Source organism: Snodgrassella sp. CS2 (genome assembly GCF_050310315.1).
GTDB classification, from domain to species: domain Bacteria; phylum Pseudomonadota; class Gammaproteobacteria; order Burkholderiales; family Neisseriaceae; genus Snodgrassella; species Snodgrassella alvi_E.
The window spans coordinates 57,672-115,342 of record NZ_JBNPBA010000006.1 but is presented as its reverse complement, the minus strand read 5'-3'; the positions used below and the strand labels follow the sequence as shown (position 1 = coordinate 115,342).

Annotated in this window: 44 protein-coding genes (2 of these 44 cut by a window edge); 28 read left to right on the top strand and 16 right to left on the bottom strand. The window is 46.1% G+C overall.

The features are described from left to right. The 6 genes from ACQP6D_RS09080 to ACQP6D_RS09055 form a co-directional block, all read left to right on the top strand. A protein-coding gene (locus ACQP6D_RS09080; protein ID WP_427858007.1) for a CitMHS family transporter crosses the window boundary here: on the top strand, positions 1-60 show its 3' end. The gene continues 1,296 nt to the left of window position 1, outside the view; 60 of the gene's 1,356 nt are visible here — the last part of the coding sequence; its start codon lies off the left edge, out of view; its stop codon occupies positions 58-60. Between the two features lie 41 nt (positions 61-101). Beyond that, entirely contained in the window at positions 102-1,439 is a 1,338-nt protein-coding gene (locus ACQP6D_RS09075) for an acyclic terpene utilization AtuA family protein (protein WP_427858006.1), read from the top strand. Between the two features lie 2 nt (positions 1,440-1,441). After that, complete coding sequence (locus ACQP6D_RS09070) at positions 1,442-1,744, top strand: AtuA-related protein (RefSeq protein ID WP_100139627.1); 303 nt, start codon at positions 1,442-1,444, stop codon at positions 1,742-1,744. 126 nt (positions 1,745-1,870) lie between these two features. Next, positions 1,871-2,524 (top strand): acetate CoA-transferase subunit alpha, encoded by a 654-nt coding sequence (gene atoD, locus ACQP6D_RS09065; protein ID WP_427858005.1) that lies wholly within the window; start codon positions 1,871-1,873, stop codon positions 2,522-2,524. Positions 2,525-2,536: 12 nt separating this feature from the next. Then, a complete protein-coding gene (locus tag ACQP6D_RS09060; protein WP_427858004.1) occupies positions 2,537-3,202 on the top strand; it encodes a 3-oxoacid CoA-transferase subunit B in 666 nt (221 codons plus the stop codon). A 30-nt stretch (positions 3,203-3,232) separates the two neighbouring features. Beyond that, positions 3,233-4,414 (top strand): acetyl-CoA C-acetyltransferase, encoded by a 1,182-nt coding sequence (locus tag ACQP6D_RS09055; RefSeq protein ID WP_427858003.1) that lies wholly within the window; start codon positions 3,233-3,235, stop codon positions 4,412-4,414. Between the two features lie 115 nt (positions 4,415-4,529). Here the strand turns inward: ACQP6D_RS09055 and ACQP6D_RS09050 are convergent, their stop codons facing one another. Next, positions 4,530-4,946 carry a GFA family protein gene (locus ACQP6D_RS09050; protein ID WP_427858002.1) on the bottom strand — a complete coding sequence of 139 codons (417 nt, stop codon included), beginning with the start codon at positions 4,944-4,946 and terminating at the stop codon, positions 4,530-4,532. 116 nt (positions 4,947-5,062) lie between these two features. Beyond that, positions 5,063-5,446, bottom strand: a complete 384-nt coding sequence (locus ACQP6D_RS09045; RefSeq protein ID WP_267391478.1) for an MAPEG family protein — start codon at positions 5,444-5,446, stop codon at positions 5,063-5,065. A 253-nt stretch (positions 5,447-5,699) separates the two neighbouring features. Here ACQP6D_RS09045 and ACQP6D_RS09040 point away from each other — a divergent pair, with 253 nt between their 5' ends. From ACQP6D_RS09040 to ACQP6D_RS09030, 3 genes are all read left to right on the top strand, one after another. Next, positions 5,700-6,875, top strand: a complete 1,176-nt coding sequence (locus ACQP6D_RS09040) for a phosphoglycerate kinase (RefSeq protein ID WP_427858001.1) — start codon at positions 5,700-5,702, stop codon at positions 6,873-6,875. Positions 6,876-7,341: 466 nt separating this feature from the next. Next, the gene (locus ACQP6D_RS09035) at positions 7,342-9,750 is read left to right on the top strand and encodes a membrane-bound PQQ-dependent dehydrogenase, glucose/quinate/shikimate family (RefSeq protein WP_100152157.1); all 2,409 of its coding nucleotides are present in this window, start codon (positions 7,342-7,344) and stop codon (positions 9,748-9,750) included. A 190-nt stretch (positions 9,751-9,940) separates the two neighbouring features. Further along, a complete protein-coding gene (locus tag ACQP6D_RS09030) occupies positions 9,941-10,441 on the top strand; it encodes a Spy/CpxP family protein refolding chaperone (protein WP_100139635.1) in 501 nt (166 codons plus the stop codon). A 71-nt stretch (positions 10,442-10,512) separates the two neighbouring features. On the opposite strand, the gene ACQP6D_RS09025 is transcribed toward ACQP6D_RS09030, so the two are convergent. The 5 genes from ACQP6D_RS09025 to recC form a co-directional block, all read right to left on the bottom strand. Continuing rightward, complete coding sequence (locus ACQP6D_RS09025) at positions 10,513-12,600, bottom strand: TonB-dependent receptor domain-containing protein (RefSeq protein WP_427858000.1); 2,088 nt, start codon at positions 12,598-12,600, stop codon at positions 10,513-10,515. 119 nt (positions 12,601-12,719) lie between these two features. Continuing rightward, on the bottom strand, positions 12,720-14,033 hold the full coding sequence (locus ACQP6D_RS09020) for a DUF445 domain-containing protein (protein WP_427857999.1): 1,314 nt from the start codon (positions 14,031-14,033) through the stop codon (positions 12,720-12,722). 245 nt (positions 14,034-14,278) lie between these two features. Then, positions 14,279-14,680 carry a hypothetical protein gene (locus ACQP6D_RS09015; protein WP_367489564.1) on the bottom strand — a complete coding sequence of 134 codons (402 nt, stop codon included), beginning with the start codon at positions 14,678-14,680 and terminating at the stop codon, positions 14,279-14,281. Between the two features lie 50 nt (positions 14,681-14,730). Then, complete coding sequence (recB, locus tag ACQP6D_RS09010; RefSeq protein ID WP_427857998.1) at positions 14,731-18,360, bottom strand: exodeoxyribonuclease V subunit beta; 3,630 nt, start codon at positions 18,358-18,360, stop codon at positions 14,731-14,733. Next, complete coding sequence (gene recC, locus ACQP6D_RS09005; protein ID WP_427857997.1) at positions 18,357-21,584, bottom strand: exodeoxyribonuclease V subunit gamma; 3,228 nt, start codon at positions 21,582-21,584, stop codon at positions 18,357-18,359. The genes recB and recC overlap by 4 nt, the downstream gene beginning before the upstream one ends. A 242-nt stretch (positions 21,585-21,826) precedes the next feature. On the opposite strand from recC, the gene ACQP6D_RS09000 reads away from it, so the two are divergent. Then, on the top strand, positions 21,827-22,198 hold the full coding sequence (locus tag ACQP6D_RS09000) for a hypothetical protein (protein ID WP_257377951.1): 372 nt from the start codon (positions 21,827-21,829) through the stop codon (positions 22,196-22,198). A gap of 77 nt (positions 22,199-22,275) precedes the next feature. Here ACQP6D_RS09000 and dsbD read toward each other — a convergent pair whose 3' ends face one another. Then, positions 22,276-24,135, bottom strand: coding sequence for a protein-disulfide reductase DsbD (dsbD, locus tag ACQP6D_RS08995; protein ID WP_427857996.1), 1,860 nt, complete (start codon positions 24,133-24,135; stop codon positions 22,276-22,278). Between the two features lie 154 nt (positions 24,136-24,289). Beyond that, positions 24,290-25,063, bottom strand: a complete 774-nt coding sequence (gene folE2, locus ACQP6D_RS08990) for a GTP cyclohydrolase FolE2 (protein ID WP_427857995.1) — start codon at positions 25,061-25,063, stop codon at positions 24,290-24,292. A 257-nt stretch (positions 25,064-25,320) separates the two neighbouring features. Here folE2 and ACQP6D_RS08985 point away from each other — a divergent pair, with 257 nt between their 5' ends. Genes ACQP6D_RS08985 through ACQP6D_RS08975 form a run of 3 tightly spaced genes read left to right on the top strand, consistent with a single transcriptional unit; the run spans position 25,321 to position 28,104 of the window. Next, complete coding sequence (locus ACQP6D_RS08985) at positions 25,321-26,478, top strand: trans-sulfuration enzyme family protein (protein ID WP_427858015.1); 1,158 nt, start codon at positions 25,321-25,323, stop codon at positions 26,476-26,478. Between the two features lie 20 nt (positions 26,479-26,498). Continuing rightward, positions 26,499-27,281 carry a J domain-containing protein gene (locus tag ACQP6D_RS08980; RefSeq protein ID WP_267391466.1) on the top strand — a complete coding sequence of 261 codons (783 nt, stop codon included), beginning with the start codon at positions 26,499-26,501 and terminating at the stop codon, positions 27,279-27,281. Between the two features lie 49 nt (positions 27,282-27,330). Next, on the top strand, positions 27,331-28,104 hold the full coding sequence (locus ACQP6D_RS08975; RefSeq protein WP_370386546.1) for a ferredoxin--NADP reductase: 774 nt from the start codon (positions 27,331-27,333) through the stop codon (positions 28,102-28,104). A gap of 447 nt (positions 28,105-28,551) precedes the next feature. Here the strand turns inward: ACQP6D_RS08975 and ACQP6D_RS08970 are convergent, their stop codons facing one another. Next, a complete protein-coding gene (locus ACQP6D_RS08970; protein ID WP_367428114.1) occupies positions 28,552-29,196 on the bottom strand; it encodes a cysteine hydrolase in 645 nt (214 codons plus the stop codon). A gap of 158 nt (positions 29,197-29,354) precedes the next feature. Between ACQP6D_RS08970 and ACQP6D_RS08965 the strand changes: the two genes are divergently transcribed. The 9 genes from ACQP6D_RS08965 to ACQP6D_RS08925 all read left to right on the top strand — a co-directional run bounded on the left by ACQP6D_RS08965 (position 29,355) and on the right by ACQP6D_RS08925 (position 40,509). After that, a complete protein-coding gene (locus ACQP6D_RS08965) occupies positions 29,355-29,651 on the top strand; it encodes a MerR family transcriptional regulator (RefSeq protein WP_367434366.1) in 297 nt (98 codons plus the stop codon). Positions 29,652-29,662: 11 nt separating this feature from the next. Continuing rightward, positions 29,663-30,079 (top strand): DciA family protein, encoded by a 417-nt coding sequence (locus ACQP6D_RS08960; RefSeq protein ID WP_427857994.1) that lies wholly within the window; start codon positions 29,663-29,665, stop codon positions 30,077-30,079. 131 nt (positions 30,080-30,210) lie between these two features. After that, positions 30,211-30,744: a hypothetical protein gene (locus tag ACQP6D_RS08955; RefSeq protein WP_370388832.1), complete on the top strand. Its 534-nt coding sequence runs from the start codon at positions 30,211-30,213 to the stop codon at positions 30,742-30,744. A gap of 369 nt (positions 30,745-31,113) precedes the next feature. Then, positions 31,114-33,789: a preprotein translocase subunit SecA gene (gene secA, locus ACQP6D_RS08950; protein ID WP_267404681.1), complete on the top strand. Its 2,676-nt coding sequence runs from the start codon at positions 31,114-31,116 to the stop codon at positions 33,787-33,789. A 265-nt stretch (positions 33,790-34,054) separates the two neighbouring features. After that, positions 34,055-34,831 (top strand): ferredoxin--NADP reductase, encoded by a 777-nt coding sequence (locus ACQP6D_RS08945; protein ID WP_267391459.1) that lies wholly within the window; start codon positions 34,055-34,057, stop codon positions 34,829-34,831. A gap of 106 nt (positions 34,832-34,937) precedes the next feature. Then, positions 34,938-35,855: a lysine exporter LysO family protein gene (locus tag ACQP6D_RS08940; RefSeq protein WP_427857993.1), complete on the top strand. Its 918-nt coding sequence runs from the start codon at positions 34,938-34,940 to the stop codon at positions 35,853-35,855. Between the two features lie 1,573 nt (positions 35,856-37,428). Then, positions 37,429-38,697: an MFS transporter gene (locus tag ACQP6D_RS08935; protein WP_267391457.1), complete on the top strand. Its 1,269-nt coding sequence runs from the start codon at positions 37,429-37,431 to the stop codon at positions 38,695-38,697. Positions 38,698-38,718: 21 nt separating this feature from the next. Next, positions 38,719-39,543, top strand: coding sequence for an amidohydrolase family protein (locus tag ACQP6D_RS08930; protein ID WP_427857992.1), 825 nt, complete (start codon positions 38,719-38,721; stop codon positions 39,541-39,543). A 414-nt stretch (positions 39,544-39,957) separates the two neighbouring features. Then, positions 39,958-40,509 (top strand): hypothetical protein, encoded by a 552-nt coding sequence (locus ACQP6D_RS08925; RefSeq protein ID WP_100152170.1) that lies wholly within the window; start codon positions 39,958-39,960, stop codon positions 40,507-40,509. Between the two features lie 358 nt (positions 40,510-40,867). On the opposite strand, the gene ACQP6D_RS08920 is transcribed toward ACQP6D_RS08925, so the two are convergent. After that, a complete protein-coding gene (locus ACQP6D_RS08920) occupies positions 40,868-41,572 on the bottom strand; it encodes a KAP family P-loop NTPase fold protein (protein WP_427857991.1) in 705 nt (234 codons plus the stop codon). 535 nt (positions 41,573-42,107) lie between these two features. Here ACQP6D_RS08920 and uvrB point away from each other — a divergent pair. Then, positions 42,108-44,135, top strand: a complete 2,028-nt coding sequence (gene uvrB / locus ACQP6D_RS08915) for an excinuclease ABC subunit UvrB (protein ID WP_100139657.1) — start codon at positions 42,108-42,110, stop codon at positions 44,133-44,135. A 68-nt stretch (positions 44,136-44,203) separates the two neighbouring features. Here the strand turns inward: uvrB and ACQP6D_RS08910 are convergent, their stop codons facing one another. After that, positions 44,204-44,494 (bottom strand): hypothetical protein, encoded by a 291-nt coding sequence (locus tag ACQP6D_RS08910; protein WP_427857990.1) that lies wholly within the window; start codon positions 44,492-44,494, stop codon positions 44,204-44,206. Between the two features lie 39 nt (positions 44,495-44,533). On the opposite strand from ACQP6D_RS08910, the gene ACQP6D_RS08905 reads away from it, so the two are divergent. Next, a complete protein-coding gene (locus ACQP6D_RS08905) occupies positions 44,534-44,773 on the top strand; it encodes a hypothetical protein (protein ID WP_427857989.1) in 240 nt (79 codons plus the stop codon). 385 nt (positions 44,774-45,158) lie between these two features. Beyond that, positions 45,159-46,682, top strand: a complete 1,524-nt coding sequence (gene mqo, locus ACQP6D_RS08900; protein ID WP_267404674.1) for a malate dehydrogenase (quinone) — start codon at positions 45,159-45,161, stop codon at positions 46,680-46,682. 1,989 nt (positions 46,683-48,671) lie between these two features. Here mqo and ACQP6D_RS08895 read toward each other — a convergent pair. Beyond that, complete coding sequence (locus ACQP6D_RS08895) at positions 48,672-49,220, bottom strand: hypothetical protein (RefSeq protein WP_367417930.1); 549 nt, start codon at positions 49,218-49,220, stop codon at positions 48,672-48,674. Between the two features lie 992 nt (positions 49,221-50,212). On the opposite strand from ACQP6D_RS08895, the gene ACQP6D_RS08890 reads away from it, so the two are divergent. The 3 genes from ACQP6D_RS08890 to proP all read left to right on the top strand — a co-directional run bounded on the left by ACQP6D_RS08890 (position 50,213) and on the right by proP (position 55,954). Next, entirely contained in the window at positions 50,213-51,904 is a 1,692-nt protein-coding gene (locus ACQP6D_RS08890) for a glutamine--tRNA ligase/YqeY domain fusion protein (protein WP_267408313.1), read from the top strand. 132 nt (positions 51,905-52,036) lie between these two features. Beyond that, positions 52,037-54,199: a YccS family putative transporter gene (yccS, locus tag ACQP6D_RS08885; RefSeq protein ID WP_427857988.1), complete on the top strand. Its 2,163-nt coding sequence runs from the start codon at positions 52,037-52,039 to the stop codon at positions 54,197-54,199. A 189-nt stretch (positions 54,200-54,388) separates the two neighbouring features. Next, entirely contained in the window at positions 54,389-55,954 is a 1,566-nt protein-coding gene (gene proP, locus ACQP6D_RS08880) for a glycine betaine/L-proline transporter ProP (protein WP_100152177.1), read from the top strand. Between the two features lie 651 nt (positions 55,955-56,605). Here proP and ACQP6D_RS08875 read toward each other — a convergent pair. The 3 genes in view from ACQP6D_RS08875 to ACQP6D_RS08865 are tightly spaced (at most 24 nt apart) and all read right to left on the bottom strand, a layout consistent with a single transcriptional unit that may run on beyond the window. After that, positions 56,606-57,028 (bottom strand): DUF4124 domain-containing protein, encoded by a 423-nt coding sequence (locus ACQP6D_RS08875; protein ID WP_427857987.1) that lies wholly within the window; start codon positions 57,026-57,028, stop codon positions 56,606-56,608. A gap of 21 nt (positions 57,029-57,049) precedes the next feature. Continuing rightward, positions 57,050-57,535 carry a hypothetical protein gene (locus ACQP6D_RS08870; protein ID WP_427857986.1) on the bottom strand — a complete coding sequence of 162 codons (486 nt, stop codon included), beginning with the start codon at positions 57,533-57,535 and terminating at the stop codon, positions 57,050-57,052. A gap of 24 nt (positions 57,536-57,559) precedes the next feature. After that, positions 57,560-57,671, bottom strand: partial view of an ATP-binding cassette domain-containing protein gene (locus ACQP6D_RS08865; protein ID WP_427857985.1) — the final stretch only. 1,793 nt of this gene lie beyond the right edge of the window; the window shows 112 of its 1,905 coding nt (coding positions 1,794-1,905); the start codon falls outside the window, past its right edge; the stop codon is at positions 57,560-57,562.

Here is a 57,671-nt window from a genome sequence, read left to right as displayed (position 1 = left end):
TGGCTGGCTTCAATTGTGATGGCGATTGGTGCAGTGGTGACGGGTGTATTCCCGCTGTAAAAGGCTGTTTGTAAATTATTGTGTGTAATGAGGTATGGATGATGAAAAAAATCAGAATTGGTTGCGGTGCCGGATATGCCGGCGACCGGATTGAGCCGGCAGTTGAGCTGGCTGAAAAAGGGAATATTCAGTATCTGGTGTTTGAATGTTTGGCTGAGCGGACGATTGCGATTGGTCAGCGCCAGAAAAAACACAATCCGGATGCTGGTTTTAATGAATTGCTGGGTGCACGCATGCGGGCGGTATTGCCGGCCTGTCTGGAAAAAGGCATTAGGATTGTGACCAATATGGGTTCTGCCAATCCGCGGGCTGCTGCGAAGTTAACTGCTGAGATTGCGCGTTCGCTAGGCGCTAAAAATCTGAAAATTGCGATTATTGAAGGTGATGATGTTTTTGAACAGGTCATGCAGCAGGATTTGCTGCTGGATGAACAGCAAAAACCGGTATCGCAATGTGGCAAGAAAATTGTATCCGCCAACGCCTATATTGGTGCGGAACCCATGGTGCAGGCGCTGGCTAACGGGGCGGATATTGTGATTGCAGGCCGTGTTTCTGACCCGTCTTTATTCCTGTCTATTATGATGCATGAGTTTCAATGGGCAGAGGATGATTGGGCGCATCTGGGTAAAGGCACGATTCTGGGACATTTGTTGGAATGTGCCGGCCAAATTACCGGTGGCTATTTTGCTGACCCAGGCTATCGTGATGTACCTGATCTGGCATGTTTAGGCTTTCCAATTGCTGAAATCAGTGCAGATGGTGATGCAGTGATTACTAAAGTTGAAGGTTCTGGCGGTATGGTGACGCCTGATACTTGTAAAGAACAGATGCTGTATGAAATTCATCGGCCGGATGAGTACAAAACGCCGGATGTGACTGCTGATTTCAGTCAGGTAACGTTTACTCAGGTGGGTAAGGATCGTGTGGCGGTATCAGGCGGTACCGGCCGTGCGCGTCCAGAAACGTTGAAGGTGTCTGTGGGTTATGAGGATGGCTTTATTGGTGAAGGTGAGATGAGCTATGCCGGCCCTGGTGCGGTTGAGCGTGGTCGTTTGGCTTTGGACATTGTGAAAGAACGTTTTGCGATTACTGGTGTGCAGCCACAAGAGGTTCGTTTCGATTTAATCGGAGTGGATTCGTTGCATGGGGCGACGTTGTCTCGGAATAGTCAGCCTTACGAAGTGCGTGTACGTGTAGCCGGCCGTTTTGAAACGAAAGCTGCTGCTGCGGTGGTGGGGAATGAAGTGGAAGCTTTGTATACCAATGGTCCTGCTGGCGGTGGCGGTGCAATGAAGTCTGTCAAAGAAATTGTGGCGATGGATTCTACTTATATTCCGCGTAATCTGGTGACAACCAGCATTGACTATCTGGAGGTTTGATAATGAAGCTACGTGAAATTGCACACTCTCGTACTGGTGATAAGGGCAATACTTCTAATATTTCGGTAATTGCTTATCAACCTGAAGACTTTGAGCGTCTGAAAGCGGCTGTTACACCGGAAAAGGTGAAAGCGTTTTTTGCTGACGTTGTGACTGGTGAGGTGGTGCGCTATGAGCTGCCAAATATTGGTGCGCTGAATTTTGTGATGTATGGCGCGCTGGGTGGCGGGGTGACCCGTTCTCTGGCTCACGATATGCATGGCAAAGGGCTAAGCGCCGCAATTCTAGATATGGATATTGAGTAATTGCTAAATGGCTGGCGGTAGCTGTGGGCACCGCCGGCTGACAAGACGAAATGTCCTGATGTGCATGTAGGCTGGAAGGATAGTTGCTTTTTGTCTGGATTTTGGTTTGTCTCAGGTTAGAAAAATATGAAAACGAAACAGCTCAGTTTGGCAGATGTGAAAAATCATCTGTGGGATGGCATGACAATTATGTTTGGCGGTTTTATGGGTATAGGTACGCCCGCCAGATTAGTACAGGCCATTCTGGATGCAGGGGTGAAAGATTTAACGATTATCGGCAATGACACGGCATTTGTGGAAACCGGTGTAGGGCCGTTGATTACGCATAATCGGGTGAAAAAAGTAATTACTTCCCACATTGGTACCAATCCGGAAACTGGTAAAAAAATGATTGCCGGCGAGATTGAGGTGGAGCTGGTGCCGCAGGGTACTTTGGCTGAGCGTATCCGTGCAGCCGGTGCTGGTCTGGGCGGAGTGCTGACGCCAACAGGGCTGGGAACGGTGGTTGAGGATGGTAAGCAGAAAATTGAGGTGAATGGGCGCGAGTTTCTGCTGGAACTGCCTCTGGAGGCTGACTTGGCTATTGTGGAAGCCAAAACGGCCGATAAGCTGGGTAATTTGGTGTATGAGCTGGCGGCGCAGAATTTCAACCCGCTGGTTGCTCTGGCGGCGAAAACGGTAATTGTGGAAGCGAATAACGTGGTTGAAGTAGGCGCAATTACACCAGATGCAGCGATTACGCCAGCAGCACTGATTGATTATATTGTTTATCCAGCATAGGGGATTATTGCCATGAATGCAAAAGAGCTGATTGCACGCAGAATTGCGCTGGAATTTAATGACGGTGATGTGGTGAATCTGGGGATTGGTCTGCCGACACAGGTGGCCAATTATGTGCCGGAAGATGTTCATATTACCTTGCAGTCTGAAAATGGTTTTCTGGGTCTGGCAGCATTTAATCCAGATGAAGCCAATCCGAATATGGTGAATGCTGGGGGGCAGCCGTGTGGTATTGCTGCTGGTGGCTGTACTTTTGACAGTGCGTTTTCATTTGCGCTGATTCGCGGCGGCCATGTGGATGCCTGTGTGCTGGGTGGTCTGGAAGTGGATCAGGAAGCCAGCCTGGCCAATTGGATGGTACCTGGCAAAATGGTGCCGGGCATGGGAGGAGCGATGGATTTGGTTACCGGAGCTCGTCGTGTGATTATCGGTATGGAACACTGCACGAAGAACGGTGAATCGAAGATTCTGAAAAAATGTAGTCTGCCGCTGACAGCTAAAAACAAGGTAAATCTGATTGTTACTGAGCTGGCGGTGTTTGCTTTTGACGATGGGCAGCTGGTGTTGCAGGAGCATGCGCCGGACGTTGATTTGGAAACGATTAAGGCCAAAACACAGGCTGAATTTGTGGTTGCAGAAAATTTCTGCGAAATGACAATCAGCCAGCGAGGTCTGTAAAACGGGCAGTTGTCAGGTTAAGGAGTAGATATGGAACATGCGGTAATTGTTAGTGCAGCGCGTACACCAGTAGGCAGTTTCAATGGTTCGCTGGCCAGTGTGGGTACGGTGGATTTAGGCAGATTAGTGATTGCAGAATCGATTAGTCGTGCCGGTGTCGATGCGGGGCTGGTTGATGAAGTTGTGATGGGTAACGTGTTGCAGGCAGGACTGGGACAAAATCCGGCACGGCAGGCAGCACTGGCAGCTGGGTTGAATGATACGGTACCGGCTTATACGGTAAATAAAGTATGCGGTTCTGGCCTGAAAACGGTGGCTTTGGCGGCACAGGCTATTGCAGCTAAAGATGCAGAAGTGGTTATTGCGGGTGGTATGGAAAATATGAGCCGTGCACCGTATCTGCTGGACAGTGGAGCACGCTGGGGCTTTCGTATGGGCAATCAGCAGGTAATTGATACGATGGTTCATGATGGTCTGACTTGTGCGACCAATCATTATCATATGGGTATTACTGCTGAAAATATCGCACAAAAATATCAGATTAGCCGGCAGGAGCAGGACGGGCTGGCTTTACGCTCGCAGCAGCTGGCGGCACAGGCTGTGGCTGCTGGTGTGTTCGACGCTGAAATTGTGCCGGTGACGATTAAGTCGCGTAAGGGTGAAGTGGTGTTTGCTCGTGATGAGTATCCGCGTGCAGAAGCAACTGCTGAGGGGCTGGCTAAGTTAAAACCGGCTTTCCGTGCCGATGGTACGGTGACGGCGGGTAATTCATCTGGTATTAATGATGGTGCGGCAGCAGTGATGGTGATGGCGGAAAGTAAAGCCAGAGAGCTGGGTTTGCAACCGCTAGCGCGTATTCGTAGCTATGCCAGTGCCGGTGTTGATCCTGCGCTGATGGGTTTGGGACCTGTACCGGCTACACAGAAAGCTTTACAGAAAGCCGGTCTGTCTTTAATGGATATTGATCTTATTGAAGCTAATGAGGCTTTTGCTGCGCAGTTTCTCGGGGTTGGGCGTGAGTTAAACTTTGATATGGATAAAACCAATGTTCATGGTGGGGCAATTGCACTTGGTCACCCCATTGGTGCCAGTGGTACACGTATTCTGGTAAGCCTGCTGTATGGTTTGCGTAAACGTGATGTACAGCTTGGTTTGGCTACGCTGTGTATTGGCGGCGGTCAGGGTATTGCCATGATAGTGGAACGGATGTGATGTTGTCGCAATTGTGTTAGTAAGGAATGGAATATGTGAGCCATATAATACGGATGTGTTATGTGGCTTGTTTTTTATCAGAAGCTATACCTGTTGATATGGTGTGACTGGTATTTTAGTTTTTATCTGCAATCATTTGCAGAATGTCGGCTTCTGTCATGTTATGGGTTTGATTGGCGAAGGTGTAGCAGTCGGGTTTGTTGTCTATATACACTTGTAGGTTGAAGTCCAGTGGCAGGGGTGGTTTGAAAATCCATGCAGCTATGTAATATAGGCCGTTGTGTTTTAATCGGTAGTAAAGATGGGTGCCGCATGCTGAACAGAATGCCCGTTCTGCCCATTCTGATGATTGATAATGAGTAATCAGCTCTTTGTTGTGAAAGTGAATTTTGCCAGTATGCATGATGGTCATTAATGGACCAGCATTCCATTGGCGGCAGGTATGGCAGTGGCAGGCACTCATGGAATAATTTTCCAGTTCAAGGGAAAAAGTAATTTTTCCACACAAACATGAGGCAGTGTGATTTGCCATGTATGGACTCCGATAGAAGATGTAAAGTGTAGTAGACGGCAGCTGTTAGGCTTTATGTCTGACTACTGCTGTCTGTAGGCTTTGGTTATGTTTTTATATTGCTACTGACTACACTTTTAGATGGAAGCGATATATAAGGAGATGATGCACACGACGCCTACTCCCCAAATGCAGGAGCGGGCAAAGGGTTTATCTTTGATGTAGCAATATAGGTAACCTAGCCGGCTGAGTATGAATAGAACGCTCCAGTAATTAATAGTGAGCTGAGCAGCCTTGCCAGTGGCATGAGCTATGATAACCGCAGCGGCAAAGGGGGCAAAAATTTCGTAACCATTCTGTTGCGCTGCATTGGCGCGAGCAGCTTTGCCATACGCTCTAGCCAGAAATGCGCGCGGTTGATGATTGTCGTCGGCAATGAAACCACCGCTTTTTTTTGCATAAAAGGCGGTAATCCATGGCAGTAGCATGGCTATGAAAACACACCAGTAGGCAAGGGTCATGATGTTATCCTGTTGAGTATGCTTATATGTTGGGTTGATAATGGTATTAACTATATTAAGGGTATATGTGCTTTCGGTTTTATCCGGTTTCTGACTTTACCCTGAATTTAAATTATAAGATAATTCAAAGTTTTTCAAGTTTTTTGTGCTTGATAACTATTTTTATGTGTTTGTTGCGCTGATGAGGTGGTCGTCGGGCGGTTTTGGGTGGTAAGGCGATTTTGTCGGCGATTTTTGTTTCGGGAACTCTACCATGTTGTTTAAAAAGTTGGCTGACCAGAATGTGTCGGGCAAGACTGTTGTTATTCGGGTGGATATGAATGTGCCGGTAAAGGATGGTGTGATTGCAGATGATACGCGCATTCGTGCTTCGCTGGCTTCAATCCGTTTTTGTTTGCAGCAAGGGGCTGCTGTGGTGGTATTGACGCATCTGGGGCGTCCGAAAGCTGGAGCACCGAAGCCGGAAGACAGTGTGGCGCCGGTAGCACAGCGTCTAGGCGAGCTGCTGGGGCAAGAAGTCAGGGTAGTGGAAGATTGGCGTGAGCATAAACCACAGTTACAGGCGGGAGAGGTGGTGATGCTGCCTAATGTGCGCCTGAATGTTGGTGAAAAAGAAAATGACTCAGCTCTGGCTGCGGCTTATGCTGCGCTGGGTGATGTGTATGTAAATGATGCGTTTGGGACGGCACACCGAGCTGAAGCTTCTACTGTAGCGGTAGCCGCGGTGGTGGGTATGGCCTGTGCTGGTATGCTGTTGACTGCTGAGCTAGATGCGCTGTCACAAGCGTTGCAAAATCCCCAAACACCGGTTGTTGCGATTGTGGGTGGCAGTAAGGTATCGACTAAACTGACGATTCTGGAGAGTTTGGCTGATAAAGTGGACCATTTGATTGTTGGCGGTGGGATTGCTAATACTTTTTTGCTGGCACAAGGTTTGCCAGTGGGACAGTCGCTGGCGGAATCGGAGCTAGTAAACAGTGCGCGGCAGATTCTGGACAAAATTGCGGCTAAGGGCGGGGATATTCCCCTGCCCACTGATGTGGTAGTGGCAAAACGCTTTGCGGCAGATGCGCCGGCTGAAATCAAAAATGTGGCAGATGTGGCGGCGGATGATATGATTTTGGATATTGGCCCGCAGTCGGCACAAAAGCTGGCACAGATGCTGAAATCGGCCAGAACAATTGTTTGGAACGGCCCAGTAGGGGTGTTTGAGTTTGCTTCGTTTGCGCATGGTACTGAGGTGCTGGCTGAGGCAATTGCGGCTAGTGAAGCTTTTTCAATTGCCGGTGGCGGCGATACGCTGGCGGCGATTGCTCAGTTTGGTGTCAAGGATGATATTAGTTATATCAGTACTGGCGGTGGTGCATTTTTGGAGTTTTTGGAGGGTAAGACTTTGCCAGCTGTGGCTGCGTTAACTGCCCGTGCGTAGGTCGGAATAATTCTGCCGGTACTGCTCTGGTCTCTATGATGATGGCGAAACCGCTACTAGTAGCGGTTTCGCTTTTTTTATGGCCGTAAATCCGGCTGTTAGGACTACTCTGATGTGATGATAAAGAATGAGATTATGGATTTGTTTGGATTTAAATGAGTGCCGACGCAGGCAGAAAGCAGAATTTTTTTCAAAATGCGCACTTTTTTAATTTTTTGCTTGGTCTGTTTTTACTTATCAACTATAGCCTGAATGTTAATTTTTTGACAATGGCTTATTTTCAAGTTAATAATAATGCTGTTTTGTTAATTTTATTTTAATTTTGTTTGTTTAGGTCATTTAATTTCATTGATTTATAAATAATTATTTCAAATATTGGTATTGATTGCTGGCTGACGGGCAGGGTGGAGGCTTTGCGTGTTGGGTGGCAATTTTTTATTCACACACTTCAGGTTAGGAGTAGTTGATGTCTGGTTCTTCAGGTGGTTGCTGGCGTTGTTTACCTCGCTGGCTGCTGGTATTGATTTTACTGGCAAGTGGTCTGGCGCTGGGCTATGGCGGGATAGTGCTGCTGATGCAGGGCGGATCCATGTATTATCTGCTGGCCGGTATTGCGTATTTGGTGCTGGCGGTGCTGGTAGCTAAGCGTAAGTCTTGTATGGCTTTAGTTTCACTGCTGATTTTTGTGGCAACGTTTATCTGGGCATTGGTGGATGCACCGGAGCTGACTTTCTGGCCGCTATTGTCGCGACTGGTAGTGCCGGCTCTGCTGCTGATGATGACTTTCTGGTCAGGCAGTGGTTATTCAGGTGTTTCGACTGGGGCTCGCCGTTTCTACAACTGGGGCGGAGCAGTTATTTTCCTGGCGTTGTTGGCTACGCTTATTGCGGCATATTTTCCGCATGGTGAGATTCGTAATCAGGTCGCCATTAGCGAGAATGCAGCTGCTGCTCAGGAAAGTGCGCGTAATCCAGCTGATTGGGCATTTTTTGGCCGTAATCAGCACGGGACGCGTTTTGCGCCTTATACGCAAATTAATCCAGATAATGTACGTAATCTACAGGTGGCATGGACGTTCCATACCGGCCGCCGTACCAGTGGCAAGGCGATTGGTGTGGATGAGAATACGCCGTTGCAGATTGGTGACAAACTGTATTCGTGTACGCCGGAAAATCTGGTTTCGGCTATTGATGCGGATACAGGTAAGCTGATTTGGCGCTTTGACCCAAAAGCGCGTACAGCTGAACATGTGACCTGTCGTGGTGTTGGCTATTATGATATGGATAAGGACGAAAGTCTGACTGCAGCTGAGAAAGCAGCCTATACTGAGCCGGTATGCCGCCGCCGTATTGTGGTTTCTACTGTTGATGCACGTTTATTTACACTGGATGCGGATAAAGGTACGTTGTGCCCAGGTTTCGGTAATAAAGGCTATGTGGACCTGAAAACCTATATGGGGCCGACTGAAAACAGTAAGCGCTATCACCCAACTTCGGTACCGGTAATGATGGGGCATCTGACGGTGGTTGGCGGCTGGGTACGTGACATCGTGCATGGTGAGCCTTCCGGTGCGGTGCGTGCGTTTGATGTGCGTGACGGTAAGCTGGTGTGGACTTGGGATATTGGTAAACCGGATGGTTTAGCTAAACCTGGTCAGAACTATACCTTAGAAACCCCAAATGTATGGACTATTCCTACTTATGATAAAGAACTGAATCAAGTTTACTTACCAACTGGTAATGGTCCTCCGGATTACTGGGGCGGTGACCGCAATCACATTAAAGAAAAATTCGGTGCGGCTGTGGTGGCTCTAGATGCCAGCACGGGTAAGCTGCGCTGGGTGCGTCAGCTGATTCACCATGATGTGTGGGACTATGACCTGCCTTCTCAGCCGGTGATGTATGATGTGACTAATGATAAGGGACAGAAAGTTCCTGCTCTGATTCAGACCACTAAGACCGGTCAGATTTTTGTGATTGACCGTCGCAATGGTGAGTTTGTGACTAAGGTAGTGGAACGCCCTGTACCGACTGCTCCGGCTGCAGAAGGTGAGCATCTGGCGACTACGCAGCCGGATTCGGTAGGTATGCCGAGTATCGGAAATGAAACGCTGACTGAGCAACGGATGTGGGGTATTACACCGTTTGACCAGCTGTATTGCCGTATTTTGTTTAAGAAATCGGTATACAAAGGCCGTTTCACGCCACCGGGTGCGCAACCCTATATTGAATGGCCTAGTCTATTGGGTGGTATGAACTGGGGCGGTATTTCGATTGATGAATCGCGCAATCTAATGTTTGTTAATGATATGCGCATGGCACTGCGTATGCAGTTGGTCACTCGTGAGCAGGCTAAGCAGTATAAGGTATCCACTGATGAAGTACCTGGCTTTATGGGTACAATCCGGCCGCAGGTGGCAGGTATTTATGGTGGGGTGAAGATTGATATTCTGCAATCTCCACTGGGTGTGCCGTGTCAGCAGCCTCCGTTCGGTACAATGAGTGCTATTGATTTAACCACTAAGCAGCTAGTATGGCAGGTACCTTTGGGTACGGTGCAGGATACTGGTCCGCTGGGTATTAAGACGCATCAGCAAATGCCGATTGGTATGCCTACTTTGGGCGGCCCTACTGCTACAGCTTCTGGTCTGGTGTTCTTTGCTGGTACGCAGGATTATTATCTGCGTGCTCTGGATGCGAAAACAGGTAAGGAAGTGTGGAAGGCGCGTCTGCCGGTAGGTTCGGTGGCTGCTCCGCTGATTTATGTTTCGCCGAAAACAGGTAAGGAATATGTAGTGATTTCAGCTGGTGGCACCAGCCATGCTACGGATGTAGGCGATTATGTAATTGCTTATGCGCTGCCGGATAAGAAATAATTCTGGCCGTTTGATTCAACAGCACCTGTAATGCAGGTGCTGTTTTTTTTCTGATAGCGCTATAATGGTATTGTTTACTTATTAATTGCATTTATATTCCTGTTTTTACGCTGGTTTATGAAATACTGTTGATGATATAAGAATGTGATGCTGTGGTGCATTGTTAACTGAAATAATAAGGAGTTGTGTTATGAAAAGTTTTACCCGTGTAGTAACGCTGGCTGCTTTATCTTCTTTGAGTATGGCTGCTTTTGCAGCACCCGCAACGGAGGTGCCCACTGCGGTGATGACTGAAACTGTAGTGGTTCAAGAACATGCACCGGTAAAAGGGTGGGTGAATACGCATTCAATTTTGCCGCAGTTGAATTTGAGTACGCAACAGAAGGCGCTGGTGCAGAAAATTGATCATCAATATGCTAGTCAGCGTCCGTTGATGAGTAATGAAAATCGGCAGACATTGTCTAATCTTCAGCAGCTGCGTAGAAATCTGGTTACTGGCAAACGTTTTGATGATGCTAAGGCTAAGAATATGATTGCGCAGGAACAGCAGATATGGGCGCAGCAGCAACAGGCTCGTGCTGATTATGATTTTTTACAGCTGAAACGGGAACACGATATTTATCAGATTCTGACGCCTAAACAGCAGCAGCAATATTGGCATTTACGCCAGCAGCAGAAGTTGTTGCGCTGATGCGCTGGTGTCTATTCTGTTGATTGAAAACCCCGGATATCCGGGGTTTTTGTATGTGGGTTGGCAATGTATCAGAAGCGTATCTGAGCCCGTGCCCAAAGAGTACGGCCGGGTTCGTTGACGCGACGTTCCTGTACGGAATAGGTGTCGAAGTCGTAGGCAGATTTGTTGACAGCTTCGGCATAGGTTTTGTTGAAGAGGTTGTCGATGCCGATTTGTACGAGTGCGTGTTTGTTGGGTTTCCAGCCTGCATTGAGGGCAAGCGTGCCGAAACCATTGCTGCGGCCTAAATCCATGCCGACGATGTTGCCCTGATTTTTGGCATAGCGATGCTGGCTGGCAGCTAAACGCCAAAGGGCACCGGCGCTGAAGTGTTCGTTTTCCCAGTTGAGGTACGTGCGCCATTCTAGTGGTGGTGTTTGTGCTAGCGGCCGTTTGTCGCTGCGGTTGCTGGCGTAGGTATAAGCCAGACTGCCACCAAGATTCCAGTGTGGGGTAAACTGCCAGTTGGTTTTGGCTTCGAAGCCATAGCGACGGGCATTAATCTGGCGGGCAAAATTTTTGTTGTTTATGCTTTCAATCAATATGAAATCATTGATTCTGCTAGCGAAGATGTCGATGGAGCTGGTGATGCTGCTGCCTTGATAGCTGAGACCAGCGTCGATTTCGTGGTTGGTTTCTTTGTGCAGTTTTTCTCCATTTGTTTTGCTGCGTTCCCAATAATCGGGGGCACGCTCGGCCTGACCATAGCCAATATAGCTGGTGAATCTGTCACCACGGTGTTGCAAACGCATGAAGCCTGCGTTTAGGCCTTCATGTTGATGTAGATAATTTGGGGCAATGGTATTTTTCTTAGGGTTGAACTGGGTATTGGTCCAGTCGTGACGCAGACCACCGTAGAGGCTATAGTTTTCGTCGAAATTCCATTCGCTTTGCACGTAGACACCATGGCGTTTATAAGTCTGATTCCATTCAAACGGCCATCTGGTGAAGTTTTCTGCCTGATGTTTGTCGGTGCTCATTACCATCGGGCGTGCGCTGACTTCGTCACTTTGCCAGTCTGTGCCAATTTCGCTGTGGGTGTTGCCAAGCTCTATCTGTGCCGACAGTTTGGCTGATTTAATTTCACGTCCTGGATTCATGACTGAATACAAGCGCCGTACCGGCATGGCTGCTTGATGCGTACTGTCCATTCCGTTCATGCCTGTACCCATTTTCATGCCCATACCCATGCCGCCATTCATTTTCATTGGTGGAGTAGTACGCAGGCTGAAGTTGTCCATGACATGATCAATTTTGCTGCGGCCGTATTCAAACTGTATCTGGCTTAGCCAGTCGGTTATGTTTTGCTGACGCAGTTTCATTGACCAGCCACGGCGGTTAAATTGGGTACCGTCCATTGACCGGTCGGCATAGCGGGCATGGCCGGTGCTGTGTTCGTACTGTACGGCAAGCAAGGTATCGGTGAAGGGTGTGAGGGCACCCTGAACTATTTGGTTGTTGCGCTTGAAAGCCGAATGAACGGTGTCACCATTACCATCTTTGTAGTCTTTTGATTCGTTGTGGCTGGCGTTGAGTCGAAGCCAGCCGTACTGGTTGCCTAGTGTGCTGTCTATGTAGGCATCGCTACGGCCAAATGAGCCTTTGGTAAGGGCGCTATCGAGTTTGGCCGTGGGCTGTGTTAGTGGTTTTTCGTCACGCATGAATCGGACTGAACCAGTGATCATACCCGGTCCCTGATTAACGGCTTGAGGGCCTTTGGTGATGATTACGCGGTCGTAACTGGCCGGAAAGAGATAGGATGTGGGCGGATCCATGCGTCCCGGGCAGCCACCGAGTACAGATTGGTCGTCGGCAGTAATGAGCAGGCGCGAACCGCCAAGTCCGCGCAGCAAAGGGTCGCCGGAGCTACCGCCTTTGCGGGTAACACTCATCCCGGCTACGGATTTGAGTAAGTCGGCACCATCCTGTGCCGGTAGGGGCTGAAGGGCGTTTTTGGGGTCGATAATTTCGATACCGGGTGCATTTTGCTTTGAAGCAACAACCACAATGGGACTTAGTTCGGCGGTATGAGGATCTGAATTAACTGGCTGAGCCTGCGCTTTGACGAGGATGCAGGACAGTGCAAGAAAAACAAGAAAGCGGGAGGGAATATACATGGGGTGAGTCTGTCCAGATGCAGGTATGGATGTGGCTTATTATATCTTAATCAATACAAACAAATCTTTAAACAATAAAATCATTTGTTTAGGGGGACAGGTTAATGTGCTTTAATTTTTTAGTGACTTAACCATTGTGATAGTACGTAGATGATGAGACCGATACATCCGCCCACCAATGTGCCGTTGATGCGGATGAATTGTAAATCGCGGCCAACACTTAGCTCGAGTTTATCTACCATCTGCCGGCTGTCCCAACTTTTTACTTTGTCTGCGATAAACTGGCTGACGCGATTTTTGTACTGCTGGATGAAATGGCGTGCACATAGTGTGATGCGGGTGTCGAGCCGGCGCATAAATTGCGGATACTGGCTGGCTTGCTGTTGCATATGGGTACACAGGCGGATGAGCTGTTGCTGCCACCAAGAGTTATGTTGAGTGATGTCCTGCTCACTCCAGCCGACGAAGCTATCCCATAAATCCATGATGCTTTGCTGTAAGGCGGATGATTGTAGTAATTGCTGCCGGCTGGTGGCCAGTTTGCGGTGCCAGCTGCGGTTGCGGCGTAACTGCCGCTCGATAATGAGCAGTTGTTTGCGACTGGCACGCCAGAATGCATGTTGTGGATTGTCTAGTACAGCGTCTATATAGGAATCAGCCCAGTTGAGGGCTTTGCCGGCTACCCAGTCATCTATCTGTGCAGTGAGGGTGGTTTTGAGGGAGGCTTTGAGTTTGTCCCATGTGGAGGGGTCGCTCTTTTCTATTCTGCCTACCCATGACAACAGGCTTTTTTCCAACTGAGCTCGTGTTTGTTCGTTTTGTAGCCAGCGGCGCACTTGTTGTAATAGCGCACGCAGGAGAATGGTGTCGATTCCTTGTTTGTTTATCAATAGCAAGATGTTGGCTAATGTTTTGCCTACGCGGGCACCGCTGTACTGTGTGTTTAGCAGTTGGCTAATGAATCGGGAGACGTCGCTAGCGGTGGCGGTGCGTAATAGGAGCGGAATCTGACGAGTAAGGATAGGCAACCATTGCTGTTGGTTGTCTGTATTGACCAGCCATTGTAATGCGCTTGTGGCCGGATGCAGACGATAAATGCGGCTGGCGATGGCTTTGTCTTGCAAAAAATTGTTTTCGATAAAGCGTGCGAGCTCATCGGCGATTTTATTTTGCTTTTGCGGCAGAATGGCGGTGTGAGGAATGGGCAAACCGAGTGGATGGCGGAATAGGGCTGTAACCGCAAACCAGTCAGCCAGTGCACCTACCATGGCTGCTTCGGCAAATGCTTTCAGGTAAGCGAGTGCCGGATAGTGCTGCTGCCACAGACAACTGAACACAAATAAGACGCAGGCAGCACACAGTAGGCTGGTAGCCAGAAGGCGCATGCGGCCTAATCGACGGCGTTGCTGCAAATTGTGTGCGGTTTGGGACATGGGTTTGGGCTGATGTGTTCTGTGGTAGATGTAGTGATTTTAGTGGTTGCTGTCCGGTTATCCAGTCTGATTTCCGGAATTTTACCCGATTAAGTAAAAATATGGATTTTGGGAGCAGATGTGTGTGACAGGCTGTTGTTTTTTGCCGGCAGGATTTGGATTGTGGGAAAGCCGCCTATCTTCTGTAAATGAGTTTGCGGCAAAACTGTGGTTTTGCCGCACGGTAGAATGATGCGAATGGAAATTTAGGCGCTAGGCTGCGGGCGTTGCCGTTTATGCTGCCACCATTTGAAAGCATAGCCGGCAATAACCGGAATCAGGGCGTAGATAATGAGTGCTGTCCAGCTGCCGTACCAATGTACCAATTTGGTTGTGCTGCCATCACTATTGAGCATGATTTCGCTTGAGCCGTGGTGAATGGCACGCCACCAGCACATGACCAGTAAACCCAAGAATAATGGCCATATGTTGCGCGTGCGTGCGCGTTGCCATAGCAGAAAAAACACCAGTGCCCACACCAGTGTCAAGGTGGTGACAAGCAAACCGGTATCTGTTGGCAGTTGCAGATAGCGGCAGATGATGAAGGTGATCACTACCCAGATGCCGGCGAGAATGGCCATGATGAATTCTTCGGGTTTATTTAGCATGCTGTTGCTTCCTTAGCGAATTTACGGCAGTTACGTTCAATATACCGCAGCTATTTTGCTTTGTCATGTGCTGGCAGCCATGGCTTCAGGGTACTGGTATCGATATCCCACTGCCAGATGCCATGCTGATTATGAGGATTAAGGCCGCGCAGAAACAGATACCGTACGCTGATGGTGGGCGGTAGCTGTCCGTGGCTGTGCAAAAATCGGGCGCAGGCGATGCTGTAGATGAGTGCCTGTAAATAGTAATGATGTCTGGCGATAGCGGTGTCCATGTTTGCTTGGGTATAGTCGTCAAGGCGGTTGCCCAGATGGTTAGATTTGTAATCAATTACATATACTTGCCCGTTAATGTCTTCGCCCATTAGGTCGATGGCGCCGTTGATATAGCCGCTGACGGTGGCAAAGTCCAGCTCTTGAGCTGCCTGAACACAGCATTCAGGCAGGCCGGGTGCTTGGGCAAACCACTGTTGTAAATCTGCGATATTAAAGTCGTCGACGTGTAGCATGAAATTCATTTCGGCAACGCGCTGTGTGATGGGCAGGCTTGCTATGGTGGTCTGTGCAGACAAGGGGCAGTGGCGTACGGCATCGCTGAGTTCCTGCATGGCAGCGGCATGGGTATTATCAAAACCGTAGCGGGCGAGACAGGCAAGTATTTGTTCTTGTTCGTCACTGTTGGCTGGCTGGCTAAATTCAGTCTGTTCTAGTATGGCATGCAGGCACAAGCCGGCATTGATGCCACGTTCAAATGCCAATAGGGCGGTTTCGGCTTCAGCAGAGGGGGTTACTGGCTGTGACAATATTTCCGCCTGATCGAGTGCTGGTGCCAGTTTTTCTTCTTCGAGGCTGTGTTCATGGTGACGGTATTCGTGGCGGCTTAAGCTGGTGAAGCTGGTATAGCGTACAGTCTGAAATTCTCGTGGTGGCAGGGTCAGGGCGCGATAAGGTTGCTCTGGCGCTGCTGCTTCATCCGCAACGGTAGGCGCAACACTGCCTTCGCACCAGTGAAACATGGATGTGCTGCAGCCGGCTAATCGTTTTTGCCATGCTGCATGCAGGGTGCTGGAGAGATTTTTTTTATGGGTTTGTTGCCAAAACTGTAGTGATTGTTCAAGTGTGCCGTCGGGCTGCCCGTCCAGTAACCATGCCATAGGGTTGCAGGCGGTGTTGTTGCAGGCAGCTGTATAGAGAATGAGTTGTTCACGGGCACGGGTGAAAGCTACGTAATACAGGCGCAAACGTTCGGCCATGCTTTCGCGTACCAATTCTGTGCGGTCAGTGTCGCTAAGAAGGCTGCTGGCAATCAGTTCTGTCTTATCCTGCTGATGCAAGCGCTGCCAATTTTCCTGATTGCTGATGGCCTCTTTGCCGTCCCAAACAAAAGGACAGAATACGACAGGATATTCTAGCCCTTTGGAGGCATGCATGGTAACAATTTTAACCAATGCTTCGTCGCTTTCCAGCCGCAGCAGGCTGTTTTCAGCTGCCGGCCGTTCGTTGTCGATGGCACTGGCTAGCCAGTCGAGCAAGGCGGTGGCAGTGGGCAGGGTTTGTTCGGCGTCGGCAAGTAATTCAGTGAGTTGCCACAGATTGGTCAGGCTGCGTTCATTGCGCTGGCTAAGCAGGTTCGTTTCCATGCTGGTGTGGCCGGCAAACCACTGCATGGCGCTATAAATCCCGTACTGTTGCCATAGCTCGCGGGTTTGCTGTGCCAGTTGTATCCATTCGCTGAGGTCGTTTTCGTTTTCGTTCAGTTGTGCCAGTTGTGCCGCTGTTTGGTTATACAGTATGCCGCCAAGAATAAAGCGCAAAATTTCGGTACGTTGTGGTTGCAGCCAAAAACGGAGCAGCGCCAGTACAGCCTGTGCTTCGGTACTGGCAAATACGGACTGATTACCCAGTGACACACTCATGATACCGCAGCGTTTAAGGGCACTGGCAATCATGCTGCCCTCGTTGTGGGAATGTACCAGTACGGCGATGTCGCCTGCCTGTAATGGCCGAGTATTGAGTAACAGTTCATCTCGTCTGCCTTGATTAATCAGGCTGGCTATTTCGTGGGCACAGCATTCTGCTGCACGTACACGCAAACTGTCTTTATTGGGGATAAGCTCTTCGCCTTTGCTGTTGAGCTCAATTTGTTCTGGTAGCCAGCGTACGACCACGGCAGGTACGACTGTTTTGTTCAGTTTGCTATGCAGGCGGCTTTCAAGCGCCTGTGCTTGTACCGGTGGGTAATCGATACCTTCCAGCACAAATGGCAGCTGTTTGCCATTGAAAAGATGCCCGATTGCCTGTACGAGTGCCTGATGGCTGCGGTAATTGGTTGTGAGGGTGTAGCGCTGTTGCGGCGGGGTATCGGCGGCAGCACGTAGATAGGCATGAATGTCGGCACCGCGAAAACGATAAATAGCTTGTTTGGGATCGCCAACCATAATCAGTGGTCGATTTTGCTCGGCGAAAGCGGTTTTGAATATTTTGTATTGCAGCGGGTCGGTGTCTTGGCATTCGTCTACAAGTGCTATTTGCCATGTTTGTGCTAATGCGGCAGCCAGTGCAGAGGCCATGGGATTTTCTGTAGATAGTGCCATACCAACGTCGGCAAGAAGATCGTCGTAGCTGCGTTGATGGCTGTGGCGCCGATGTTCGCTCAGACACTTTCTTACGTAATTGAAGCAATCCAGCTGTAATTGCAGTACAACGCTTGTGTCTGCAGCTTGCAGGGCGCTGAAAGCAGCGGCTAACTCGGCTAATACCGCTACTTCCGCTACCAGTACATCGTTTAGAGTTTGTCCTTTTTTGGTTTTTTCGTGCAGCTGGTCAGCAGACAGTTTGGCACATCTTTCTAGTGTTGCTGTGGAAAAGGTCGGTATGCTGGCTACACTTTCCAAAGCTGATTGTAGTTCGCAGAAAAGTTGTTGGTAGCTGCTAGTGCGATAAACATTGCCGTTGAGATGTGGCTGTAATTGCCAGAAAGCATCCTGAATATGAGCAAAGCGCGTACTGACAGTGTGCCAGGTCTGCTGCCAACATGCATGGATAGCATCTTTGTTTACAGCCGGCGGCTGGCGCAACTGGATATCGGCTATGCCACAATAACGACCCATTTCACGCATTAGGCGTGCCGGTGTTAGTTTGTAGGTTACCGCAAGCTCAGCCAGGTTGTTGTTATTGCTGACTTGCCGGCGCCAGAAATCTTCGGCAAACCGGCACAATAGTTCAGGGTCGGTTTCGATGGTTTCAGTATCAAACGGTGTCTGGCACAAAAAGGCGTAGTCAGTGAGTACGCGCTGACAGAAGCCGTGAATAGTGTAGACGGCGGCGCGGTCGAATTGGGTAATCGCTGCCTGTAGGCGCAGTATCAGACTATTTTCGTCTTCCTGAGCACGCGCATAGTCAATCAGCTGTTGCAGTACCGGATCGTTTTGTTCGGCGGGCAGAGTGTTTTGAAGTAAGGCCAGAGCTTGGTTGAGTCGTGTCCGCAGGCGGGTTTTTAGTTCGGCTGTGGCGGCTTTGGTGAAGGTCACCACCAGTATGGCATCTACCGGCATGTGTTCCAGCAATACCAGCCGTGCAAACAAAGCTGCGATGTTGAAAGTTTTGCCGGTACCGGCAGAAGCTTCTATCAAGCTACTGCCGTTTAAAGGCATGGTAATGGGGTTTAAGGCTTGGCTCATTGTTCTTTTTCGGCTGTTTCCAGCGCGGCCATCATTGGCAGCAGTAGTTCTTCAATCAGCTGCCAAAACAGCGGGCTGTCAATCGGCAGGGTGTCGTCACGGCCGAATACTTGGGCTACTTCGGGATATTCGGCCTGCGGTTTGCCGTTGTGGCTGTCCATATACATTTTAAAAGCTGCGCTGCGTTCTTCCGAGCCATATTCTGCTGGAGTGTTGGCTTTTTGTCGGCGCTTATACCAGCAGCGGGCGGCACTGAGACTGGTTTTCGGAAAAAACGGCAGTGGCCGGTATTGCCCAAGCTGGTAATAATCCAGCCATAAGGCCAGCTGCGCCTGTGCATCCGGCCGGCTTAGTGCGGCTAGCTTGCGAGGCTGGGGCGGGTATAGCTCGTAGGTATCCTGTTTAAACTTAGTGGCGCAGGCGCAAAAAAGTAAATGGCGCAGGTACAATTCAATGTTATCTGGTGCGGTGGGCGCCTGAGAGCGCTCGAGTAATTGTCCGCACTGGTGTATATGGCTGATGTTGCCATTAAGCTGAAGCTGTTGATGATTGAAAACGAAAGCGATATCGGCTACAGCGGGGCTAAACAGTATTTCACCGTCCAGAGCGAGTGTTTGAGTGCGTAAAGTCTGGCTGACAACTAAACCAAGCGCGCCTTCTGGCACCAGTCCGCTGACCGCCAATGCTGCATCCACGTCGTTAAAATCCAGATGCTGCTGGCGCGCGCGCGTGTAAGCACTATAGATTAAGGCGCTGTTTTCAATGGCAAATGGTTCTGCGGCGCTGACCGGTGCTTCTTGATACGGTGCCTGCCATTGCAATTGTTGTTGTAGCCAATGGCGTACCGGATTGCGCCAGAAACGGATAAACGTTTCAATATCAATTTCTTGTGGTTGTAATTCGGCTTCTTCTGTGGCTGCATAAAATGGCAGTGGCTTGACCGTTTTTTGATTCAAAGCTTTGGCATAATCAGAGCGGCTGCTGTTCAGGTCTCCATTAAAATATCGATAGGAAAACGGTTGTAATGGATGGCGAATGATATGTTGCTGATTGAACTGCAACGGGTTGCAGCCCGTCATAGCCGACAGTACATCTATTAGCTCATGCAGTAGGGCAGAAGGTGCCAACTCTTCGTTTTTGCGTATATCTTTACCAATATATGACAGATAGAGTTTCTCCCGTGCACTCAAAATGGATTCGAGAAACAGATAGCGGTCGTCGTTTCGGCGTGCACGGTCGCCTCGGCGTGGATGGCGGGCAATCAAATCGAAAGCAGCGGATTTAGTGGTACGCGGGTAGTCTCCGTCGTTTAGACCAAGTAGGCAAATGCAACGAAAGGGTAGACTGCGCATCGGCACCATACTGCAAAGAGTGATGCCACCCCGTAAAAAGCCGGCCTGACGAGTGCCGGATAGATAGTTCTGTAAATGCTCTATGGCAATTTCTGGCTCAATTAGACACTCAAATTGTGCCAGCTTTGCTTGTGCCTGCCATTCGCCAAGGCTGGTTTCCAATTGCTGCATGGCTTGACCAGCCAGAGAATCTGCATCGGCTATATCGCGCAGGAGCAGGCGTGTGCGGGCAATCCAATCGCTGATGCTGGCAGCGCTTTGCCAGCAGCTGTGGTGCTTAATCAGACAATCAATTAATTGTTGTCCCCGAGCTAGAATCTCTGTCTGACCAACATCGCCAAACCATGGCAATTGTTGCTGCCACAGGGCAGTGCGTTTATCGTCTGGCAGCAGCCAGCCTAGTACAGTTCGTTCTCGTGCTTGCTGCCAAGTAAAAAGTTTGCTTTCACCGCCATATTTATGGCGCATATCTGTGTCTATGCCCCATCGCACACCTTGTTCTCGCCAGACACGGCTAATTAGTTCCACGTCGCTGTCACTTAAATCGAAATGTGCGCGCAGCGGTGATTCGTCTAATAAAGGCTGTATGCTTTCGATGTCGAAGCGGCTTTGCATGAGTTGTAAGAGTTTTTCCAGCAATTGCAGTAATGGCTCCTGCAAACTGATTTTTACGTCAGCAATGTTGTAGGGCAGTGCAGGGATGTTGCCCTGAGATTGACCAAATACCGCATGAATGAACGGTAAATAAGGCTCGATATGCGGAGTGAGTACGGCAATGTCCTGTGGCTGCCACTCTGGATGTGTGGCTAAATCCTGCATCAACTGCTCTTTCAGAATTTGCAGCTCACGTAAGCAGGAGTGTGCAGACACAATCTGTATAGAATTATCATAAGCTTGCTGTACATAAGGTGGGTCGGTCTGTTTCGGATAGTGCAGACACTGAATATCGTTTTGTAGCCGGTGTAGCAGGCTGTCGGCAGTGTCGCCGCATTCTGCATAAACTGGTGGCATGTACACTACTTCGCCTAAATCATTGAGTGCATCAAAAAAATCACGCCCCTGTTTTCCCAGACTGGCGAGTAGTGGATGGCCGACCATGCTTGAATCCGCTTGCTGATGCTCGAGCAGTAAATCAGCAGAAAGGACATTTCCCCAGTATTCGGCACATGGATTCACTGCAAACACATGTACATCAGTGTGCTGTGCCATTATCTGCAAAGCGTGTAGATAGACTGGTGCCAGAGTGGCAATGCCAAAAACAAAAATACGTTTCGGTAGGTGTTCTTCTCGCAGCTGTGACAAAAAATCTTGCATTAGGTCGGCACGATGGGGGAAATTGGTTTCTTTACTTAGCCAATACCATAATTCTGCCTGCCAGTCCTCATCTTCTCCAAGGCCAACTAATTCTTTTTTTTGCCAATTATTTATCCAATCATTGCGATAAATTAAATATTGGTCAAACATATCTGCAAGTTTGCCGGCAAGATGGTAGGGTGCCTGTATACTGCTTTCAAGATATGATTGCAATGCTTTGGCAGTCAGGCATAATTGCGCTCCCTGTAAATCATTGCTACGAAACAGGCTGAATAGGCGCCAACGCAGCACTTCTGTCTGAAAAGGATTGAGTCTGGGCGTGTCAGGTAGTACTTTATGAGTTAACTGCCAGATGTAAGCAGCTGGTAGGCTGAAATGTAGATTGGCTGCGATGCCGTGTTCCTGAGCCAGATAGTGGTTAAGGTAGCGGCGCATACCCTGACTTTGAACTACAATTTCAGTCGGTGTCCAGGCTGAATACTCGGCGGTGTGCTGATACACGCTGGCCAAAAGTGCAGCTAAATCAGATAAGTGATTGGATTGATAAACATACAGCATAACAGCTTCCGCCCCTGTTCAATGTTGCTATTATAGCGGTAGCAAGGTGGTTTGCATCTGATTCAGAACTGGAATTTGCTTCTGAGGGCTGATTGGGCTATCTGTATGAAGATAAATGAATATCGAAAAGAGCATCGAGTTAAAAAAATAGTTAATGCTGGTCAAAAGCGGGAAAAAATTGGAAAATAGATGCTTAAATACCCTGCCATAAGCAAGTATGGCATCAGAAGAAGGATATCACAGTGAGATTTGAAGGCGTCATTGATGAGCTAGCGGCAACTAAAGGTGTCATGGCGTGTGCTGTCGTGGATTATGAAAGCGGAATGTTTATAGATGGAGTCAGCCCGTCTGGCATGGATCTGGACATTCTTTCTGCTGGCAATACTGAAATTGTTCGTTCCGAGGTAAAAGCCATTGCACGCCTCTATGGACAGGAAAGTAATGAAGATGCAATAGATGATATTCTCATCAGTCTGCACAAACAGTATTACCTACTGCGGCCGATGAAGAATGTGAAAGGCGTATTCATGTTTATGGTGCTCGACCGTAAAACTGCCAATCTGGCTTTAGCTCGGAGAGCACTAAAAGTAGCCGACCGCAAATATCACGACTAAACACTTTTCTTTGATATAGCCGATACAGTTTGTTATCTGCGCGGCAGCCTCCCTGCATTTGCAGCGAGGCTGCTAATTTATTGTGCTTTCTGTACTTGTTTGTCATACCAGCTTAATAATTCCGGTGCTGGTACATAGCCAATTAAGGGTTTACTGCGATAGCCGTTGCTGTGTACCACAAATAGACCGGGTGGTCCGTACAAGCCATACTGTTGCAACATGTGTCGTTGCGCTGGTGTATTGTTAGTAACATCGATTTGTAAGAAGCGATCTTCTTCAATTACTCTTCTGACCGCAGCATTACTTAAAGTAAACGCTGTCATTTCTTTACAGGAAATGCACCAGTCGGCATAGAAATCCACGACTACCGGTTTGTCTGGATCCTTATCAAACAGCTCCTGCATGGCCTGTCGCAAATGAATTGGCTTAGTGAAATATCGTCCGAAATGCTGGCCGTTTGGCGGTGTTAATGTCAAAAAGCGATGGAGCGGGGTGACATGGTGCATGATGCTGGCTGTCATAAAATAAATACCACCAGTCAGAAATAGTATGCCGGCCAGTGCTGTGAACCAGCGTCTGCGTTTGGGGGCATAATACCACTGCCAGCCCAGATAACACGCCGGTGCTACCATCAGCAATGTATAAATGATGATCACCAAATAGTAGTTTAGAAACGGGGTGGCAATATAAGTGGCCGCGCCCAATAGCATCAACCCAAATAAATATTTTACACACGTCATCCAGTTTCCGGCACGCGGTAGGATATGTACGCCAAATACGGAAATCAGAATCAGTGGAACACCAGTACCCAGTGCCATGACATACAGTGCCATACCTCCCAGAGCAGCATCACCGCTCTGACCAATATAGCCCAGCGCAAAAGCCAATGGCGGTGCAACACAGGGACCGATAATTAGTGCCGACAATGCCCCCATAACCAGTACTGATAATAAATGACCGCCACGGAAATGGTTGCTCATGCGTTGAAAATATGCCTGCCAGCTGGCGGGTAGCTGAATACTGTATAAATCAAACATCGACAATGCCAGAACCACCAATATTGCTGCTGCAGATAGCACTACTGCCGGCTGTTGAAGCCAGCCGGTGAGAAAAGCTCCGGTACGTGCCGTTACAATACCCACCACGGTGTAAGTAAAAGCCAGTCCCTGCACATACACAAACGACAGCAGAAATGCCCGCCATTTTGTAGTTTTCTGGCGCGAACCCATGACAATTGCCGACACAATCGGCAGCAATGGGTACATACATGCCGTCAGGCTCAAACCCATGCCGGCAATGAAAAACGTCATTAAATTGGTAATTAGGGTTGTCCTAGATAACTGAAACAGACTGTCACTGCCCGAATTGCCAGACCAGTCCGGAGGTGGAGCAATAGCAGGAGGGCTGCTGAAACTATCCAGCTCCGGCTGAGTAGACGCAGAAGAGGGGACAATATGATATTTGCCAGTGCGGCTGATGGTAAGAGTATTTTCCACTGGCGGATAACAGATACCAGCTTCAGCACAGCCCTGATAGGATAAGGTCAGCTGATATGGTTCGGTTTGTGTGCCTTTGTTATAACGCCAGACCACATCAGTATGTTGGTAATAAACCTCTTGCTTGCCAAAGAATTCATCCTCTTTTTGTTTTCCCGACTGGTTAAACTGAGCGGCACCGAGCACGCCCGCCGGCTCAGTAGTAGCTAGAATTTTATTGCGGTATAAATAATAGCCATTTGCAATAACAAAATGTACCCGTATTTCATTATCATGTACATTTAACTGTGGCACAAAAGCCTGTTCCGGCGGCAACAGTCTGCCGTTATTACCGGCGGCCAGCCCAGCATGGCTTAGAACCAATAGCAGCGCAGATAACAGCAACAAATGCTTCAGTAGGAAATCCGTGCAGACACGCAAGCGAGAAAAAGAGTGATACATAAATGTCACAGTAGCCAGTGTAATTCCAACCAGAACATCGAACTCAGTAAATGGCTACCAGCAAAACCAGACGGGGGTAGCCATTCACTTCCCCTTATGTTTCCTAAGTTTATCCACACAGAAACGGATAAAGATTGAATGTTGAGATATCAAATCAGGGGTATTGTATCAGTGCATAGGCCGAGTGATTGTGAATAGATTCGAAATTTTCGCTTTCCACGGTAAAAGATTGAATGCGCAGGTCGTCTTTAAGCGCCGTAGCTACATCGCGCACCATATCCTCAACAAATTTCGGATTGTCGTAAGCGTATTCAGTTACATATTTTTCATCCGGCCGTTTCAGCAGACCATATAATTGACAGGAACCCTGCTGCTCCACCATATCAATGATTTCTTCAATCATCACAGCTTCGCAGGATTGTAGTGTAACTGTCACATGTGAGCGCTGATTATGTGCACCGTAAGCCGAAATTTCCTTACTACACGGACATAAGCTAGTTACCGGAATCATTACCTGCAACGTGTGCTGATAAATACCGTCCTTGATCTCCCCACAGAGCTTTACTTCGTAATCCAGCAGGCTGGAAATAGCCGTCACTGGTGCCTGCTTGCGCCGAAAAAAAGGAAAACGCATACTGATTTTACCAGCCGTTGCCTGTAGCTTCTGCAACATGCTCACGGTAAGCTCTTTGAGCGCCGCATAATCAATGCTGACTTGCTGCGATTGCATTAACTCGACAAAACGAGACATATGCGTGCCCTTCTGCTCGGCTGGCAGCGCTACTGTCATGGTTAAATCAGCTATTGTGTGTTGTTCACCGGCCGCACTCATAATACATAGGGGTAGCCGTAAGCCCTTCACTCCAACCTGATTGATTGGCATATTGCGTTTATCAACACTGCTTTGCACATCGGCAATAGTGTCCATTCTGATGGTTTTCCTCTTGAAACAATGTCAAATCTGCCCGCCAGATACTATAAAAACATCCAAACCGGCGGCACATAAGGCGTAAAATTATACTGTATGGCTTAATTCCGAGCAAATCACTCGGGTTTAGGTATTCGGCAACGTGAAGCTGCCTCAGAAGCAGGGTGCATGCTAAACTAAGCACCCGCGGCAGCCGGTATTTTGCCAGTACCTGCTGCGGTACCGACAAAACCAAGACTTATCCCAGCGGAGAAAATATGAAATTTGCCACACAGACCATTCATTCCAGTTATCAGCCTGAAGAGCATAACCGTGCTTTAATGCCGCCTATTTACCAAAACAGCATGTTTGCCCTGCATGAAATCGGCGAAAATATTCCGTTTCGTTATGCACGCATCTCCAACCCTACCCGTCAGGTGTTAGAAGATACGGTAGCCGAGCTGGAAAATGGTTGCGCTGGCTTTGCCTACGCCAGTGGTATGGCCGGAATTGATGCCGTGTGGCGTACTTTTCTGCGTCCAGGTGACACTATTGTGGCTGTAGCCGATATTTATGGTGGTGCCTACGACCTACTCACAGAAGTGTATGCCCAATGGGGCGTGGATGTTATTTTTGCAGACCTCACTAATCCAGCCAATCTGGATAGCATATTGGCACAAACAAAAGTCAAAATGGTATGGCTAGAAACTCCGAGTAACCCGTTATTGCGTCTGGTAGACATCGCTGCACTGTGTGAGAAAGCCAAAGCAGCCGGAGCCATTGTTGGTATGGACAATACCTTTGGCACTCCCTATGTTCAGCAACCGCTGAATCTGGGTGTAGACATCGTGTTTCATTCTGCTACCAAATATTTGTGCGGACATTCCGATGTATTAATGGGTATTGTCGTGGTTAAAGATGAGGCACATGCGCGGCAGTTGCGAGCACTGAGTATTCAAACCGGCGGCGTGGCCGGTCCAATGGACTGTGCGCTGGTATTGCGCGGTATCAAAACTCTGGTGGTACGCATGGATCGGCATCTGGCCAATGCAGCTGAGCTAGCGCGCCGGCTGAAGCAGCATCCGGCGGTAGAAAAAGTGTTTTATCCCGGCCTGCCTGAACACGAACATCACGATATTGCCTGCAAACAGATGAAGCATGGCTTCGGCGGAGTAGTCTCCATCTACCTACGCCAGAACAGCCGCGAAGCGGCCAACAGCGTAATTAAAAACTTGCGCCTAATCCGCATGGCTGCTAGCCTTGGTGGCGTGGAAAGCTTAATTAACCATAGCTCCAGCCAGTCGCACAGCGGCATGAGTAAAGAAGTAAAAGAAGCATTAGGTATTCGGGAAGGTCTGCTGCGTATTTCTGCCGGCATCGAAGATATCGAAGATATCTGGGAGGATATCAGCCATGCACTCAATACCTTGATTTAACCAGTGTAAGTGAACAATCCGTGCACAACTACTACGACGTATTAAATGTAGCTCCCGGCGCGTCTGCAGAAGTGATTCGCGCCGCCTATCGGGCTTTGTCTCAAAAATACCATCCAGACCGCAATCCGCATAACCCGCAGGCACATCAGCGTATGGCTGAAATCAACGAAGCCTATAACGTGCTCTCGGACCCAGAAAAACGCCACCATCATGATGTGTGGATTGCGCGCCAGAGCCTGCAAGCACATGTGTCACCGGCCTTACTGGCTCGAAAGCAGACTCCGTTTGCTCCGCCAGTTTTGCTACCTAATCATCAAGACCACGTGGTTGACCTGCACGACCATGGCCATGGGTGGATGTGGATAGTGGGTATCGCGATTCTGATAGCCATGGGTGGCGTGTGGTGGCGTCTGGCCTATCCGCCTGCGGAAAATACGCCGGCGCAGACCGGCGCACCAGTGCTAACAGCACCCAACGGACAGCTTTTTCCGCTTAAGGCTGCCTATGTATCCGGTTATCCAGTTTTGCGTGAACGCGGTAATAACACCATCATCGTGCACGCCTCATCCTTGCAATCGCCGGTATTTGCCCAATTATACGAATTGCACGCTGGAAAATTCACCGCTATCCGCTCTTTTTATATTCCAGCGGGCGAAACCTTTGCCCTGCATAAAATCGGCGATGGCGACTTCAGCCTGCAATACCAGCGTATCAACGATGGTAAATGGGCAGTAAGCGACGGCATTGAAATCAAAAATACCGAAATCAGCCGCAAATATCAGGACATCGATATCAGACTCTAACACAATACAGCGCCGCCGCTTGGCTGGTGGCCGACACAGGAACAACTGCATGCAGGCTGCTGAAGCCAAATTTACCGAAGAAACTGTACTGTGGGTAAAATACCATACCCCGAAACTGCTGACTTTTGCCATTACCCGCCCCGAAGCTTATCGCTTCAGTGCCGGCCAGTTTGCGCGATTGGGTTTTCGCGATGGCGCTGGATATATCTGGCGCGCCTATTCCATTGTCTCAGCCGAATATGCTGAGACATTAGAATTTTTTGTGGTACTGATTGAAAACGGGCCGATGAGTGCAAGGCTGGCACAGCTAAAAGCAGAAGACACCATCCTGCTTGATAAAACTGCATTTGGCTTTCTATTGCCCGGCCGCTTCACCGATGGTGAACAATTGGTTCTGCTCAGTACCGGCAGCGGCATCGCACCGTTTCTGTCTATGCTACAACAACCATCGGTGTGGGAGCGTTTTCAGCAAATCGGGCTGGTGCATTCTGTTTCTCACGCAAATGAATTAATTTTTAGCAATTATATCAATGAACTAAATCATCATCCGCTGGTTGGTGAATATGTTGATAGATTATCCTACCAACCAGTGGTTACCCGTGAAAATGTCACAGGTGCGCTGAATGAACGTTTACCACAATTATTGTCAAATGGTTCTCTAGCCAAGGGTTTACGGCTTAATTTTACTCCAGAGAAGACTCGGTTTATGTTATGTGGCAATCCAGGCATGGTAGCTGATACATTTCAGTCACTGCTGAATATGGGCTATAGCATGCATCGCAATAGAGTACCAGGGCAGATTATTATGGAAAATGGTTTTTAACAAAGAGTACGATATTCAATTGCGTTCAGCATATTTTTCCAATTTGAGATATTGTGAATTCATGCCTGAGTCGCTTGAAATATTTTTTTGCATGGTAATATTTAGACCAGTATACAAATGATAAAAGGTTGAAATAATTAAATTCTTTTTTAAACATTATCAAGCTAAAATCAAAAATTTCTACACTGTGATCCGGTTGTTTTTTAATATATTTAATTAATTGAATTTAATATAAAAATATTATAAATGCTGATTTTTTTAGCTAAAGCGATAAATTTGGATCCTACATTTTATTATAAATTAAAAATACCTTTTACCAGTTGTTTATACCGTTAGTTAATATTTAGAATAAATGTGAAGAATGTGATTTAGCTATCCCAATCATCAGGATAGCTAAACAGGATATTTTATAAACTATTGAATTTATTTTAAATTTAAATTAAAAATTTAGCTATAGTCATATAGCCGCTCAAATTCGCCGGTCGTTATTGATTCACCATAATGGGGAACTGTATACTTCAGCATATGATCTTGTTGAATTCTATCAAATGTTCCAGTTGCATCACTAATAATTACTGGAAGATAGCCTTTGTCTTGAGCTTCACGGAAAGTTGATTCCACACAAACATTAGTAGCATATCCTACTAAATAAAGTGTTTCTATATTATTGTTTCTAAGGTAAACATCCAAATTGGAACCAGCAAATCCACTTGATCCAGTTCTTCCCATTACAATAAATTCATCATTTATTGGTGCTAAAGTTTCATAAAATTGTGAATTAAAAGTGTCAATAGGAAATGTACCATAGTGACTAATGGCACACCTTAATCCTGTTTTTCCATTGGCTAATTCTGGATATCCCTTTTGAAATCTTAAACCACAATGAATAATTGGCATCTTAATCTGTCTTGCATAGACCAAAGCTGATTCAATATTTTTGATTGAATCTTCAAATAAATCTTTATCTTTAAAGCTCTGATATAAATGGCCTGTTGGGTGAAGCCATTCATTTTGGCATTCGATAAGAACCAATGCAGATTTTTTTACATCATCTGTCTTTGATTTCAATGTGGTTAAATTTGCTTTTGTCATATTATGTCTCTGAAAATTAGCGGTTAGTACAGGGTAATTAGTTGATTACATTGAAATTTGGTATTTAATTTTTATACAGGTATACTATTTTACAGAATAAATTTATTTTTGCAATTTATTTACAATAATTGCAAATAAATTCCAAATAAGGTTGTAATATGGCATTTGATGATAAATTTTTAGAAACACTTATTGTGGGTATTGGTGAGGTGTCTCAGATAACAGGAATTCCGACACGGCAAATCCGTTATTGGGAGGACAAAGGTATAGTATCCAGCCTTACAAATGGTGAAGGAAAAAATAGAAGATATAATTATATCAACATAAAAAAAATGCTTTTGATTAAAGAGCTGCTAGATGAAGGCTATACATTAGAGACAGCTAACTTAAAAGTTGTTAAACGTATGGAAATGATTGAATCTACAATGAACTCTTTGAAATCAATTCAATCTTGACAGTGACTGCTATGAATCTGAACCATTTTGGCCAAAAAAATAAGCAACTTCAACAGTTGTTGGCACAGTCTACACATTGGCAACGTTTGACAAACTGTCTCAAGCAAGAATTGCCTGCCACCATGAGACCGCACTTTAATGTAGCTTGTGTGCGCGATGGATGTTTGGTCGTCATCGCCTTTAACAGCATGGCCGCTTCTCGATTACGCATGGTATTACCGGCATTATTACCACAATTACAACTGATTGATGGCACGGTTGAATCAGTTAAAGTTAAAGTGCAACCACCAGATTTAAAGCCTGAATTGGCTAAACGCGCTAGTCTCGGTCCTTTAGCGCGCAGTGAATTGGCGCGTTCAGCTGAGGCTTTGAGCCATCACCCAGAGTTGGCAATTGCATTACAGCGCTTAAGTGAAAAAAAAGACTAAAAATTCTAAACGTAAAATTTAATTAGTAGTATTGAATGGCTTTAATTAATAAATGTTAAGATAAAAAATATATTTGATTTTATGAACATTCAAATGTTTGACAAAAATATTCAAAATGAGAAAGTTGTAATATGAGGAGACATAAAGTAATTATATGTGCCTTACTATTCTTTTTTAATTTAAATCATTGGGCTGCCGTAGCTAAAAGCAATACAGTATCTCCGGAACAATTTAGAGCAGCACTATTATGTAAGGCTGAACCCATAGATGCTCGTGATGCAAATATCGCTAATCAGCTAAAAAAACAAAAAATTGCCGTAAAAGACTTTGAAAAAAATGGCCTCATAAATTTGAAATATCGCTTTGCAAAACCGTTGCACATTTCGAATGTTAAAGTTTCTGCTGTTCGATATCAAGGAGATAGTGGTTCGTACTTTTATGCAATAGCAAAAGGTGATATGGCTAAGTTTGCTGAATCTATCGGCGCTAAATCTGTTCCTCGCTCATCAAAAGAAACTTTATCATGGGGCGATATAAATCAATATTTTAAATATACTAATCCTGTAACAAAAACTAACCTGTATCCAAACATTATTCTTATCGGCCGAGACAAGACTTCAAAACAAGATGAGTTTTATTTTGGCTGTTTACGTTTTGATTATTGATTGTATTTAATAATCAATAATTTAAATAATAAGAATGTTCGCACTCAGTTGAATCATTTTAAAAAGCTTTACTCTGAATTATGTTCTCTAGTTTGTGATCATCGTTAGCTATATAGATAAAGCTTTTTTATTTTCCACTTCAGTTTTTACAAACAAATAGTTTTACATCATCTAAGCTGCTTGGAAAAAAACAATTAACCATTATATTAACCAGCATAATACGCAACCTTATGCGCCAAACAAGTTTTTTGTTTCCTATAATTGAAACAAGCATGCAATCAGCCGCACAGCAGCACAGAGGCTTGTGTTAAAATTCCCTATTTCATGCTTACTTTTTACTGCGCCCTTTAGGTGCCGGACTATTGATTTATGTTGAAGAACCTGGCAAAAAAAATTCTCGGAAGCCGCAACGACCGGCTTTTGAAACAATATCGTAAAGAAGTATCCAAAATCAATGCCCTTGAACCAACCATTCAGGCACTTAGTGATACTGAACTACAGGCTAAAACAGCTGAATTCAAACAACGTCTGGCCGATGGCGAAAAACTGGACCACCTGCTGGTAGAAGCCTTTGCCGTATGTCGTGAGGCTAGCCGGCGCGTACTTGGCATGCGCCACTTTGATGTGCAGCTGATTGGCGGCATGGTGCTGCATCACGGCAAAATTGCCGAAATGCGCACCGGTGAAGGTAAAACACTGGTGGCCACCACAGCTGTGTATCTTAATGCTCTGGCTGGCAAAGGCGTGCACGTCGTTACAGTCAACGATTATCTGGCCGCTCGTGACGCTGGCATCATGCGTCCGCTGTATGAATTCCTTGGCATGTCTGTTGGCATCATTATCAGCAACATGGACCATGAAGATAAAAAAGCCGCTTATCAGGCTGATATCACCTACGGTACCAACAACGAATACGGCTTTGATTATCTCCGCGACAATATGGTCAGTGACTTGAGCGAAAAAGTACAGCGTGAGCTCTCATACGCTGTAGTCGACGAAGTCGATTCCATCCTAATTGACGAAGCACGTACTCCACTAATTATTTCCGGTCAGGCCGATGATAACGTCACTCTATATCAGGTAATGAACCAGATACCGCCGCAACTAATTGCCCAGAAGACCGAAGAAGGCGAGGGCGATTACTGGGTAGACGAAAAAGGTAGACAGGTCATTCTCAGCGATCAGGGGCATGAGCACGCCGAACAGATTCTCACCAAAATGGGATTGTTAAAAGAGGGCGATTCCCTTTACTCCACTACCAACATCATGCTGATGCACCATCTGATGGCTGCCTTGCGCGCCTATACCTTATACCAGCGCGACCAGCATTACGTGGTGCAGGATGGTGAAGTAGTGATTGTAGACGAGTTTACCGGCCGTCTGATGGCCGGCCGGCGCTGGTCTGATGGTCTTCATCAGGCAGTAGAAGCCAAAGAAGGTGTGGAAATCAATAAAGAAAACCAGACACTGGCTTCCATTACTTTCCAGAATTTCTTCCGCCTGTACGACAAACTAGCCGGCATGACCGGTACTGCTGATACCGAAGCATTTGAATTCCAGAATATTTATGGTCTTGAAACCGTCATCATCCCGCCAAATCGCCCGATGATACGTAAAGACCTGAACGACCAGATTTACCGTTCCATCGAAGAGAAGTTCGAAGCTGTAGTGGCTGATATCAAAGAACGCCACGCCAAAGGCCAGCCCATACTGGTCGGTACCACCAGTATCGAAAACTCCGAGCTGGTATCCGCATTATTGGATAAAGAGCATTTGCAGCACAATGTGCTCAATGCCAAAGAGCATGCCCGCGAAGCCGACATCATTGCACAGGCCGGCCGCCCAGGCATGATTACCGTTGCCACCAACATGGCAGGCCGCGGTACCGATATCGTACTTGGCGGCAACATCAAGCCGCAAATTGATGCCATTCAGGACGACGAGAGTCTCAGTGAAGCTGCCAAAGCAGAAAAAATTGCCAAACTACAGGAACAATGGCAGCGCGATCACGATGCTGTAATAGCCGCAGGCGGGTTGCACATCATTGGTACTGAACGCCATGAAAGCCGCCGTATCGACAACCAGTTGCGTGGCCGCGCCGGCCGTCAGGGTGATGCCGGTTCGAGCCGTTTTTATCTTTCATTTGAAGACCCGCTGCTACGCCTGTTTGCCCTAGACCGTGCCACGGCCATTCTGAATCGCCTCGCGCCTGAACGTGGCGTTGCCATAGAAGCCGGTATGCTGACCCGCCAGATTGAAGGTGCCCAGCGTAAAGTGGAAAACCGTAATTTCGACATGCGTAAGCAAGTACTGGAGTACGACGACGTCGCCAACGACCAGCGTAAAGTGATTTACCATCAGCGTGCTGAAATACTGGCTAGCAACGATATCGACGGTCTGATGCAGGAAATTCGTCACGATGCTATTGTGGAAACGGTAGACAGCTTTATCCCGCCCGATAGCATGGAAGAGCAATGGGATATTGCTGGACTGGAGCACAAACTGGCCAGCGATTTCCACATCGAAGTTTCCATCAACGACTGGCTAAAAGAAGACAATAGCCTCGACAATGAAAGCATCTGTGAGCGCCTGCTAGACATGGTTGAAAAGGATTATGCTTATAAAGTCGAACAGGTTGGCCTTGAAACCATGCGTAGATTCGAACGCGATATCATGCTGCAAATCATCGACAACCGCTGGCGCGAGCATCTGGCCGATATGGATTACCTGCGGCAAGGGATTCATCTGCGCGGATACGCCCAGAAAAACCCCAAACAAGAATACAAACGCGAAGCATTTGAAATGTTTCAGGCCATGTGGAGCAACATACGCAATACCGTAGCCTCATTGCTGATTTCCGTGCGTTTCGAACAGGCGCCGGCAGAAGAAGAGACACTGCCGCCGCAGATGTTTGCAGCCGGTGCTGACGACGATGAGGATTACAGCCCCACAGCCATGGAAGCACGCGGCATCATTGTGCGCCGTAACGACCCTTGTCCCTGTGGCAGTGGCCTGAAATATAAATTGTGCCACGGCCGCCTGTAATTTCGACTAAATTATTTCATCATTCACAACAGGCTGTCGGGAAACTGGCAGTCTGTTGCTGTATTGGCAGAAGCCTGTGCTAAATGTTTCCTGTCAACTGAAATGATTAAAGTGATTACTCTAAAACCCATTGAACCGCGCATCAAATTGTCTTAAAATTCACACCTTACGCCAGCGCCGACAGCAAAAATGCTTATTCAGACATCAGGCTGGCGTATTTTCGGTTTACGCTAAAAATACCGCTTTCCTTAATCATGGATTATTAATGGCAGCCTACAACACTCAAAAAGTCCTGTCCGTACATCACTGGACAGATGCATACTTCACATTTACCTGCACCCGTGACGAATCTCTGCGTTTTCAGAATGGCCAGTTTGTCATGATTGGCTTGCTGGTGGATGGCAAACCGCTAATGCGTGCTTACAGTATTGCCAGTGCCAATTGGGAAGAAGAGCTGGCTTTTTTCAGTATTAAAGTACAGGATGGCCCATTAACCAGTCGCCTGCAACACCTGAAGCCGGGCGATGAAGTGCTCGTTAGCAAAAAGCCCACTGGCACATTGATTGCTGGTGATCTCAATCCTGGTAAAAACCTGTATTTGCTTTCTACCGGTACCGGTTTAGCACCGTTTCTCAGCGTCACCAAAGACCCTGATATCTACGAGCAGTTTGAAAAAATTATCCTGATTCACGGCGTACGCTACCAGAAAGATTTGGCCTATTACGACCACTTCACCACCGAACTGCCTAATCACGAATATCTGGGTGAGATGGTGCGCGAAAAACTAATTTATTATCCGGTGGTATCACGTGAAGACTACATTCATCATGGGCGCTTAACTGATTTAATGAAATCAGGTAAACTTTTCACCGACATTGGCTTACCACCGATCAATTCCGCCGACGACCGAGCTATGATTTGTGGCAGTCCGGAAATGCTCAAAGATTGCTGTGACACCCTCAATAGCTTCGGGCTATCCATTTCCCCGAAAATGGGGCAGCGCGGTGACTATGTAATTGAGCGCGCATTCGTAGAGCAGTAAAGCTATACCGGACGAATTCGGCAGCAGCCATTGTCAGTCAATGTGCTGCTGATTTTATTTAGTCTGGCAGCCATATCATGCTACTCATTTAACTGCACCTTAACCTATGCAAAATCTGCTTACTTTGTTCATCATCTTGATTCCGCTGTTTGCCGGATTTTGTATTCCTGTGCCTGCGCGTGCCGTTAGCTGGCTGAATATCGGACTCTCATGGCTGGTGTATTTGATTTTATTTTTGATTGGTCTGTCACTGGAACAAGTGCCCAATCTAGGCGCCGAGTTGGCTGTCATCAGCTTTACCGTAGCAGTATTATTTGTCTGCCTTATAAGTACCAATCTACTGCTGTTTATCTGGTTTGACCGCCGTTACCCGTGGCATCTGCAACGGCAGCAGACCGCAACCCAGTCAGGTGATATCAGCATTATGGGTAGCTTAAAACAGGTAGCCTGTCTGCTGCTCGGTTTGACCGCCGGCCACTTTTTTTCTTTTAGCTGGTTAGGCAATCCGCAGGCTGCTGTCAACAAGGCACTGATTATTCTATTGCTGCTGGTTGGAATGCAGTTGCGTAGTTGCGGTATTACCTTGCGACAAGTATTTCTGAATCGCCGTGGTGTGATTTGTGCCGTTTTATTCACACTGGCCAGTCTGCTTGGCGGTCTGCTGTTTGCACTGTTGATGCCAAACGTATCCATTAGCAAAGGGCTGGCACTGAGTAGTGGATATGGCTGGTATTCGCTTTCCAGCATTATTATGAGTAAATCCTATGGAGCCGTGTGGGGCAGCATTGCCATGTTCAATGATCTGGCACGCGAATTCTTTGCGCTGCTGTTTATTCCTCTTCTGATGCGACGCTATCCTACTGCAGCCGTCAGCATCGGCGGCGCCACCAGCCTTGATTTTACCCTGCCCGCGATACAGGCTTCCGGTGGAATCAGTGCTGTACCATTGGCCATCAGCTTCGGCTTTATTGTAAATCTTACCGCGCCGGTGCTAATGGTGTTTTTTTCTTCACTGAATTTTTAGTGTAAAAAATTTTTTGTTTAGCTCTGCGATTGACCAAAATAGCCGTTCCATTTTTTGTATCTAACAAAATAGTTATTATGTTTATCAAGCGTGTATACACCAGAAAATAACGCATTATGTATCAATACTCAAAATAGCCGCTGGCCAGAGTGAATCAGTTGCCGTGAAAAAGGTGTTTGAGTTCACTGCATTACATGGATATGGTCCATTACAATGTCCTTGCCCAACATTTTTTGGATTATTTTAAAGTCCATAAATAATCGCGTAACTCAAAATTTTTTGTCTACAAATGACATCTATTGTTAGGTTAATGTTACATTTAAATACAAAACAAATTACGCCTATATCAATACGACTAATGTGTTTTATATCCCGTTTTTTACCACTCTATCCGTACTTAGAAAAATTATGTTCTTCACTTATCCAACATAGAAATTTTATGAATTGAAGATGATATTAATTGTTGGAAGAAGCTAAATCATATTCACAAGTAAAATAAATATCTTTAAAGAAAATTTTGTCTGGTTTAGGTTTAACTCTTTCTATTAAATTTCAAAATATTTTCTAATTTGCATTAGCAATTGATTATTAATACCTACCTTGAAGGTATTTATTAAATGTTTGTGTCAAAGTTCAAACCATTTATCCAGATTTTATATTTCTGATTATTCATAATAAAATTATTAATAAGGTATTTTAAACTGATAATACTAAATATATATTATAAATATATAATTTACGAAATTATATTTTATAGAATTATATTCAAGCAAAACTAATTAAATCCTTTTTTTAAATCATTTATTTTGACAAAACTTATTTTAAGTATTAATATTTTAATGTTTAATTTAATAAATATAATGTAAAAATTGAAAACACAAGCTGTGGGAGAACAGCAACCAGACAGGAGGAACAATCTGCCGGATATCATCCGGCTAGCTATTCCGGCCGCAATAAAAAATGTTGCCTTAAATTTGGAAACAACATACAGGTATCAATCCTGATTTATTGCAATATCATTTAAATTTCACCATTCTCCAGCGGCAGTCAACAGTGCCAGAAGAAAGCAAAGCCACAGTGAATATTATTAAATATTAAATTAATGATTTGAATTAGAATTTTATGTCAAATATATCGATATATGCGCAATTTTTAACGATATATAAAAATATGTACGCAAATAGATTGCAACAAATGAAATATCTTCATTAAAATTAAATGAAATTGCTTATTCCTAACCATAATTTACAAATACAGCTTCACGAATTAGACCTGCCGTTGCTCGTGTTTAAGGCGCTGCATAGTATCTGAATGATACTCAGCCTGATTTAATCAATAAACTTCGATGAACCTATACGGTAAGAAAAGAGTTGATTAATAAGTTACTGAGTTTTAAAGATTCGAAAAAATCATTCTGCCTATTTGTTTTAGTTCAAATAAACAAAGCTTTTTTATTGGCTAAAAATGCTGTTAAGAGTAAATTAAAGGCATAAAGTTTTAAAAAAAACTTTAATCTGTAAGAAATTAATCAAAACGATATATTCTCAAAACTAGACAAAGAAAGAGAACCATCATGTTTATGTGGTATAAAAATGTATCAAGAAATGAGAGAAAAACTTTTTGGGCGTGTTTCAGTGGCTGGGCACTTGATGCACTCGAAAATCAGATGTTCGGATTGGTGATTCCCTCATTAATTGCCTATTTTGCCATTACCAAAGGGCAGGCCGGATTACTCAGCAGTGCGACATTAGTTACCTCAGCTTTGGGCGGTTGGTTTGCTGGAGCACTTTCCGACCGCTATGGACGCGTCCGGACACTGCAAATCATGATTGTGTGGTTTGCATTTTTTACATTCCTGGCTGCATTTGTAACCGACTACCATTGGTTGTTAGCACTCAAAGCCTTACAGGGTTTTGGTATTGGGGGAGAATGGGCTGCCGGAGCTGTACTGATGGCTGAAACTATCTCCAGTCAGTATCGTGGCAAGGTAATGGCTATTGTACAAAGTGCATGGGCTGTGGGATGGGGATTATCCGTAATCTTGTTTTCCATTGTGTTTAGTCTGGCACCAGAAAGCATGGCTTGGCGCATTATGTTTGCTGTGGGTCTATTGCCATCGTTACTTATATTTTATGTTCGCCGGCATGTAGAGGAACCGGTCAAGCAGACAGTCGAAACATCAAAAACCGAAGAAAGGCAACCATTAGCTGATGCACTCTTCGGTATTTTTTCACCCAAGCTTATTCGCACCACGGTATTGGGTGGTTTACTAGGACTGGGTGCACATGGCGGCTATCATGCCATTATGTCGTGGCTGCCAACCTTTCTTAAAGAAGAGCGCCATCTTTCGGTACTGAATTCAAGTGGCTATTTGGCCGTGATTATCGTTGCATTCTGGTGTGGCTGTATCGCTAGCTCGGTACTGCTCGACAAAATCGGCCGCCGCTTTAATGTAGCTTGCTTTGCCATCTGTTGTGTAATTACCGTCCGCATTTATCTTTTTGTACCATTGACTAATACCCAAATGCTGTTTCTCGGTTTTCCACTAGGCTTTTTTGCCGCTGGTATACCTTCAAGCCTTGGTGCATTGTTTAACGAACTCTATCCGCAACAGTATCGTGGTGCCGGCGTGGGTTTTTGTTATAACTTTGGCCGCATACTTTCCTCAATCTTTCCGTTTCTGGTTGGTCACATGAGCGCATCTATGTCACTGGGTTCCGCAATCGGTATTGATGCCAGCTGGGCTTACTCAATTGTAGTTATCAGTGTATTGCTCCTGCCGGAAACCAAAGGCCGTGATTTAAAGCAGATCAATCAGGATGGTCAGATTTCCGATAAGTAGTATATTAAATAAGGTAAAAAAATGATTCAGCCAACAATCGGCAGAATAGATAGTCATGCACATGTATTTACACTGGATTTGCCGATGGTGGCTGGCCGGCGCTATACACCGGCTCAGAATGCGCCACTGTCTGCTTATCTGGCGCATCTGGATGCGCTCGGCTGCACCCATGGAGTATTAATCCAGCCAAGTTTTCTGGGTAGTGACAATAGCTTTATGCTGCAAGCGATAGCTCAGGCTGCCCCCAGACTCAGAGGCGTAGCCTGTGTTATTCCAGATATCAGCTTGCCCGAATTGGAAGCATTAGACAGAAGCGGCATCGTTGGCATTCGTCTTAATGTTATCGATGGCACCCAGCCGGATCTGAACACTGCTGCATGGCAAGATTTGCTCGAAAAAATCAAATATCTTAGCTGGCACGTAGAAGTGCACTGCCGCAGCAACAAACTCAGCTCCATTCTGGTGCCACTGCTTAGAAAGCAGATCAATGTGGTAATCGACCATTTCGGCCGGCCATCAGATTGTAATCATAGCCGTGATTACGGTTTTCAGCAGCTATTAGAATGGGGGCACAGTGGGCTGGTGTGGTGCAAAATCTCTGCGGTATACCGCACCTGTGCTCATGCGGACGAGGGTCATAAATTTTTAGCCGATACTGTACCTAAGCTTGTGGAAAACCTTGGCCGTGAGCGCCTGATGTGGGGCAGTGACTGGCCGCATACTCAGTATGAACTACAGATTAATCCTGAATATTTGACTACACAGCTGGATATATTGTTACAGGATGAAACACTGGCACAGGCCGTACTGTGGAACACTCCGGCTAAGTTTTTTAAATTTGTTTAAAACCACTTTCAGATTAATATAATTTATGCCAAATGCGTTTTTGGCGCAATATTTGCAAAAATCTCTGTTTTGTTATGCTGTAGCAACCCTTTATCATTCAGACCAATTCTGCAAACAAGTGGCGATAAGTTTCCCTCATTCGGAACATGATTCAGGACATATTAGAAGACTGGTTTGTTATAAGTTTTGATGTATAAATTGAACAAATATTGGACATTTTTGGTTGTTATAACAGAAATGGTTATGAACAGTAGCAAAATTGTTTATATATTAATTTTGGCTGTTGGATTAAATTTATGCGATGGGTTAAATCAGAGCAAAAGTTCTGAAATTTTATAATTGCGAAGCATATATTGCAGGCTGTATAAAGAAAGTATGGCTTAATCCACTCATATAAATTAGGAATATTCACTTATGAAAAAATACATTTTAGCTTCTGCATTATTATTTGGGCTGTGTTCGGGCGTATTTGCTAAAGGATATAGCTATGATTCCTCTAACATCGAAGACTTACCTGCACAATGCATAACCTTGGAAACGGTTTTATCAACAACCTATAATCAATATAATATGGCTTACAGAGGGCAAAGATCGCTGGCGGATGCTGATAGAGTAGTGGGTACAGAAATTGAAAAAGCCTTTTTAAAAGGCACACCTGATGAGTACCTGCTCAATAAAAATCTACAACAATTTACTATGATTAAAAGAAACGGGCTCGAAAACGAGATTGCTCGAAACAGAATTTACAATCTCACCGGATTGATGACGAGACAGGAATTAATCAACATCGCTAAAAAAATGAAAAAGAAAGCAATGAATGGTGGTTTGACTGATAAAGATTATCGTATGTATGATGAATCGGTAATTAACGATTGTCTTGCCAGAGTGAAAAAACATCCGGAAGGTAATAGCGGTTCAGATTACTATAAAGCCATTGATTATTCAAAACGCAAAGCCACCAAGTAATATATCCAGCCGTCAAATAGGCGGCTGATTATTTTATTAATAAATGGAAAGCATTAATCCAATATCGGATACCGGTACTGGCAGCGGGGTAGGTTGGTCGCTGCGGCAATGATGGAGTCTTCACTTAAAGATACAAATACAATCGGCTTTTAGGCTGAGTCTAAACAGGTACTTATTTTGTACATCTTTAGAGCCTTGCAGATATGCTTCATAATGTTGAATTTTTAATGTTTTAAATAAAGTCTTATCAAGAATGCTAATTCAATTTAGAGTTATATATTTGAAAATTCGATTATATTTTTTGGGATTAATAATGCATTAAAATCATATTGAGTTTTCCCAATACTTTTCAAATCTTCTAATAACCTATTTTTTTTCTTTCATTAAAATCATATTCTTCAATGTACGCTTTAAAAATGGGAGCATCGGAATTAAGCTTAATGCTACTACAAATACTTAACAAAATACATTCTAAGTACTCTATATGATAATTAACATTATCTAATTCTGCCGTGTACTTTGCATTAAAATTCTTTAGAATAAGAGGAATGATATTGGCTGTATCAAACCTATTCAGTCTTTTATATAATTCTGGTTCCTTTATTTTCAAGATAATCAGTAAAAACACCAGAACAGAATTTTCTTGCATTGTATGGTATCTGATTTTCATAACAACATTGAGAATATTACAAAAACTCTCCTGTTCTCTTAATGTCAGGTTATATAATCTAATAATCGAATCTAATTTTTTTTGATGATCATATATATGTGTTTCATCATTATTTAAATTTTTATCAAATCCCATTTTTGTAACTAAATATTTGATATAAACAGATCTAACTGGGCTAGGTAATAAATAATCAAAATCAATAAACCGGCGCAGATAGCCATTTACATCCAGTCCTTGCCCATATACTGCCCGAATGGAATGCGCTAGCTGGCTTTTATCTGTGGCCAGTACAAAAATAATATTGTCCACATTAAACAAATGTTTGGCTTTTTCCAGTACTTCAATTGCAAAATTGGGGCGGCAGCGATCCAGCTCATCAATAAAGATGACCAATGGTGTATCCTTGTTCCCATTCGCATAAGAACGGGCGAGTCAGCTTATCCCCTGTAGCCAATTTGTTAGCGGCCAGCGGCCACTTGGTTTCATCTGATTTTGTATAGATTATAACTGTTTATGTTGTATACAAGTCCGATATCATTGCATAGGTGCAGCACATTAGCGCAATATAAATATTTTAACAGTCAGATAGGCATAAAATATCGAATCAGCTCTGTATTCGGCCACTAAATTCCAGCGGCTTGTTGCAATTAGCTTTGCTAGTAGTAGCGATAAGCAGAACAACAGGCCTTGCATTTCAGTTGAGAGTACTTAGTTCCATCTAATAAGATGATTTGTAAGAAAATTATTATGAATAGTAAAGTCTAGTCACAGCCGTTGCTGAAATGCCCGATTGCGTTATAAATCCCCTGTAGCTGCTTGCTTTTTGCTATAGATGGCCTTATGTGTAGATTAAACCGCGCACTGCGGTTTTTAGCCGTTATGAGCAGTGTTAATTTTTTGGATGAATTTATTTTCAGGTAGCAGAAATATGGATGTGATTCAGTATCCCGGTAGTGTATTCAAATTGCACCAGCCGTTTCCACCGGCTGGCGACCAGCCAACGGCAATTGAGGGATTGCTGGAAGGGCTGGATGATGGTTTATCCAGCCAGACTCTGCTTGGGGTAACCGGCTCAGGTAAAACCTTCACCATGGCGAACGTTATTGCCCGTAGTGGCCGTCCGGCCATCATCATGGCGCACAACAAAACACTGGCCGCCCAATTGTACGCAGAGATGCGCGAATTTTTCCCTGAAAACGCCGTTGAATATTTTGTCTCCTACTACGATTACTATCAGCCGGAAGCCTATGTTCCCAGCCGCGACCTTTTTATCGAAAAAGATTCCGCCATCAATGAACACATCGAACAGATGCGCCTGAGTGCAACTAAAAGCCTGATGCAGCGGCAGGATGTTGTAATTGTGGCCACTGTGTCGGCTATTTACGGTATTGGCGACCCCAATGAATACCATCAGATGATTCTGCACCTTAAAGAAGGTCAGAAAATCGACCAGCGCGACATCATAGCGCGACTGGTAGCGATGCAATATGAACGCGGCGACATCGACTTTGCGCGTGGCTCTTTCCGCGTACGTGGCGACGTAATTGATATTTATCCGGCCGAAAGCTCCGAGCTGGCACTGCGCGTAAGTCTGTTTGATGATGAAGTTGACCGCATGCAATTATTCGACCCTGTATCCGGCAGCTTGCAACAGCGTGTCGGCCGCTATACGGTATTCCCCTCCAGCCACTATGTCACCCCCCGTGATACGGTACTGCGTGCCTGTGAACACATCAAAGAGGAGCTGGGCGATCGCATTAAATGGTTTACTCACGAGGGGCGGCTGGTTGAAGCCCAGCGCATAGAGCAGCGTACGCGCTTTGATTTGGAAATGCTCTACGAAATGGGTTTCTGCAAGGGCATTGAAAACTATTCTCGCCATTTTTCCGGCAAACCTGAAGGCGAACCGCCACCCACTTTGATGGACTATCTTCCTAAAAACGCACTGATGTTTATCGACGAGAGCCATGTCACCGTCAGCCAGATTGGTGGCATGTATAAGGGTGATGCTTCGCGCAAGCAAAATCTGGTTGATTATGGTTTCCGCTTGCCTTCGGCACGAGACAATCGGCCATTGAAGTTTCACGAATTCGAGCGCGTGATGCCACAGACTATTTTTGTTTCCGCTACACCGGCGAAATACGAAGAAGAGCACGCAGGGCAGGTGGTCGAACAGGTGGTGCGTCCCACTGGTCTTGTTGACCCAGAAATCATCATTCGCCCTGTGGCCACGCAGGTAGATGATTTACTTTCAGAAATCAATATTCGCCGTGAAAAAGGTGAGCGCGTACTCGTTACCACTCTGACTAAACGCATGGCCGAGCAGCTTACCGATTACTACGCTGAGTTAGGCGTTAAAGTTCGCTACTTGCACAGCGACATTGATACTGTTGAGCGCGTCGAAATCATCCGCGACCTGCGACTTGGATTATTCGATGTACTCGTCGGCATCAACCTGCTACGTGAAGGTCTGGATATTCCTGAAGTTTCACTGGTGGCCATACTCGATGCTGACAAGGAAGGCTTCCTGCGTAGCCACCGCAGTCTGATTCAGACCATTGGCCGTGCCGCGCGTAACGTCAACGGCAAAGCCATTCTATACGCCGACAAAATCACCGACTCTATGAAAGCGGCGATAGACGAAACTGAGCGGCGACGTGCCCGCCAGATACAATTCAATACTGAACACGGTATCGTACCGCAGCAGATAAAAAAACAGGTGCGTGACCTCATTGATGGTGTGTATCACGACGAAAACGGCGGCAAAGGCCGAGGCCGCAGTAAACTCAAAGTTGGCGAAATCCATACCGAAGACGATGCGGTTAAAGAGATTGCTAAACTCGAAAAAGCCATGCAGGCAGCCGCCCGTGACTTACAGTTTGAAGAAGCAGCCCAGATACGCGACAAAATTCGCGCCATCAAAGAAAACCTGCTCTTCGGCGCCAGTGACACCTGAATGACAAATGTTTCCGGTATCGGCCGGTGTATTGCCATCCAATAGTGGTTGGCGCTGCCCAAAAAATACTAAGCCGGCCGTACTCGGAGCATAAAATTTCCGCCCTTAGCGCCACAGGTATATACTAATCTAGCTATCTCTATACGTACCGGCCGCTGCCGCCCAGCACCGGCACACCATACTGGAGCCATACTATGCAGCTCTCGCATCGCCAGCGCTTGCTGGCTCTGGCCAGACTTCCCGCGCTGCTTCTGCAAACCGCCGCCAGCGTAGTGTGTACCGCAATATTTTGCTCCATCCTTTTCATATGGCGAGTAAGTAGCGAGCTGCCACTGCATCCCGTCAACCTGCTTAACCACAATGATATTCGCCTTATCCTAATATTACTCTGTGGCTGTATGCTGTTTGCTTTTCTACCCTCACTTCTGTCTGCCATCCTCAGCAGCTACCTCAGCCACCACCTGCCACGTCTCATCATCATTGCCGTAGCCGCCGGCACCGCTTTGTTTACTGACCTGATACAGAACTGGCTGTTTGTCTGGCCGCTAGATTGGTTGCCCCTGCTCCTCAATGCACTGGCGGCCGGACTTAGTGCACTATGCTTTGCCAATGTAAAAATACTAGCAAAAAAACATTAGTTATTAGGCTGTAATCATCTGCACTCTCGCCATTACAGCCGGCTGTTATCGCAAATCTTCAATATCATCATACACATAATCGGCTCCCGTTCCTAAGCTGGTTTAGCCATCACCTGCTGTTATCAAAAAATTTCATCGTCATCATAACAATCGTCAAACAGCAAAATAATCAACCAGCTAATCGTTGCAAAACCAGCATAGCCGCGTCAGAACTAAATTTACTATTGCTGAGGACAAGTAAAAGTGCTTAAATTAAGCACTTATTATTGTCAATGATTTAAGTCAAGAACACATAAATCACACCAATAGTGAATACTTCTTTGTGCTAACTTCCAGATAAACACTTATCAGAACAACCTGAAGAGAAGAGAGAAGAGTTTGCGTTATGAAAAACACCAAATGCGATAGCTCAGCAGACGTCGTACTCATTGGCGCCGGCATCATGAGCGCAACACTGGGAACATTTCTCAAGGGGTTACAGCCAGACTGGCAGATAAACATCTACGAACGCCTTGCCGATGTAGCCGCCGAAAGTTCCGATGCATGGAATAATGCCGGTACCGGCCACTCAGCCCTGTGCGAACTCAACTATACACCTGAGCTAAAAGACGGCACAGTTGAAGTATCCAAAGCCATCAAAATCATCGAGCAGTTCGAGCTGTCCAAACAGTTTTGGGCCTCACTTGTTGACGCCGGCATGATTTCTGACCCTAGCGAATTCATCCGCAGCGTTCCTCACATGAGTCTCGTGCGCGGTGAAAAGGATGTAGATTTCCTACGCAAACGCTACCATGCCCTGCAACAATACCGCCTGTTTCAGGACATGCTCTACACCGAAGACAAACAACAAATCAGCCAGTGGGTACCCCTTATGATGCAAGGACGTGACAACAGTGAGCCCGTTGCCGTCACTTGGTCAGACCTTGGTACCGACGTAAACTATGGCTCTTTAAGCCGCCTCTTAATCAACAACCTTACCGAACACGGTTGTCACCTGCATCTTCAGCACGAAATTATTGACCTCCGGCAGGAAAATGGCCGCTGGGTGCTTGACATCAGAGACCTCTCTACCAATACCCGTCAGCAGGTATCTGCTCGTTTTGTATTTATCGGTGCCGGTGGTGGTTCCTTGCGTTTGCTACAGAAAAGCCAAATCAATGTCAGCAAGGGCTACGGCGGCTTTCCTGTATCCGGACAATGGCTAGTGTGTAAAAACCCTGAAATCGTCCGCCGCCATAATGCCAAAGTCTATGGCAAAGCCTCCGTCGGTGCTCCACCTATGAGTGTGCCACATCTGGATAAACGCGTGATTAATGGCGAAGAAGCCTTACTTTTCGGCCCTTTTGCTGGCTTTACCACCAAATTCCTCAAACGTGGTTCCTTCAAAGATCTATTCAAAACCCTCAACTTTGCCAATATTCGTCCTATGCTCACCGTTGGCATGCACAACCTCGGCCTCGAACACTATCTCATCCAACAAGTGAGATTAAGCTTTGCCGACCGCATGAAAGAATTACGCACATTCTATCCTGAAGCTCGAGATGAAGACTGGCAGCTTGCCATCGCCGGTAATCGTGTGCAGGTAATTAAAAACGATCCACATAAGGGTGGTGTGCTTCAGTTTGGCACTGAACTGGTAAAATCTGCCGATGGCACTCTTGCCGCTCTTTTAGGAGCCTCCCCCGGAGCCTCCACTTCTGTATCCATTATGCTTGAGTTACTTGAACACTGCTTTCCCGCTCAAGTGGCTGGCGATTGGTCTGCGACCCTACATAAATGGATACCTAGCTATGGCCAGAAACTCGAACACAATCCCGAGCTTGTACAGCGCATCCGCGACTGGACCCTCAAGTCGCTAGGTCTGCATATCCCTGCCAGACACACACCCACTCAGCCTGTCCATTCATAATAATAACGTTGCCATAAACTACCTGACCAAATTCTAAGAATTTGGTTTTTTTTCATCTGTAACCCTCATACATTCCATCACAGCAGCGCTGACTACCAAATTTTTTGCATGCCTCTAACGAAGCAGCTACTTTAAGTTTTAGTGCTTCGACGCCTTTAATCCCGAAAAGTTTTCCACCGTATTAAGGGGAGGAAATGATTAGTAAAAGTTGGTTTTACCATTATATTTAGCGTGTCGGCATCGCCCTGCATTGAGGAAATTGGCCATAACAAGTTTTGTGTTAGCTAGGCACGCAGCAACTAGGATCTGACTTGTATTTACGTGATTAGAAAAATTAAAAAATCATAAGTCATAAAATTCTAGAAAACATACAGAAATTGTAAAAGGTAAAGGTATCAGAAAGGGTACACCGTACTTATTAGTTAGTGGCACAAAAAGGCAAGCGAAGCAGGCAGAGATAATATCAGCAACAAGTGAGTGGTGTATAAGAATGAAATGTGTAAGCAACTCAATCTTGATGGCATTTAGCCGGCCAGGCTTAGCAAATTTCTCCTCAGCATCGTCAGAAAAATTTATATTGGCAACAAAGGTTGAGATTTAATAGAAGAAGGCCATAAATTGATGGTTGGATACCTGCATGGATTTCAACTCGAAAATATGCATTCCGGCATTTTTTGATTGACACTTATTTGCCTAAGCAGAGACAGGCACTTTCACCACAAAAGATTGAAATAATAAAAAAAGTATTGCTAAGTTTGCTGAATTAGCAGTACTCTCAATACAGCGTTTCATTAACGCTGACTTCGCCCCAACGCCATTGCATTGATATCAGTGCAGTGGCGTTTTATTGTGTACATTGCCAATATCACTTTTTTTAAGCAGATTATAGTATATATAATGATATTGGGATAATTAATCCCGTGGCTTTGCTTCAGCTTCTATTTATCAAAATATATCTTAATGGATAAATTACAAATAAAAGTATCGAATATAATTAAGAATAATATGCTATATAGTTTTAAAGTAAATAAAAGAACTAAAGTAATCAATTTCTATATTATAGATAATTCTTTTTCAAATTTTCTAGAATATAGAAATAGATATTTTGCATGAAATATGCAAATATATTATTATTTATCAGATTAACCAGCATATTATCGGCTGTTCCGGCAATCATCTCTTACAATTCGGCTTCAGACCTATTGTCTGAGTTACCTTCGGCAAAAACTAAATTCAAAGCGGGCTCTGTAAAAGCACTCGTATACGATTGTGAAAATATGTACAGTGATCCAATCAACGACAACTGAATACAGGGTAACAGAAATGGGGATGCTTACGAAATCGGTAAAAAATAAATGTGCATTCACCCTTGGTTCTTCTTATCTGTGAGAAAAATGGGAGTAGAAGCATGGTCGTGTATAAATCATGGGACGCGCTACTGTATTGAGAGTGGTGGATTAAGTGTTTAAATTTATTAAGATTAATAATAAGAAAGAAATGGTTATATTATGCCATATGCTAAAAAATATTGAGCTGATGTTTACCTTACCGCCCTCATCACTATCTGCCAGCGATGATTTTGGCAGGGTAAAAAATATCACCGTGCATTTTCTGGCTTGTAATCAGATTTTCATTACCTACGCTAATATTAAGAGGGTAGAAATACGCCGATGCATTCTAAGCTATTTGCCAAAAGATAAAAGCTATGCGTGCCACGACCAAGTTTTAAATCCATGGCTGATTATCGGCGCAATTAAGCCAGGCTCGAAGCCACCAAGAAAGAGGGCGAAAACATCCTACAGATGATTATACCGGCATATAGAGGAATTACTACAGCAAGGCAAGCTGCCGGCAGCTTCGAATTAGACTGCAATGTATGCTGACTATGTGACGGTATTGCCACCAGCACCAGCATGAGCCGACCTTGTGGCACCGGCGTAAAGCTACCTCGCAAAGTCAGATTGATATGCCGTGGCGTAGGTGTATGGTTTAGTTTTCTGTGCGGTGCTGTTTTAGTGCGTTTTGCTGTTGGTGCGGAGCCGGCTGGCTGCTGATAATGTTTTTCTCACTATTGAGAGCGTTAAATAAGGCACGGAAGTTTTGCACGGTAAAGGGGAAGGGTTTGCGCACACCGGCAGGCGGAATGGTGAATATGGTGTGACCGGGGTTGGTATTTTTAAGGCGGATGATATTTCGAACTGAAGCAAAGATGATGAGGGCAATGCTGAGTAATAATGCGGTTTTGGCAGTAATTTGAATTGTTTTGATACGGTTTTTTCTGCGAATGGTTGCTGCTGGATGGAAGTAATAATGGCAGACTCGGCTCAGCAGTGAATGAGAGGGCGATGATGAGGCTACGCTATGCTTATCGGCAGCAGCGTGGTGATTAATGGATGCCTGTTGGTTGCCGATTTTGTGTTGCTGTTGTTCGGGCTGTGGCTTTAGCTTGCTGATGTTGTCTGTTGTTCCCATGTTTTGTCCTTTGATGCTGTGCCTGATGTTGTGTCTTACTCGCAATGGATGCGAAAAGCGTGGCACAGTGCTGCTTTAATTGAATTAATTGCCGTCCTTATGCTGTAACCACCAATTTATAGGCTTCGTTTTGAAGCGATAAATTGCAGGGAGCCCAGTATTTTTAGCAGTTTGTTGTTGTGCTGAAGCAGCGTGGATGTAAGTAAGATTTAGTTACTAAAACATAGCGTTAGTATTTTACATTAAACTTTTGTTCTATGCTTGGTATGGTATATGAAATTTGTGATGGCATTGTCTGCGGTTGGACGGGTAGGTCTATACTTTATTTATTGGTAGGGTCAAAGGCTGCAGGCTGAAATCTACGGGATCATGGTAATTGTTATAAGGTGTAGCTGTCGGTTTTGTTTGATAATGATGATTTTATACAAGGGGAAATGAGATGCTATGCAGGCTGATTGAGGTGTTTCTGGTGTAGGTACTGGCGGGCATTTGGAAAAAGGACGATACAGCGGTCAGGAATGTGGATTTACTTACGTGCAACTGCGGTGCTTGTGCTTAAGGCTATCGGCTTGAAGCCGGATACTGCTGGCGTGGCGGCTGTAAAGCTTTGTGATAATTATTAGTATGTATGCAGAGGTTAATTTTGGGTGCTACGGCACGGGGCTAAAAGGCAGTTATTTCGGCATAGGCTACTTATATGGCAGCACTTGGACTAAATAGGAGGTGCTACGTGCTGAAAAATAGGGGTGACATCTGCTATGGCATGTTTTCCGGTAGCTGGTTGCTCTGCTATCCGTTTGATTAGCCGGATGCTGACTGAGGTAAAAATGCTATTTGAAGAGCTTAAGTAAGCTGATTACGGGTGTTAAAGTAAAATTTTGTTTGTATTTCGGTTAATTTGGTTTAGTATTTGCCAGACTATTACTAAAATACTTAATGCTTTTTTTATTTAGTATAATTGTATATTGCTTATATAAATTGGGTATATAATTATTACCTTTTGGTTGGTATTTTCAGCCGGTCTGCTGTGAATGCCTTTGCACATATTCAGAATAGCTATGCTTAATAAAGATCAGTTTGCCGATAATCATTTTATCCGTTCTATCATTGAGGAAGACCTGCAAAGCGGCAAGTGCCAGCAGGTGATTACGCGTTTTCCTCCGGAGCCGAATGGTTATTTGCATGTTGGCCACGCCAAATCCATTTGTTTGAATTTTGGTCTGGCTTATATTTATGATGGTTTGTGCAATCTGCGCTTTGATGATACGAATCCTGAGAAAGAATCGGATGAGTATGTGCGCTCGATTAAAGAAGATGTGCAGTGGCTGGGCTTTCAGTGGCATGAGGAACATTATGCTTCTGATTATTTCGAGCGTCTGTATGATTACGCAGTGGCGCTGATTCAGGATGGTAAAGCGTATGTGGATGATCTGGATGCGGAGGAAATGCGCCAGTACCGCGGTACGTTAACTGAGCCAGGCAGAAACAGCCCATATCGCGAACGTTCTGTTGAGGAAAATCTGGATTTGTTTGCGCGCATGCGTGACGGTGAGTTTCCAGACGGCAGTAAAACGCTGCGGTTGAAAATCGATATGGCGGCAGGCAATATCAATCTGCGCGACCCAGTGATTTACCGTATCCGCCGCGTGCATCATCACCGTACTGGTGATAAGTGGGTGATTTACCCGATGTATGATTACACGCATGCGATTTCAGATGCGATTGAAAATATTACCCATTCGTTGTGTACGCTGGAATTCGAATCCCATCGGCCACTGTACGACTGGGTGGTGGAAAACATTGCTATTGCTCATCAACCCCATCAGTATGAGTTTTCGCGGCTGGAGTTGCTGTATTCGATTACGTCCAAGCGCAAGCTCAATCAGCTGGTAGTGCAGGATCATGTGTCTGGGTGGGACGACCCGCGTATGCCTACTATTTCTGGTATGCGTCGTCGCGGCTATACTCCCGAAGGGCTGCGCCTGTTTGCTAAGCGGGTGGGAATTTCTAAAAGTGAAAATGTAGTAGATATGAGTGTGCTTGAAGGAGCCATTCGAGAAGATCTGGAAAGTGTGGCGCCACGAATGATTGCGGTGTTAAACCCGATTAAAGTGGAGCTCATTAATTTTGATGAGGCAGTAACACAAAGCCGTGAAGCGCCATACCATCCACATCATCCAGAGATGGGTGAGCGTCTGATGCCGCTGAGCAAAACCATTTATATTGAAGCCGATGATTTTGCGTTAGACCCGCCTAAAGGCTGGCAGAGGCTCACACCGGGTGGCGAGGTGCGTCTGCGATACAGCTATGTGATTAAATGTGAGGAAGTGGTGCAGGATTCATCCGGCCGGGTGGTGTCGCTGAAGTGTTCCATCGATCACGAAACGCTGGCTGCCAAGCCGCAAGGGCGTAAGGTGAAAGGAGTAATACACTGGCTGTCTACGGAGCATGCGGTATCGGCCAAAGTACGTCTTTACGACCGGCTGTTTACGGTAGAGCGTCCGGATGCAGTACGTGGAGATGATGGTCAGTACCGCGATTTTACTGAATTTCTGAATCCGGCCTCGGTAACGGAAATTGATGCGCTGGTCGAACCAGTAGCGAATACGCTGGCACCGGAAACGCGCTATCAGTTTGAGCGGCTGGGCTATTTTGTTACCGACCGCTACGACCATACGCCGGAAAATCCGGTATTTAACCGCACGGTTACGTTACGTGATACGTGGCAGGCACAGGCAGAAAAAAAATAATTGTGCCTGTATTCCTGTGTATATAGCCGGCCGTTATGGCCGGCTTTTTGGTAAACAGAATCCGCCGGACGGGCAGCCGGTGGCTTGTTAAAATAAGCATAATGGTAAGTTCTGCTGATTAAGGACAGTCTGATGAGAACAATTCCGGTGCGTGCCGGTTATCTGGCTAATCTGCCGATGTTGCTGAGCATGGTGCTGGCCGCTTTGTGGGTTTGGTATACAGGTAATACGGCGGAAAGCACGGCTCTGTTTCTGGGGATTATCGCTGGCGGACTGGTAGATTTAGATGATGGTTTTACCGGACGGCTGCGTAATCTGTTTTATACGCTGATTCATTTTTCTTTAGCGGCTACAGCAGTTCAGTGGACATTTGGGCACCCACTGGCGTTTTCGCTACTGATGATTTGGGCGGCGTTTACCATGACGATGATGGGCGCCATTGATGCGCGCTACCGTACCATTGCGTTTGGTACGCTGCTGGTGATGCTGTATACGGTGCTGACTTATTCGCCAATGCTGCCTTGGTATACCAATCCGCTAATGCTGATTTGCGGCACCAGCCTGTTTAGCATATGTACGCTTGTGCTGCATTTGCTGTTTCCCAATCGGCCGGTACAGGATAATTTATCAGGTGCTTTTGCGCGTCTGGCCGATTATATGCTGGTGAAAGCACAGTTTTTCGACCCAGATGAGGCTGACTTGCTGGCAGAAAAAGAATTGGCGCTGGCGATGAAGAATACGGCTGTGATTGAGGGATTTAACCGCTGTCGCGCAGCGCTGTTTTACCGTCTGCGCCGGCAGCATCGCCAGCGCAGTTTGGGCACTTTACTGCAATATTATCTAACCGTACAGAATATTCATGAACGCATCAGCTCGCGCCATGTGGATTATGCGGCACTGGCTCACAGGTTGGCGCATTCGGATCTGATTTACCGAATTCAGCGTTTGATTGTGCTGCAGGCACAGGCTTGCCAGCAGATGAGTGAGTGTCTGCACGAGGACAAACACTATGTGTTCAATCCGATGCTGCGCCGTGCTGGTGAGGGCATTGAGCAGGCAGCTGAGCGCTATTGTGCTGAAAATGGTTGTGATGAAGATACACCAGGGTTGCAGCAGTTGATAGCCAATGTTCTGGGAATCAATGAGCAGCTATTGTGGCTGGAGCAGGTAAAGACTGGTGCTACAGCAGAAGCAGTCAGCGAAACACAAATCGCCGGACTGGATGTAGATCGCATTCGCGATATTCTACCGGCTGTGCGCGCCCATTTTACTTTGCAATCAAATGTATTGCGTCATGCGGTACGGCTAGCCATCCTGACGGCAGTGAGCTGTGTGGTGGTGGAAGGCTGCCAGCTTAAAATGGGCTACTGGATTCTGCTCACTGGTGTTATTGTTTGCCAGCCCAACTATTCAGCCACTACTGTCCGTCTGAAGCAGCGTATCGTGGGCACGCTGCTCGGTGTGGTAGTGGGGTCGGTGTTGCCATATTTTGTGCCGACACTGGCTGGCCGGCTGGTGATTGTGGTAGTGAGTACGGTATTGTTTTTTGCTTTCCGTGTACGCCGTTATAGTTTTTCCACCTTTTTTATTACCGTACAGGTGTTGGTTGGCTTTGCTATTATTGGCATGGATACCCAGTCGGCAATGCTGTCGCGCTTTGTGGATACGATTCTGGGTTCGTTATTGGCGTGGTGCGCGGTGTCGTATCTGTGGCCAGACTGGCGTTACCTGACGTTGGGACGGATTGCCCGCCGTGCTCTGTGCAGTGACGCTGCCTATCTGCGGCAGGTTGCGCAGCAATTGCAGCAAGGGCTGCGTGACGATGTGGACTACCGTTTAGCCCGCCGCACGGCGCATGAGCTGGCGGCAACGTTAAGTAATACGGTGGCAGATATGTCGATGGAGCCGGCGCGCTATGGACGACGTCTGCCCGAGGGCAAAACTATTTTGCAACTTAATTATGTGTTGCTAAGCTGTATTTCCGCACTCGGGGCGCTGCGGGCGCAGGTGGATCGGATGCGACCACAGCTGACACCACAGCGAATACAGCACTGGTCTGTTATCGCATCAGCACTGGCAGAGCTGATAGCGCAGGATGCTGCTGATGCTGTGCTACAAGCTGAATGGTCAAAACTGGACACAGAGCTGGTGCAAAGCCGGCCTCAGGCGGATGAAGATGTGGTGGAGAAAGTGTTGTGGCGGCAGCTACACCGACTGCATGAACAGCTGCCGGCCTACTGGCAGGCTTTGCAGGCGGATGCAAGGGCTGGTACTGCTGTGCAGGAATATCCATGAAAGTAGCGGAAAAAAAGCTTGCGTTAAGCTGGTTAAAATTCGTGACTGAATAAGTTAATCTTGACGTGCAGTGGTGTTTTCTCAATTATGCTATTGGTGGTTTTCTTTTAAAATCAGATATAAAGCTAAAAATTTGGCGTATGTTATACTGATATTCACCATTTCAATATTAATAATGAGAGGATTACTATGGCTGAACCTAATGAACAGATTGAGACTTCGTCTCAAGTACCGCCATTGATTCCTACCCAGAATGGTACACTGGAATTACACGACATTACGATTGTTGACCAGAGTAAGCTGAAAAAGGCGATTTCAGCAGCGGCGCTAGGCAACGCCATGGAGTGGTTTGACTTTGGTGTATATGGTTTTGTGGCCTATGCGCTAGGACAAGTGTTTTTTCCATCAGCTTCGCCCAGTGTGCAGATTATCGCTGCGCTGGGTACCTTCTCCGTTCCCTTTCTGGTGCGCCCTTTAGGTGGCGTATTTTTCGGTATTCTTGGCGACCGCTTTGGCCGGCAAAAAGTGCTGTCGACCACCATTATTATTATGGCGCTCAGTACGTTCTGTATCGGGCTGATTCCTTCCTATCACAGTATCGGCATTTGGGCACCGGTGCTGTTGCTGCTATGCAAACTGGCACAGGGTTTTTCAGTAGGCGGTGAATATACCGGTGCAGCAATTTTTGTGGCGGAATATGCGCCCGACCGCCAGCGTGGTTTTCTGGGCAGTTTTCTTGATTTTGGGTCGATATGCGGCTTTGTGCTCGGCGCGGGGTTGGTGGTGTTGCTGGAAAATATCATGGGCTCGTCGCATTTCCTTTCATGGGGCTGGCGTATTCCATTTTTCCTAGCCGCTCCTTTAGGCTTGCTCGGCCTATATCTGCGTCATGCCGCTGAAGAAACTCCGGCTTTCCAGAAACATCTGGATATGATGGAAAAAGAAGAACAGGAAGCAGTGAGCAACCGCCCGCAGGTGTCGTTCAAAGAGGTCTTGCGCCGATTTTGGCGAACTTTGCTGGTCAGCGTAGGGTTAGTGCTCACTACCAATATTACCTATTACATGCTACTGACTTATATGCCCAGCTATTTGTCGCATAATCTGCATTACGGAGAAGACCGTGGGGTGCTGATTATTATCGCGATTATGATAGGCATGATGTTTATGCAGCCAATTATCGGATTCACTAGCGACAAAATCGGCCGTAAGCCCTTTGTGATTGGCGGTTCGATTGCTCTGCTGGTACTGGCCATACCGTGTTTTCAGCTGATTACCAGCGGCAAAGTAGGGCTGATATTCCTCGGTCTGTTTATTCTTGCAGTAATATTGAATTCCTTTACTGGCGTAATGGCCTCTACTTTACCGGCCTTGTTTCCAACACGTATTCGCTACAGTGCTCTTGCCAGTGCGTTTAATATTGCGATTATTATTGCCGGATTAACGCCAACCATCGCAGCAGCACTGGTGGACGCCAGCAATAATCTGTTTATTCCAGCCTATTATCTGATGCTGGTAGGCGTAATCGGAATTGTGACCGGTATCTGTCTGAAAGAAACAGCTAACCGCCCGTTACGCGGTGTTTCACCTTCTGCCTCGAGTAAACAGGAAGCGCGTGAGCTGCTAGCACAGACTTATGAGCATATTGAGCAGAGTGTGGAAGATATCGACGCAGAAATTGCACGCTTGCAGGAACAGATACAGACGCTTGAAATGCGCAAACAGCAGTACATTGATTTACATCCGAAGCTTGAATGAGCTTTTGGTAACTTATTTGTTAAAATTCAGCCACTAATGTTAATCCATAATGGTTAATATTAGTGGTTTTTTTTGTTATTAGTAATCTGGAATCTGTAATAAAAATTATTCGAAATGCTGTTGCGTTATTAGGTTTTATTAGAAATGTAATTGGTTGTTCGTTCAACCAATTACAATGAAGTTTAGGAAATGATGAAGTTGATATATTTGCTGCTTTTAACAACTATATAGTAGGGAAGTTGAGCATTTAAGATAGCTCCAAGCCATACAGGTATTAGTTAGAAAGATGTTAATCTGTTTGTTGATCTAAATAATCAGATAGCTTTCTTGATTTGGCTGAAAAAAAACTGGTGGATAATTCGGTATGTAAGTAATGGTGCCAGATTGATTATGATCATATTCTATTGTCAAAGATACTAACAGTACTGAAGTGCAACTGATAAAACGCTTGTGTCAGGTATTTCCCACCAGTACGATTCAAGTGATCAAACACAGCAATATTACCATGCATTGAAAATATGAAGACAGATTATCGTGGGTGAAATAAAAATAGTAGATTTTTTATAAAATTTTAATCTGAATATAATTTGCTTAATGAATTATCCCTGCTGAAGAATGAAGGAAAAAACTGTAAGCAGGGATATCCGTGATTTAGTTGCCATTCATGGCTTTGTCTAGTTCCTGTTGTTTGGCTTGTACGGCATCTTCTAATCCTTTGATGCGTTCCTGATAGCGTACGTAGTTGCGTTCGTTGCCCAAACGTACTTTTTTGCCTTCTTCCAGCGCTTTTTTGGCATCTGCAAGATTTTTTCGTGCTGAAGCTATTGCCGACTGGTTAGGCTGCTTTTCTGCTTCGTTGTTATCTGTGGGAGCAGAATGGTTATCCACAGCAGGTTTGTAAGCTGGTGTAGTGGAAAAATTTCCCCCTAGATTATTGGCCTGGCGACAGTTTTTGCCATTTGGTACTTCTGAATAGCTGTGGTTGCCACGGCTGTCGGTACATTCGTATATCTGTGCTAGTGCAGTAGTGCTCAGTAGGGAGCATAGTGCAGCCAGAATGAGGTTTTTTTTCATGATTTGTCCTTTGTCCGGGGGTTACATGCGGCCAAGTTCGCGCTGAATGGCCTGAATATTCTGCTGGCGGTCGAGTACGGCGCTTTGCAACTCGGTAGTATTGCCGCCTTTGCCAGTACGGCTGCGGTTAAGTGCTTCCTGCGCCTGAGCCAGTGCGTTGCGCTCGTTGGTCAGTTCCTGTTGCAGGATTGCACGACGAGTATTGTCGCTGCCTTTGGGTACGATATTTACCGAGGGCTGGGGTCCACTGTATGCTGTGGCTACGCGTGTGGCCGGGCGCGGTCGACTACGCACGCTTGTTGAAGAGCTACTACTGCGGTAGCTGGGGCGGCTGTCGCTATAGCTGCCGATAGCAGGCAAGCTAGCGACGGCACAGTTGCCTTTAGGTTTTGATGTATAGACAACTTCGCCGTTTTCAAGGCAGGTATATACTTTTGCCGGTACTTGCGTACTGATGAGCAGACTGCCAGAAATGATCAGTATGGGAAGCGCTTTTTTATATGTCATTATTAAACCTTGTACATCAATCATTCAGTTTTGTTGGCTGATGTCTTCAAGCTGTTGCTGCCATTCAAGCCATTTTTCTTCAGTTTGGGTTAATTTTACTTTGAGCTCGGCTAGTTGGGTAATGGTTTGTTGTAAT

Coding starts and splice junctions, on each gene's coding strand:
- ACQP6D_RS09075 (WP_427858006.1), top strand. CDS start 102: ATGAAAAAAATCAGAATTGGTTGCGGTGCCGGATATGCCGGCGACCGG.
- ACQP6D_RS09070 (WP_100139627.1), top strand. CDS start 1,442: ATGAAGCTACGTGAAATTGCACACTCTCGTACTGGTGATAAGGGCAAT.
- atoD (WP_427858005.1), top strand. CDS start 1,871: ATGAAAACGAAACAGCTCAGTTTGGCAGATGTGAAAAATCATCTGTGG.
- ACQP6D_RS09060 (WP_427858004.1), top strand. CDS start 2,537: ATGAATGCAAAAGAGCTGATTGCACGCAGAATTGCGCTGGAATTTAAT.
- ACQP6D_RS09055 (WP_427858003.1), top strand. CDS start 3,233: ATGGAACATGCGGTAATTGTTAGTGCAGCGCGTACACCAGTAGGCAGT.
- ACQP6D_RS09050 (WP_427858002.1), bottom strand. CDS start 4,946: ATGGCAAATCACACTGCCTCATGTTTGTGTGGAAAAATTACTTTTTCC.
- ACQP6D_RS09045 (WP_267391478.1), bottom strand. CDS start 5,446: ATGACCCTTGCCTACTGGTGTGTTTTCATAGCCATGCTACTGCCATGG.
- ACQP6D_RS09040 (WP_427858001.1), top strand. CDS start 5,700: ATGTTGTTTAAAAAGTTGGCTGACCAGAATGTGTCGGGCAAGACTGTT.
- ACQP6D_RS09035 (WP_100152157.1), top strand. CDS start 7,342: ATGTCTGGTTCTTCAGGTGGTTGCTGGCGTTGTTTACCTCGCTGGCTG.
- ACQP6D_RS09030 (WP_100139635.1), top strand. CDS start 9,941: ATGAAAAGTTTTACCCGTGTAGTAACGCTGGCTGCTTTATCTTCTTTG.
- ACQP6D_RS09025 (WP_427858000.1), bottom strand. CDS start 12,600: ATGTATATTCCCTCCCGCTTTCTTGTTTTTCTTGCACTGTCCTGCATC.
- ACQP6D_RS09020 (WP_427857999.1), bottom strand. CDS start 14,033: ATGTCCCAAACCGCACACAATTTGCAGCAACGCCGTCGATTAGGCCGC.
- ACQP6D_RS09015 (WP_367489564.1), bottom strand. CDS start 14,680: ATGCTAAATAAACCCGAAGAATTCATCATGGCCATTCTCGCCGGCATC.
- recB (WP_427857998.1), bottom strand. CDS start 18,360: ATGAGCCAAGCCTTAAACCCCATTACCATGCCTTTAAACGGCAGTAGC.
- recC (WP_427857997.1), bottom strand. CDS start 21,584: ATGCTGTATGTTTATCAATCCAATCACTTATCTGATTTAGCTGCACTT.
- dsbD (WP_427857996.1), bottom strand. CDS start 24,135: ATGTATCACTCTTTTTCTCGCTTGCGTGTCTGCACGGATTTCCTACTG.
- folE2 (WP_427857995.1), bottom strand. CDS start 25,063: ATGGACACTATTGCCGATGTGCAAAGCAGTGTTGATAAACGCAATATG.
- ACQP6D_RS08985 (WP_427858015.1), top strand. CDS start 25,321: ATGAAATTTGCCACACAGACCATTCATTCCAGTTATCAGCCTGAAGAG.
- ACQP6D_RS08975 (WP_370386546.1), top strand. CDS start 27,331: ATGCAGGCTGCTGAAGCCAAATTTACCGAAGAAACTGTACTGTGGGTA.
- ACQP6D_RS08970 (WP_367428114.1), bottom strand. CDS start 29,196: ATGACAAAAGCAAATTTAACCACATTGAAATCAAAGACAGATGATGTA.
- ACQP6D_RS08965 (WP_367434366.1), top strand. CDS start 29,355: ATGGCATTTGATGATAAATTTTTAGAAACACTTATTGTGGGTATTGGT.
- ACQP6D_RS08960 (WP_427857994.1), top strand. CDS start 29,663: ATGAATCTGAACCATTTTGGCCAAAAAAATAAGCAACTTCAACAGTTG.
- ACQP6D_RS08955 (WP_370388832.1), top strand. CDS start 30,211: ATGAGGAGACATAAAGTAATTATATGTGCCTTACTATTCTTTTTTAAT.
- secA (WP_267404681.1), top strand. CDS start 31,114: ATGTTGAAGAACCTGGCAAAAAAAATTCTCGGAAGCCGCAACGACCGG.
- ACQP6D_RS08945 (WP_267391459.1), top strand. CDS start 34,055: ATGGCAGCCTACAACACTCAAAAAGTCCTGTCCGTACATCACTGGACA.
- ACQP6D_RS08940 (WP_427857993.1), top strand. CDS start 34,938: ATGCAAAATCTGCTTACTTTGTTCATCATCTTGATTCCGCTGTTTGCC.
- ACQP6D_RS08935 (WP_267391457.1), top strand. CDS start 37,429: ATGTTTATGTGGTATAAAAATGTATCAAGAAATGAGAGAAAAACTTTT.
- ACQP6D_RS08930 (WP_427857992.1), top strand. CDS start 38,719: ATGATTCAGCCAACAATCGGCAGAATAGATAGTCATGCACATGTATTT.
- ACQP6D_RS08925 (WP_100152170.1), top strand. CDS start 39,958: ATGAAAAAATACATTTTAGCTTCTGCATTATTATTTGGGCTGTGTTCG.
- uvrB (WP_100139657.1), top strand. CDS start 42,108: ATGGATGTGATTCAGTATCCCGGTAGTGTATTCAAATTGCACCAGCCG.
- ACQP6D_RS08905 (WP_427857989.1), top strand. CDS start 44,534: ATGCTGTTTGCTTTTCTACCCTCACTTCTGTCTGCCATCCTCAGCAGC.
- mqo (WP_267404674.1), top strand. CDS start 45,159: ATGAAAAACACCAAATGCGATAGCTCAGCAGACGTCGTACTCATTGGC.
- ACQP6D_RS08890 (WP_267408313.1), top strand. CDS start 50,213: ATGCTTAATAAAGATCAGTTTGCCGATAATCATTTTATCCGTTCTATC.
- yccS (WP_427857988.1), top strand. CDS start 52,037: ATGAGAACAATTCCGGTGCGTGCCGGTTATCTGGCTAATCTGCCGATG.
- proP (WP_100152177.1), top strand. CDS start 54,389: ATGGCTGAACCTAATGAACAGATTGAGACTTCGTCTCAAGTACCGCCA.
- ACQP6D_RS08875 (WP_427857987.1), bottom strand. CDS start 57,028: ATGAAAAAAAACCTCATTCTGGCTGCACTATGCTCCCTACTGAGCACT.
- ACQP6D_RS08870 (WP_427857986.1), bottom strand. CDS start 57,535: ATGACATATAAAAAAGCGCTTCCCATACTGATCATTTCTGGCAGTCTG.